We start from the raw sequence: 55,287 nt of genomic DNA on the forward strand, positions 1-55,287 counted from the left end.
GCGCACTTCCGGCACCTGGTGGCGCGGGCGGGCGGCTACGACCGTTAGGCCAGCACGGTGAGCGCCCCGGGCACGCAGGTGGCCGTCACCGGCACCGTGCCCTGTGGTTCCCCGTCGGCGTAGGCGGGCCAGGTATTGCCGGCCAAGGTGACCGAACGGGCGCGCAGCGTCCGGACCGCCGGATGGGTGAGGTGCTTGCCGGTGCGCAGGCCCGGGAGCATGCGGATCAGGCCGCGGCGGGTGGCGTGGCCGATGATCGTGACGTCGAAGACGCCGTCCTCGGGGTCGGCCGTCGGGCAGATCGGGACGCCACCGCCGTAGAAGCGGGTGTTGCCGATCGCCACCAGGGTGGCGTCGAGCTCGAGGCGGCCGGTGCCGGTGTCGACGACCACCGGGCGGGAGCGGAACGCCGCCAGCTCGGCCAGGATCGCCACGTCGTAGCGGCGCGGGCCGGACGGCCAGCGCATCCGGTTGGCCCGTTCGTTGACACTCGCGTCGAATCCCGCGCAGAGCACCGTCGCGAACCAGGTGTCGCCCACACGGCCGAGGTCGACCCGCCGCCGGGCACCCGAGCGCAGGGCCGCGACCAGCGCGTCGACCGCCGGGAACGGCTCGCCGGGGATGCCGAGGGCGCGGGCGAAGTCGTTGCCGGTGCCCGCCGGGACCAACCCGAGTGCGACGTCGTGGTTCGCGCAGAACTGGACACCCTGGTGGGCGGCGCCGTCGCCGCCGAGCACGATCAGGACGTCCAGCCCGGCGGCGTGGGACGAGCGCATCAGCGCGCGGGACTCTTCGACGGTGTGGGCGACCAGCACGTCGAGCCGGTCCACGGCGGTGCGCAGCCGCTCGGCGACGGTGTCGGCGATCCGGGCGGCGGCGCCGTGCCCCGACGCCGGGTGCACGGCGAGCGCGGCGTGGATCCCCACTAGGTGACGTCGTCGGTGCTCGACCGGCCGCCGGACGCGGTCGGGGTGGAGGGCTCGTCGTCGATGGTGCTCGGCGTGTAGTCGAACGGCGCGGCTTCGTCGTCGGCGAGCTGGTCCCAGCCCTCGTCGCCGCGGGCCTTCTCCAGCTTGCGGTCGTGGAAGCGGGCCATCTGCACGGCGATCTCGAACAGCACGGTGAGCGCGCCGGCCAGGCCGAGCATCGAGAACGGGTCCGAGCCCGGGGTGGCGAACGCCGCGAAGACGAACAGCGCGAACACGATGCCGCGCCGCCACTTCTTCAGCTGCGCGTACTTGACCACGCCGACGCGGTTGAGCATCACCACCAGCAGCGGGAGCTCGAAGCTGATCCCGAAGATGATCAGCAGCGACAGCAGGAACGAGATGTACTTGTCCGCGGTCAGCGCGGTGACGAACGCGTCCTGCCCGAAGCCCATGAGCAGCTGCAGGGCGTGCGGGAAGAGGATGTAGGCGAGCACGGCGCCGCCGGCGAACAGCACCGACGCGAACGCGACGAAGGTCAGCGCGTACTTGCGTTCCTTGCTGTACAGACCGGGGGCGATGAACGCCCAGAGCTGATACAGCCAGGCCGGCGAGAGGAGCACGGTCCCGGCCGCGATGCCGACCTTCAGCTGCGTCATGAACGCTTCAAACGGCACGGTCTGCAGCAGCCGGCACCCTTCGGCGCTGTCGAGCCGCCGGCTCGGCGGGATGGCGCAGTACGGGTCCTTGACGAGGTCGCCGAGCGACGGGATCGGCCCGATGTTGGTGCCGAACCAGATGAACCCGAGGATCCCGCCGACCACCACCGCGAGCAGCGCGAAGCCGAGGCGGCGGCGGAACTCGTAGATGTGCTCGATGAGCGTCATCGTCCCGTCGGGATTGGCCCGACGGCTGCGCTTGCGCCGCTTCGACCGGCGGCTGTCACCGTTTCCGGAGGCGGATTCCGCCACGGGTTGTTCCGTTCTCGTCGGAGTCCGCCGGAGCGCGCCGGGTGCGGCGCGCTCCGTGGACGGGGGACCGGGTGTGGCCTAGCCGCTCAGCTGACGTTCTTCTGCGGCTGCTCGGCGGCCTGCTGCTTCTTCAGCTCGTCGAGCTGACGCTGCAGGTCGGCGACCTGCTGGTCGGTCGAAGCGGGCGTGGCGGGCTGAGCCGGGATCTGCTTGGTGTCGGCGGGTACGGCGTCTTCGTGCGCCGCGGTCTTGTCGCCGGTGAGGTCCTTGGTCTCGGCCTTGAAGATCTTCATGGACTTGCCGATGGACCGGGCCGCGTCGGGAAGCCTCTTGGCCCCGAACAGCAGCACGACGACGAGCACCAAGATGATCAAATGCCACGGCTGCAATCCGTTCAGCATGGTGGCCTCCTATCTGCGTCTGGTAGGGATGTTACTGGTTTTCCGCTTTGCGGTGGCGTTGCTCGAACGCGACGCGCAGCCCCGCCGCCCGTGCCCGGACGAGCCCCGCCCGGTCCTGGGTGTTCGTCACCACCATGCTTGTGGTTTGCCGGAAGGCACGCAAGACCTTGACGGTCCGCACCAGCAGGACCACGAGGACGACGAGGCCGAGCACGAGGAGCGCGGCGGTGGGCAGGTACGGCACGCCGTCAGCCTAGTGGCCGCAGGTTGACGGAAGGTGACGGGCTCGGGCCACGGCGCCGGCGGCCCGGCGGCCGACGTCGGACGCGAGGTCCGCCGGGCTCTCCACCAGCGCTTCCCCGCCCAGCCCCAGCACCAGGCGCACCATCCAGGACTGGTCGGCGTAGCGCATCCGGATCCGCAGCCGTCCGCCGTCGAGCTCGTCGAGCTCCTCGCACGGGTAGTACTCGGCTACCCAGCGTGCGTCCGGGTCGAGGACCAGGACGGCCTCCCGCTGGTCGGGACGCTCGCGAAAGACACCCTCGGAGATGTCGGTGGGGTGGGCGTGCGCGGGCGGCCGCGACGGCTCGTCGAGGACCGCCAGCTCGTCGATCCGGTCGAGCCGGAACAGCCGGACGCCCTCGGCGCGGCGGCACCAGGCTTCGAGGTAGCCGACGGCCTGGACGATCAGCAGCCGCATCGGGTCGACCGTGCGCTCGGTGATCTGGTCCTTCGAGGCGGTGTAGTAGCGGATCCGCAGCGCGCGCCCGTCCTGCAGCGCGCGGGCGACCTCCTCGCGGGTCCGCGCGGTCTTCTTGCCCTCGCGCACTCCCCCGCCGACGACCACGCCGGCCGGCTGGGCCTGCCCGGCGGCCGCTTCGATCTTGGCGATGGAGCGGCGGACGGCGTCGCCGTCGACCACGCCCGGCGTCTCGGCCAGCGCGCGCAGCGCCACCAGGAGCGCGGTCGCCTCGCCGCCGGTCAGCCGCAGCGGGCGGCTCATCCCGGCGTCGTGGGTGACGACGATCGTGTCCCCCTCGAAGGACAGGTCGATCAGGTCGCCGGGGCCGTAGCCGGGCAGCCCGCACATCCACAGCAGCTCGAGGTCCTTGCGCAGCTGCTTCGGCGTGACGTCGAAGTCCTGCGCGGCGTCGTCGATCCGGACGCCCGGGCGCGCCAGCAGGTACGGCACGAGCGCGAGCAGCCGGGACATCCGGTCGGTGGACCCGCTCACAGCACGCTCCCCTGCCGGGCGACGACGGCTTCCAGCCGGTCCTGGACGCTCTTGGCCAGCACGTCGGGTTCGAACACGACGACGTCCGGGCCCTGCGCGCTGATCCAGTCGGCGGCCGACTCCGGGTACAGCAGGCCGATCTCCACGACGTCGCCGTCTTCGCCGTCGACGGTGGCGCGGCCGACCACGGTGCCGCGGCGGCGGACCCCGGCCGCGCGGCCGTCGGCGACCCAGAGCCGGGCGGTGGTGACCGGCGACGGTTCGCTGTCCCCGGTGGCCGTGACGAGCTTGAGCAGGTTGACGCCTTCGGGGCGCCGCACCTCGCCGGGCCGGCCGACCGGGCGGACCTGGCCGGTGACGCGGGAGAGCCGGAAGCAGCGGGTGGCGCCGCGGTCGCGGTCGTGCCCGACGACGTACCAGCGGGCCCGCCACGACACGACGCCCCACGGCTCGAGGGTGCGCATCATCCGCTCCGGGGAACCGCTGCGGCGGTACTCGAAGCGCACGGCCTGGCCGTTCTGGACCGCGGCCAGCAGCGGCCCGAACGCCGGTTCGGCGCGCACGCGCGGCTCGACGACGGTGGGGGCCTGGTCGTCGACCTCGAGGCCGGCGGCGCGCAGCTTGACCAGCGCGCCCTGCGCCTGGCCGGTCAGTTCCGGGGAATCCCACAGCCGGGAGGCCAGCGCGACGGCCGCGGCTTCGTCGGGAGCGAGGTCGATCTCGCCGAGTTCGTAGTCGCGGCGGGCGATGCGGTAGCCCTCGATGGCGTCGAACGCGCCGTTGCGCCCGGTCTCCAGAGGGATGCCGAGCTCGCGCAGTTCGGTCTTGTCCCGTTCGAACATCCGGAAGTAGGCGTCGTCGCTGGCCGCGTCGCCGTACCCCGGCACGATGCCACGGATCTTTTCGGCCGTGAGGTACTGCCGGGTGGACAACAGGGCCAGCACCAGATTGACCAGCCGTTCGGCGCGTGCGGTGGACACCCGGTAGAGCCTAGCCCGCGCCGTCCGGCCCGATCGTGAGGTCCGGGGTGCGCGCGTCGTAATCGGTCCGCGCGGCGTCGACGGCCTCGAAGTTCGCCTCGGCCCACTCCTTGAACCCGGCCATCAGCGCGCGCAGCGATTCCCCCAGTGGCGTAAGGGAATAGTCGACCCGCACGGGCACCGCCGGGGTGACCTCGCGGCGGACGAGACCGTCCCGCTCGAGCACCCGCAGGGTCTGGGTGAGCATCTTCTGGCTGACCCCGGCGATGCGCCGCGAAAGGTCGCTGTAGCGCTGCGGCCCGTCACCGAGCGCGACCAGGATCAGGCTGACCCACTTGCCGGCGATCTCGTCCAGCAGCTTCCGCGTGGGGCAGGCGGCGAGATAGGCGTCGTAGGCGGCTTTCTCGGCCTGACGCCGCTGTTCCGCCGTGCGCGTGGGCACCGGGCGCACCTCCTCGTCGGGTAGGCACCTGCGAGTGCGTACTTCCCGATGGAGAGTAGCTCCCCTACGTTCGCGGCGGAAGGTTTCCCGGTCGAAAGGGGCAGGCGATGCGTGCGGTGGTGGTGCGGCGGTTCGGTGGGCCGGAGGTGCTGGAGGTGGCCTCGGTGCCGCGGCCGGAACCGGGTCCGGGCCAGGTGCGGATCCGGGTGGCGGCGGCCGCGGTGAACCCGGTGGACCTGGCGACCCGCAGCGGGGCGCTGAGCTCGGCCGGGGTGGTGCCGCCGCGCGAGGTGCTCGGGCTGGGCTGGGACGTCGCGGGCGAGATCGACGACGCCGGGGACACCGGGTTCCGGGTCGGCGACGCCGTGATCGGCCTGCGCGACCGGATCGCCACCCCGCTCGGCGCCTACGCCGACCACATCGTCCTCGACGCTGCGGCCGTGGCACCCGCTCCCGCCGGTGTCTCCCCCGTCGAAGCCGCCACCCTCCCGCTGAACGCGCTGACCGCGGCCCAAGCGCTCGACCTCGTCGAAAGCACCGGGACCATCCTGGTCACCGGCGCTGCCGGGGCCGTCGGCGGTCATGCCGTCGCCCTGGCCCACGCGCGGAAGCTGCGGGTCGTCGCCGTGGCCTCCGAAACCGACGAAGCGCAGGTCCGGGCGTTCGGCGCGACCGAGTTCGTGCCGCGCGGGCCGTCGCTGGGCGATCGGGTCCGCGCGGTGGTGCCGGGCGGGGTGGACGCCGCCCTCGACACCGCGCTGCTCGGCCTGGACACGCTCGACGCGGTCCGGGGCGGCGGCGAGTTCGTGGCGTTCGCGGCGGGGGCGGCACCCCTGCCGCTGCGCGGGATCCGGGTCCGCAGCGTGTGGATCCGCGCGGACGGCGAGCGCCTGGCCGAGCTGGCCCGGCTGGCCGGGAACGGCACGCTCCCGCTGCGCGTCGCCGGAGTCCTCCCGCTGGCCGAAGCCGCGACGGCGCACGAACGGCTGGCCGCGGGCGGCCTGCGCGGCAGGCTCGTCCTGACTCCCTAGCCTGGACCGCATGGATGATCGCGTTCTCCTCATCACCGGTGCTTCCCGCGGCCTGGGCGCCGCCACCGCGCGGCTGGCCGCCGCCTCCGGGTTCAAGGTCGCTCTCGTCGCCCGCAACGCCGAGTCCGTCACGTCCCTGGCCGCCGAACTCGGCGAGGACCGGGCCCTCGCGCTCGGCGCCGACGTCGGCGACTGGGCGGACATCTCCGGAGCCGTCGCCGAGACCGTCGCGAAGTTCGGGCGGCTCGACGCCGCTTTCGCCAACGCCGGCATCGGCGTCGGGACGTCGTTCTTCGGCGACGACGATCCCGATCCCACCGCGTGGGAGCCCATGGTCCGCACGAACGTCCTGGGCGCGGCCTACACCGCCCGCGCCGCCCTCCCGGCGCTCAAGGAGACCGCCGGGCACCTGCTCATCACCGGCTCGGTCGCCGGCCGCTACATCCGCAACGCCAGCCTGTACTCCGCGACCAAGTGGGCCGTGACCGGGATGGCCGGCGCGATCCGCGAGGAAGCCGTCGGCACCGGGGTGCGGGTCACGCTGATCAACCCCGGCATCACCGACACCGACATCCTCTTCGAGGAGCAGCGCGCGAAGCCCAAGCTGGAGCCGGACGACATCGCCCGCGCGGTGCTCTACGCGCTCCAGCAGCCGCCCTCGGTGGACGTCAACGAGATCCTCGTCCGCCCCACCGGCCAGGTGCTCTAGCGGAGCCGGGCGACGCGGCCCTGGGCGCCGCTGGCCCAGCAGGCGGCTCCGGCGCAGTCCACGCTGTCGAAGCTGCCGGTGTCGAACGGCGTCCAGTGCCGGCCGCCGTCCGGGCTGTAGTCGCTGCCGCCGGGGCCGACCGCCAGGACCGTGCCCCCGCGCCAGGCCAGGCCCGAGCGGTAGCCCGCCGGGTACCGGCCCGGGGTGGTCCAGCTGCGGCCGCGGTCCCGGGTCAGCGCGACGGCGGGGCCGGGTGCCGTCGGGTTCGCGAAGTCGCCACCGATCGCGACACCCTGGAACGGCGAGCGGAAGGCCAGCGCGAACACGCCCGCCGAGGGGCTGCTCGGCAACGGCGTGTCCGACGCCGTCCAGTGCCGGCCGCCGTCGCCGGAGTGCAGGACGCGGGCGGTCGCCCCGCCACCGGTCGCGAGCCAGGCGTCGAACGGGCCCGCCGTCGTGACGCACTGGCCACTGGCGGCGAACCCGGCCTCACCGGGCAGCGCGGGCGGGAAGCCGCTGTCGGGCACCGGGCGCCAGCTGCGGCCGCCGTCGAAGGTGGCCTGGACCCGGAAGCGGCCGTCGACGGGGTCGCTCATCGCCAGGCCGCGCCACGGGTCGAAGAAGGCGAGGCAGTCGTAGAAGGCCGCCGCGTCGGTGTTCTGGAAGGTCTGGCGCCAGTGCGCGCCGCCGTCGTCGGTCCGGTAGACGCGGGAGTCGGTCCCCGGGCCGATGGACAGGACGACCGCGTGGTCGGCGTCGAAGGCCTCGATGTCGCGGAACTGGAGCGCCTCGGTCCCGGGCGGCCCCACGGACGTCCAGGTGGCCCCGCCGTCGGTCGTGCGCAGCACCGTGCCCTGGGTCCCGCTGACCCACGCCACCCGCGCGCTGACCGCGGACAGACCCCGGAACTGGGCGGTGACCCCGGTGGGCTTCAGCTCCCACGCCGGCGTGCGCTCCCCCGCCGATGCGGGCACGGCCACCGACACGAGCAGGGCGAGCACGAGCAGCACGACACGCATGCGCCCGATCCTGCCGCAGTCCCGACCCGACTTTCGTCGCGTCCCGGCCCGGTCGTGAGTGAGAAACAGTGTTCTAACCCTGTTTCTCACTCACGACCGGCCGCGGCAGAGGGCTGGGCTAGAGCGAGCTGATCAGGCGTTCCACCCGCTCGTCGACCGAGCGGAACGGGTCCTTGCACAGGACCGTGCGCTGGGCCTGGTCGTTGAGCTTCAGGTGCACCCAGTCGACCGTGAAGTCGCGGCCCGCGGCCTGGGCGGCGGCGATGAAGTCGCCGCGCAGCTTCGCCCGGGTGGTCTGGGGCGGGGTGTCCTTGGCGGCCTCGATCTCGCCGTCGTCGGTGACCCGGCGGACCAGGCCCTTGCGCTGGAGCAGGTCGAAGATGCCCCGGCCACGGCGGATGTCGTGGTAGGCCAGGTCGAGCTGGGCGATGCGCGGGCTGGACAGGTCCAGGTCGTGCTTGTGCCGGTAGCGCTCGACCAGCCGGTGCTTGATCGCCCAGTCGATCTCGGTGTCGATCTTGGCGAAGTCCTGCTGCTCGACCGCGTCCAGCGCGCGGCCCCACAGCTCGACGACGCGCTCGTTCGCCGCCGTCGTGCCGTTGTCCTTGATGTGCTGGACCGCGCGGGCGTGGTACTCGCGCTGGATGTCCAGGGCCGAGGCTTCGCGCCCGCCGGCCAGCCGCACCTGGCGGCGGCCGGTGAGGTCGTGGCTGATCTCGCGGATCGCCCGGATCGGGTTGTCCAGGGTGAAGTCGCGGAACTGGACGCCGGCCTCGATCATCTCGAGCACCAGGTTCGCCGAGCCGACCTTGAGCATGGTCGTCGGCTCGGCCATGTTCGAGTCACCCACGATGACGTGCAGCCGCCGGTAGCGCTCGGCGTCGGCGTGCGGCTCGTCGCGGGTGTTGATGATCGGCCGCGAGCGGGTCGTGGCGCTGGAGACGCCCTCCCAGATGTGCTCCGCACGCTGGGAGAGGCAGTAGACCGCGCCCCGCGGGGTCTGCAGCACCTTGCCGGCGCCGCAGATGAGCTGGCGGGTCACCAGGAACGGGAGCAGGACGTCCGCGATCCGGGAGAACTCCCCCGCCCGGGTCACCAGGTAGTTCTCGTGGCACCCGTAGGAGTTGCCCGCCGAGTCGGTGTTGTTCTTGAACAGGAAGATGTCGCCGCCGATGCCCTCGTCGGCGAGCCGCCGCTCCGCGTCGACCAGCAGGTCCTCGAGGATCCGCTCACCGGCCTTGTCGTGCGTGACCAGCTGGACCAGGTCGTCGCACTCGGCCGTCGCGTACTCGGGGTGCGAGCCGACGTCGAGGTAGAGCCGCGAGCCGTTCGAGAGGAACACGTTGGAGGAGCGTCCCCACGACACGACCCGCCTGAACAGGTAGCGGGCCACCTCGTCGGGCGAGAGCCTGCGCTGTCCGTGGAAGGTGCACGTGACCCCGAACTCGGTCTCGATGCCAAAGATCCGCCGCTGCATTCCACCAGAGTAGGCGCTGCACCCCCTTCGACGGTGCGCCGTTCGGGCGTCGACACGCCCCCAGTACGCCACAGACGGTGAAATCTCCCCGAATCAGGCACGATTGGAGCACGGCTCTTGACGTCACGCGGAAGGCGGACTCCTTGTCACACCAGCTCATCCGGGCCTTCCGGCGGGTCGGCCGGACCGACCGCGCCCTGATGCGCCGCAGCGCCGCGCTGCCCGCTTCGAAAGCCGACGACGCCCTGATGGCGCTGTCCAGATCGGCGAACAAGTCCCGCCTGTGGTGGGGCGTCGCCGCGCTGCTGGCCGCGCGCCCTGGCGAGACCCGCCGGGCCGCGCTGCGCGGGGTGGTCGCGATCGCCGGGGCCAGCGCCGCGGCCAACCTCATCGGCAAGCCGCTCTTCCCGCGCCGCCGCCCGGCCGAGGAGGAGACGCCGATGCGCCGCCGCCTGCGGAAACGGCCCACGTCCTCGTCGTTCCCGTCCGGGCACTCGGCGTCCGCGGCGGCCTTCGCCACGGCGGTGGCGATGGAGTCGCCGCGGGCCGGGCTGGCCGTGGCCCCGCTGGCGCTGGCGGTGGCCTACTCGCGGGTCCACACCGGCGTGCACTGGCCCTCCGACGTCGGCGTCGGCCTGGGCATCGGCGTCGGGGTCGGCCTGGCCACCCGGCACTGGTGGCCGCTGCACGACGACATCCCGGGCCGCGCGACCCGCGACGCGGACGCCCCCGAGATGGTCGACGGCGAGGACATGCTGGCGGTCGTCAACCCGAACTCCGGCGTGGCGGGCCAGGACCCGACCGACGACGTCAAGTTCGCCTGGCCGAAGGCCACGCTGCTCTACCCGGACCCCGACCGGGGCCTGCGCGCCCAGCTCGAAGCCGAGATCGACGCCCGCGGCACGGTCCGCGCGCTGGCCGTCGCGGGCGGGGACGGCACCGTCGCGGCGGTGGCCTCGGTCGCCGCCGAACGCGGCCTGCCGCTCGCCCTGGTCCCGGCCGGGACGCTCAACCACTTCGCCCGCGACGTCGGCATCAGCTCCATGCCCGACGCCGACGCGGCGACCGAGGTGGGCAACGCCGTCCGCGTCGACCTCGGCGAGGTCGAGATCGACGGCGCCGGCGAGGCGGACCACCGCTGGTTCGTCAACACCGCCAGCCTCGGCGGCTACCCCGAGATGGTCCGCCTGCGCGAGAAGCTGCAGGAAAAGCACCCCAAGTGGCCCTCGGCGGCGATCGCGCTGGCCCGGACGCTGCGGCACGCCAAGCCGCTCACCGTCCGGCTCAACGGCAAGAAGACGCAGGTCTGGCTGCTGTTCGTCGGCAACGGCACGTACGCGCCGAAGGGGTTCGCCCCGAGCCGGCGGCCCGCGCTCGACACCGGCCTGCTCGACATCCGCTACCTGCGGGCCGACCTGCCCTACTCGCGCGCCCGGTTCCTGCTCGCGATGATCACCCGCAGCCTCGCCGCCAGCCACGTCTACCAGGAGCTGGACCTGCCCGAACTGGACGTCGAACTGCTCGACGGCAACCGCCGCGTCGCCACCGACGGCGAGGTCGGCCCGCTCGGCAACCGGTTCCGCTTCCGGTCGCGCCCCAGCGCCCTGACGCTCTACCGCCAGTAAAGGTTGCTTTACCTTTTCTCAACGAACCCACAGGCGGCCCCGGCTAGTTTCGCGATCGAGTTGCGGGCCCTCCTGCCCGCGGCCAGAGGACGAGCGGGGAGCAGATGGACGGGCACGGCCTGGCGAGCGTCATCCACCGGGCCGCCGTCGATCCGGTGCTGCCGGGTGACGTCACCGCCCGGGCCCGTGACCTGGGCCCGCTCGAGTCGCCGCTGATCTGGCTCGGCTTCGCCTCGGCCGCCGTCGCCGTGCTCGCCGTCGTGGTCGCGCTGTGGTACCGCCGCCGCGTCCGGCGCTGGGGGTTCACCGCCTTCGGCGTGCTCCTGCTGATCGCGGCGGTCACCGCGCTCAACAGCTACGTCGGGTACGTCCGCACCTCCGACGACCTGGCCCGGCTCCTCCAGCGCGGCCCCGGTGTCGTCAATTACGCCGGCCGGCTGCTCGACGACGGCAAGGAGGCTCCGGAACCGTCGTCGGACGCGGCCTCTTCGTCGGCGCCGCGGCCCGGCGCGGGCACCGCGGCGGCCGGGCAGCGGATCGACGTCGTCAACCTCCCGGACCCGGCCCACGGGGTTCCGTCGGGGAGCAACTACGTGATCCTGCCGCCCGGGTACGACAGCGACCCCCAGCGGCGGTACCCGGTCGTCTACCTCATCCACGGGTATCCCTTCGGGGGGCCGCGGGACTGGCTCACCTCCGGGGACGCCCCGGGGACGCTTCAGGCGTTGCAACAGGCCAATGTCATCGCGCCGATGATCGTGGTCAGCGTGGACATGACCGCGGGCAATCCGAGTACCGACTGGGAGTGCCTGAACGTTCCCGGTGGGCCGCAGCTGGAGAGCTACCTGGCCGCGACCGTGGTCCCCGGGATCGATCAGCGGTACCGGACGCTCGCCGACCGCACCCACCGGGCACTGGGCGGCATGTCCGGCGGCGGTTTCGGGGCGCTCAACATCGGCCTCCACCACGTCGACGAGTTCGCGACCCTGGTGATCGCCCTGCCCTACGACGACCTCAACGACTCGATCGGCATCCTCGACGGCAACCGGGCGGCCATCGCCGCCAACACGCCCCGCCGTTACCTGCCGACGATGAAGTTCAGCGCCCCGATCTCGGTGATGCTCGCGGTCGGCACCGGCGCGCCCACCGACGTCTCGACGGCCCACCGGATCGCCGACGCGTTGCACGCCAAGGGGCAGGAGGCGGTGGTCCACGCCGAACGCGGCTTCAACCACACCTGGCACACGGCCCGGGCGACGCTGCCGTACCTGCTGGCGTTCGCCGACCAGAACTTCCGGACCTCGCCTGCGGCATCCTGAGTCCGTGGATCTCGCGTGGTCCGGCTGGGCGGCTCTGCCGGAGTGCACTCTGTCGTTGGGACTCTCCCTGTTGGGAGTTCTTCCGGATTGAGTTCTGCCGGATTCTTCCCCGCCAGCCCGAACGCCGGATTGTTCAACGGCCGCCACGCCGTGTCAAGGCGGGAAAGCGTGCCTTGACACGGCCTGTCGGCCGCTGAGGCGGCTGCGTATCGGGTCGGCAGGGGGGGTGTGGCCGGAGGTTGCTCGCTGATCGTGGGCGGCCGATACATGCAAGTGGGGCGCGGCCTCTCGGCCACGCCCCACTGGTTCCGCGTCGGAACTCACTCGCCTTCTGGCTTGCTCTCCGGCTCTTCGCCGTGGGGGTCCGGGACCGGGAGCAACGTGTCCAGTGCTGCTCCGGTGAGCCTGCGGAATGCGCGGCGGGGGCGGTCGCGGTCCAGGACCGCCACCTCGAGCTTGATCGGGTCCGCGTCTCCGTTGCCGTTCGCCGAGTTGGCCGCCGCAGAAGACGATGACGAGCTGCTCGACGAGGATGCTGCCGGGGCCGGCTGGCTCGGGGCCCTCAGGGCCGCCACCGCCACGCCGAGGGCCGCCTGCAGGTCCATGCCGTCCTCGAAGGTCTCCTTCAGCTTGGCCGCGATCTTCTCGTTCTGGCCGCCCATCACCACGTACTGCGGCTCGTCGAAGATCGAGCCGTCGTAGGTCAGGCGGTAGAGCTGGTCCTCCGCCGGGCCCGCGCCGACCTCCGCGACGCAGACCTCGACCTCGAACGGCTTCAGCTGCTCGGTGAAGATGCTGCCCAGCGTCGCCGCGTACGCGTTCGCCAGTGCCCGGGCGCTCACGTCGCGGCGGTCGTACTGGTAGCCCTTCAGGTCCGCGTGGCGGATGCCCGCCACGCGCAGGTTCTCGAACTCGCTGTAGCGCCCGACCGCCGCGAAACCGATGCGGTCGTAGATCTCGGACACCTTGTGCAGCGTGGCCGAGGGGTTCTCCGCCACGAACAGCACGCCGCCCGAATACTTCAGCACCACCACGCTCCGGCCGCGCGCGATGCCCTTGCGCGCCAGCTCGGAACGCTCCCGCATCAGCTGCTCGGGAGAGGCATACAACGGCATCGTCACGGTGTGCGCTCCAGGTCTTTCGGTGTTCCAACGTTCACTGGTTCAGGCCCCGGTCAGGACAGCCGGCGCTGCTGGCGCTCGATCCGCCCGGCCACCACCGCTTCGGCCACCGCCGCCGTCTCCGACTCCGACAGCTGCACTGCGCCGCGCTCCGCGGTGATCGTCACGACGCTCGGGAAGATGCGGCGCACCAGGTCCGGGCCGCCCGATGCCGTGTCGTCGTCCGCCGCGTCGTACAGGGCCTCCACCGCCACCCGCACCGCGCCCTCGACGTCGGCGTCCGGGTCGTGCAGCTTCTTCAACGCCGATTTCGCGAACAGCGAACCCGAGCCGATGCCCGCGTAGCCGCCGTTCTCCTCGTAGCGCCCGCCCGCGGCGTCGTACGACACGATGCGGCCCGCGTGCTTGGCGTCCTCGGCCTCCAGGTCGTAGCCGACGAACAACGGGATCGCCGCCAGCCCGGCCATCGCCATCTCGAGGTTCGCCTTGACCATCCCGGCCAGCTTGTTCGTCTTGCCGTCCAGCGACAGCGAGACGCCCTCGATCTTCTCGTAGTGCGCCAGCTCGACCGCGTACAGCCGCACCATCTCCACGGCCAGCCCGGCCGTGCCCGCGATGCCGACCGCCGAGTACTCGTCGGTGACGTGCACCTTTTCGATGTCGCGGCTGGCGATCAGGTTCCCCGACGTCGCCCGCCGGTCACCCGCGATCAGCACCCCGCCGGCGAAGGTGCACGCCACGATCGTCGTGCCGTGCGGCACGCCCAGCTCCGCCGCGCCCGGTGCCACGCGCCGCTCGGGCAGCAGCTCCGGCGCCTGCACGCGCAGGAAGTCCGAAAACGACGACGTCGCCGAGGAGAAGTACGCCGCAGGCAGCGCGGGACCCGAGATGCCCCTGGTGTTGTCCATACGTGCTCAAAAATCCCATCTGTGCGGGCCGGAGCCCCGCGGGCGGCCAGCCGCCACGCGGAACCCCGGCCGCCTGCTGAACGGTCGGCAAGGGCGCAGCGCCCTCGACAGCGGCTATTCGCCGCCCTTCTGCACGTAGGCCCGGACGAAGTCCTCGGCGTTCTCCTCGAGCACGTCGTCGATCTCGTCGAGGATCGTGTCGACGTCCTCGCCGAGCTTTTCGCGCCGCTCCTGACCCGCCGCGCCGGTGTCGTCGAACTCCTCGTCGGAGTCACCACCGCCGTGCTTTTCGATCTTTTCCTGGGCCATCTCGCCTCCCGGTGTGGCTGATGATTCCTAGCCTACCCAGCGGCCCCGACATTCGGGGCAACGCCGCAATCGGTGTGCCAACCGCCTAGTCCGAACCGGTGAGCGCCTCCACCAGCTCCTCCGCCGTCGCCGCGTTGTCCAGCAACTTGCCGACGTGCGCCTTCGTGCCCCGCAGCGGCTCCAGGGTCGGGATCCGCACCAGCGACTCCTTGCCGACGTCGAAGATGACCGAATCCCACGAAGCCGCCGCGATCGACGTCGCGTACTTCTCCAGCGCCCGGCCGCGGAAGTAGGCGCGCGTGTCCGACGGGGGTGTCGTCACCGCGGCCAGCACCTCCTCCTCCGAGACCAGCCGCTTCATCGACCCGCGCGTGACGAGCCGGTTGTACAGGCCCTTCGCCAGCCGCACGTCCGAATACTGCAGGTCGACCAGCCGCAGCCGCGGCGCGCCCCAGGCCAGGTTGTCGCGCTGCCGGTAGCCCTCCAGCAGCCGCAGCTTGGCCGGCCAGTCCAGCCGGTCCGCGCACTCCTGCGGGTCGCGCGCCAGCGCGTCCAGGATCTCGCCCCAGACCCGCAGGACCTCCTTCGAAGCCTCGTCGGCGCCGGTGCGCTCGAGATTCTGCGAGGCGATCTCGTGGTAGGCGAACTGCAGGTCCAGCCCGGTGTACTTCTTGCCGTTGGCCAGCGCGACCTGCGTCTTCAGCGTCGGGTCGTGGCTGATCTGGTGGACGGCCTTGACCGGCTCGTCGAGCTTCAGGTCGTCGAACCGGATGCCGGACTCGATCAGGTCCAGCACCAGCGCCGTCGTCCCGACCTTCAGGTACGTCGAGTACTCCGACATGTTCGCGTCGCCGATGATGACGTGCAGCCGCCGGTACTTGTCCGCGTCCGCGTGCGGCTCGTCGCGGGTGTTGATGATCCCGCGCTTGAGCGTGGTCTCCAGGCCGACCTCGACCTCGATGTAGTCCGCACGCTGGGAGAGCTGGAACCCGGCCTCTTCACTCTGCTGGCCGATCCCGAGCCGTCCCGAACCGGTCACCACCTGCCGCGACACGAAGAACGGCGTCAGCCCGGCGATCACCGCGGTGAACGGCGTCGACCGCGCCATCAGGTAGTTCTCGTGCGTGCCGTAGCTCGCGCCCTTGCCGTCGACGTTGTTCTTGTACAACTGCAGCTGCGGCTGACCCGGCACGGAAGCGGCCTTCATCGCCGCCTCCTCCATCACCCGCTCGCCCGCCTTGTCCCAGATGACCGCGTCCCGCGCGTTCGTCACCTCGGGCGCCGAGTACTCCGGGTGCGCGTGGTCGACGTACAGGCGCGCCCCGTTGGTGAGGATGACGTTCGCCGCGCCGAGGTCCTCGACGTCGGGGTCGTGGCCCGGGCCGCCCGGCCCGGTCAGGTCGAACCCGCGCGCGTCCCGCAGCGGGCTCTCCACCTCGTAGTCCCACCGGGCCCGCCGGGCGCGCGGGATGTCAGCCGCCGCCGCGTACGCCAGCACGACCTGGGTGGAGGTGAGTACCGGGTTCGCCGTCGCGTCGCCCGGCACGGAGATGCCGTACTCGACTTCGGTTCCCATGATCCGCCGCATACGCCCACCCTACGGGGTCGTCCTAGTGGAACGATGCACCCATGCCAGGCAGTGACGAACTCGTTGCCCTCTATGACCAGGCCGGCGCGGTGGTCGGCAGCACCACGCGCGCCCGGGTGCGCGCCGGCGCGCTGTGGCACGCCGCCGGCGTCGTCCTGGTCCGTTCGGGTGATGGAAACGCGGTCTACGTGCACCTCCGTACCCCCGGGAAGGACGTGTTCCCCTCCACCTGGGACTGCTGGGCCGGCGGGGTGGTGGCGGCCGGGGAGACCCCGGCCGAGTGCGCCCGCCGCGAACTCGCCGAAGAACTCGGCGTCCGCGGAGTGGAACCCGTGCCGCTGTTCACCAAGGTCTACGACGACGGCCGCAACCGCTGCCACAACTTCGCCTTCGAGGTCCGCTGGGACGGCCCGATCCGCCACCAGGCCGAGGAGATCGTGGAAGGCCGCTGGATCACCTTGGCCGAACTGCGGGCCTGGGTCGACGACCCGGCCCCGGAGCTGCCCTTCATCCCCGACGGCCGCGAAGGCGTCCAGGAGTGGTTCCGCCGTTACGGCTGAGCGGTGAGCTTCGCCGTCATCGCGGGCAGCAGGCGCTTCGCCGCGTCGACGGCCCGGGTTTCCGTGCTCGCCGAGACCGTCAGCGCGGACACGAGCCTTCCCTTCGCCAGCAACACGGTGCAGGTCTTGCCCTCGCACCACGCCCGCTGGCGCTCGACCCCGGCCTGCGCCGGGACGCTCACCGTCCGGCCCGCGCAGTCCGCATCCGCGACCACCCCGGCCGCGGTCCGGTCCGGGTACGCGACGACGCGATGGCTCAGCACCGACCCGCTGGGGTAGTGCCAGGTGGCGGTCCGGCTGCCGGCCGACGCCGGGCCGGTCAGGCACCCCGAGGCCTCCCCCGAAGCCGGCTGCACGCCTTCCTCGGCGACGTCGGCGTCGGACAGCAGTGCCCGCTGCGCGAGCCCGCCGAGATCGGGCGCCGCCGGGGTCGCCTTCGCCGGGCTCATCGGGACTTCCGACGTCTGCGGAGCCGGGGCCGGCGGCGCGGTCGACGACGTGGGCACCGGATCGTCGTAGTACGTCTCGAGGTTGTTCGGGTCGGGCCCGTCGCAGCCCGTGAGGCCGACCAACGCGACCGCGGCCAACGCGATCGCCTGCCGATGACGCACCTGCTCCGGCCTCCTGTCGTGGGTGGCGTGCCTGCGAAGGGTAGTGCAGCCCCTCAGTCCCACGCCAAGGAGGACCGGTGTCGCCAGTACGCCCCGGGTTCCTCGGCGAGCGCCGCCAGCGAATCCCGTTCCGCCGCGGTGAGTTCCAGGGCCGTGGCCCGCAGGTTCGCCGCGAGCTGCGCCGGGCTCGCCGGACCGACGACCGCCCGGTCCACCCAGTCGTTCGCCAGCACCGCGGCCACCGCGACCGCGTCCGGCCCGGTGCCGTGGGCCGCCGCGATCTCCCGCACCGCGGCCGGCGCTTCGACCGCGAGCCTGCCGTTGGCCAGGGTTTCCTTGACCAGCACCCGCTTGCCGGCCGCGTGCGCCGCGGCCAGGGCCGTCCCCGCGGACGGTTCCAGGACGTTCCACGTCGACTGCACCGCGGAGAACACCGGCCGCCCGGCCGCTTCCAGCGCGAACGCCCGCTCGATCGCCGCCGCCTGGACCGGCCCGGACGTCGAAAACCCCACCGCGACACCGTTGGCGGCCAGCTCGGCGAGCGCTTCCAGCAACGGCTCGTCGGCGAACAACGGACTGTCCACAGTGAGCGAATGGACCTGGTAGAGCCCGACCCGATCCGCCAGCAGGGCCAGGGTTTCCGCCCACTGCGCGGCGAACCGCGCCGCCGAGTGCTCCTTCACCTCGTGGACATCGGCGTCGAGCCGCCATTCCCCGACGTAGGCGTAACCCCACTTGCTGGAGACCTCCACGTCGGCGTGCCCCCGCTCGGCGAGCCAGCCGGCCAGGAACTCCTCGGAACGCCCGTACGAGCGGGCGACGTCGACGTGCCGGACGCCCGCGGCGTAGGCGTCGTCGAGCACCGCGAACGTCGCCGCGCGCATCGAAGCGACGTCCCGCACCGGCGGGAGTGCCCCGCCCCGGCCGAGGTTGATGTACGCGGGACGACCCAGCGCGGCCAGGCCGAGGGCGATGCGGTCCACGCTCACGCCGTCTGCTTGTGCCGCAGGATGGCCAGCCACTGGCTCGCGTTCTGGGCCTGCCGGTGCAGCTTCTCGAGGCGGGCGGCCGGGGCCCGGACGTAGCCCTTGCCGAACACCGGCGCGATCTGGCGCAGGCTGGCGCCGCCTTCGCGGGCCGCGAGCAGCAGCCAGTCGGACGCGTCGGCGCAGGCCGCGGACGCCCGGCGCAGCTCGCCGAGCATGTCGATGAGTTCCTGGGCGCCCACCTCCCCCGCTTCGACGGCGGCGGCCGTCGTCTCCAGCCAGGCCAGGACGGCGGCTTCGGTGATGGGCGCACGGGGCCGGGTTTCTTCGGTCACGGCGCTGAGTATAGGTCGTTATACGCCGATATACTGGGTGCGACACCATGACGACGCACACTTCATCCCCGGCCGACGTCGAGCGGTTGCTCGACGTGTTCAAGGCGCTCGCGAACCCCGTCCGGCTGCAGGTGCTGCAGTGGCTGCGGGAGCCGGAGCGGCACTTCCCGGTCGAGCGGGCGATCGCCGACCCGGTGGAGGTCGGCGTGTGCGTGAGCCACATCCAGGAGAAGCTGGGCCTGGCGCAGTCGACCGTGTCGGCCTACATGGCGTCGCTGCAGCGAGCCGGGCTGGTCCGGGCGACACGGGTCGGCAAGTGGACGCACTACAAGCGTGACGAAGCCCGGATCGCCGAGTTCGTCGCGGTGCTCGGCCACTCCCTCTGACTCCCCCTCCCCCCGTTCACCGCCCCCGGACGGCGTCTCGCATCGTAAATCTGCGATACTTCGATTCATGGGTATGATCGAGAACATGCGGCTCGGCCGCTACGGGATCTGGACGTTCGACTTCGAGGACCAGCCGGCCGGCCTGATCCGGGACTCCGTGCAGGAGCTGGAGGAACTCGGCTGGCCCGCGATCTGGATCCCGGAGAGCGAGGGCCGGGAAGCCCTCACGCACGCCGGGTTCCTCCTGTCCGCCACCGAACGCCTCACCGTCGTGAACGGCATCGCGCAGATCTGGTCCCGCGAGGCGCAGTGGACCCGCGGCGCGGCCCTGCTGCTGGCCGACGCCTACCCGGACCGCCACCTGCTCGGCCTCGGTTTCGGCGCCGGGAAACCCGGCGCGAAGCCGCTTCGGGCGATGAACGACTACCTCGACGCGCTGGACGCCGACAAGCACGTCAACCCCGCCCCGCGGGCCCCGATGCGGCGGCTGCTCGCGGCGTACGGCCCGAAGATGCTGGAGCTGGCCCGGGACCGCTCGGAGGGGGCGCACACCTACCACGTGACGCCGGAACACACGGCGCAGGCGCGGGACATCCTCGGCACCGGCCCGTTCCTCGGCGTCGAGCACGCCGTGCTGTTCGAGACCGACGCGGCCAAGGCTCGCGAGATCGCCCGCGAGCACCTGCACCCGTACCTCACCACGAAGTACAACATCGCGAAGTTCCTCCGGCTCGGCTACACCGAAGCCGACATCGACGGCGGCCACGGCAGCGACCGGCTCGTCGACGACCTGGTGTTCTGGGGCGACCTCGAATCCGTCACCGCGAAGCTGCAGCGGCACCTCGACGCGGGCGCCGACCACGTCGGCGTCCAGGTCATCGGGGTCGAGCCGGGCACCTCGGCCATGCCGCACTGGCGACGGCTCACCGAAGCGCTGCTACCCGCGTAGGCCGAACCGCGCGGTGCAGTGCCACACGCGCTTGAGCACCTGGGGGTCGTGCCGGCCGGCGCGGACGGCGTCGCCGATGACGCGGGCGTCCAGCCACCCGTCCTCGGCGATGTCTTCGCCGGCCCGCACGGCGTCCTCGCCGCGGTAGTCCGCGTGCTCGGCGAGCTTCGCCACGGGCAGCCGGAACCCGTGGTGCCAGCGGACTGGGAAAGGGAACTCCGCGGCCGCCGCTTCGACGTCGGTGCCGCGGAAGGACGGGTCCAGCACCAGGGCCGCGACGTCGGACGACAGCCGGAGCGGGCCGTGGACGTGGGCCTCGACGTAGTCGTCGAGCTCGTCGGGCGCGTCGGCTTCGACGAGGGGGATCAGCGGCATGTGCGCGGCCGTGCCGAAGTCGGCCGGCTCGCGGAAGCTGTCCGGGTAGCAGAACGTCACCCGCTCCAGCACGGCACGCCGGAGCCGGAAGTGCGCGGAACCGAACCGGACCGAGCCGCCCGCGGGACGGCGGCGGTGGTCGAGCGAGCCGTACTTCGGACGGGCCGCGGGCGGCAGGGTGTCGTAGACCCCGCCGAACATCCGGTGCTCCCAGTGCCAGCGGGCCCCGTCCGGGTGCGCGGTCAGGCCGCCGTTGCCGGTGCCGGTCTCGAACTGGGAGCGGTAGACGCCGTCGGTGAGCCAGTGCCGCAGCAGCGGCACCGCCCCCACCATCCGGTCCGGGTGAAAGTGGATCGTGACGTCCATCTCCGCCGGCAGTGGCGGCCCCTCGGCACGGGCCGCGACGTAGTCGACTGCTGCCTGCCATTCCTGCCCCATGGTATAGGCCGTTATACACAACACGGCGTCGGAAAACCACTGGCTTCGCGGCCGGTCCGGCCGTTTGACTGCGGCCATGCGATCGGCGGAGTTCGGGGTCACGGTGCGGTTCGCGCTGCTGGCGGTGGTGTGGGGTGCGAGTTTCCTGTTCATCAAGGTGGGGCTGGGCGGGCTCTCCCCCGGCCAGGTCGCGCTCGCCCGAGTCGGGCTGGGTGCGCTCGCGCTGGCCGTGCTGCTGCTGGTGCGACGGCGGCCGCTGCCCCGCGATCCGGTGCTGTGGGGCCATCTCGCGGTCGTGTCGGTGTTGTTGTGCGTGGTGCCGTTCCTGCTGTTCTCGTGGGCGGAGCAGTACATCTCGTCCGGGCTGGCCAGCATCTTCAACGCGACGACGCCGCTGGTCACGATGCTGCTGGCGGCCGCGGCGCTGCCGGAGGAGCGGTTCACGCCACCGCGGGTGCTCGGTCTGCTGCTGGGGTTCGCCGGCGTGCTCACGATCGTCGGGGTGTGGCACGGCATCGACGTGTCGCACCAGCTGACGGCCCAGCTGGCCTGTCTCGGCGCGACGACCTGCTACGGCGCGTGTTTCGTGTACCTGCGCCGGTTCGTCTCACCGCGGGGGACGGATCCGGTGGTCGTCGCGTTCGGGCAGACGGCCTCGGCGACGGTGATCCTGGGCCTGCTGACCCCGGTGATCGCGGCGACGCCGGTGCGCCTCGACGTGCCGGTGGTGGCGAGCATGCTCGCGCTCGGCGTCTTCGGCACGGGCGTCGCGTACGCCTGGAACACCCGGATCATCGCCGCCTGGGGTGCGGCCAACGCTTCGGCGGTGACGTACCTGACGCCGGTCGTCGGGGTGCTGCTCGGCGTGCTCGTGCTGGGCGAGCCGGTGAGCTGGAACCAGCCGGCCGGCGCGCTGCTCGTGATCGCCGGAATCCTGGCCGCCCACGGACGGTTGCGCCTGCGCAAGACGAAACTGGCACTGATCAGCGCGAAATGACCACAGCGGGGGTCCGGGGGCTTGCCCCCGGGCGGGGTTTGGGGGTTGCACCCCCAAAAGACACGGCGGGTGAGGTCCGGCTTGCGCTTTCCGCAAGCAGACCCCACCCGCCGAAGCCGTTCGGAGCTACAGGTACTGACCGGTGTTCGTGGCGGTGTCGATCGCCCGCCCCGAATCCTGGTTCTTGCCGGTGACGAGCGTGCGGATGTAGACGATCCGCTCGCCCTTCTTGCCGGAGATCCGGGCCCAGTCGTCCGGGTTGGTGGTGTTGGGCAGGTCCTCGTTCTCCGCGAACTCGTCGACGATCGCGTCGAGCAGGTGCTGCACACGGAGACCCGGCTGCTTGGTCTCCAGCACCGACTTGATCGCCGACTTCTTCGCCCGGTCCACGATGTTCTGGATCATCGCGCCCGAGTTGAAGTCGCGGAAGTACAGGACTTCCTTGTCCCCGTTGGCGTAGGTCACCTCGAGGAACCGGTTCTCGTCGCTCTCCTCGTACATCCGCTCGACGGTGTGCTGGATCATCGCGTCGAACGTCGCCTTGTGGTCCCCGCCGAACTCGGCGAGGTCGTCGGCGTGGATCGGCAGGCCTTCGGCCAGGTACTTGGAGAAGATGTCCTTCGCGCCTTCGGCGTCCGGACGCTCGATCTTGATCTTGACGTCGAGCCGGCCCGGCCGCAGGATCGCCGGGTCGATCATGTCTTCGCGGTTGGAGGCGCCGATGACGATGACGTTCTCCAGGCCTTCGACACCGTCGATCTCCGACAGCAGCTGCGGCACGATCGTGGTCTCCACGTCGGACGACACGCCCGAACCGCGGGTGCGGAAGATCGAGTCCATCTCGTCGAAGAACACGATCACCGGGGTGCCCTCGGAGGCCTTCTCCCGCGCCCGCTGGAAGATCAGGCGGATGTGCCGCTCGGTCTCCCCGACGAACTTGTTGAGCAGCTCGGGGCCCTTGATGTTCAGGAAGTAGGACTTCCCGTCCGCCGCGTCGCCGCGGGCCTCGGCCACCTTCTTGGCCAGCGAGTTCGCCACGGCCTTGGCGATGAGCGTCTTGCCGCAGCCCGGCGGGCCGTAGAGCAGGACGCCCTTCGGCGGCCGCAGCTGGTACTCCTGGTACAGGTCGGCGTGCAGGAACGGCAGCTCGACCGCGTCCCTGATCTGCTCGATCTGCCGGGTGAGGCCACCGATGTCCTCGTAGCGGACGTCGGGCACCTCCTCCAGCACCAGGTCCTCGACCTCCGCCTTCGGCACGCGCTCGTACGCGTAGCCGGCCTTGGAGTCGACCAGCAGCGAGTCGCCCGGCTTGAGCGGCTGCTCGGCCAGCAGGTCGGAGAGCAGGACCACCCGCTCTTCGTCCGCGTGCCCGACCACGAGCGCACGGGGGCTGCCGCCCTCGACGTCCGGGGCGAGCACCTCGCGCAGCGCGCACACCTCACCGGTGCGTTCGAACCCGCCGCCCTCGACCACGGTGAGCGCCTCGTTGAGCCGCAGCGCCTGACCGCGGCGCAGCGACGAGATCTCGACCGCGGGCGAGACCGACACCCGCATCTTCCGGCCGGCCGTGAAGACGTCCACCGTGTTGTCCTCGTACGCCTCGACGAAGACGCCGTACCCGGACGGTGGCTGGGCCAGCCGGTCGACCTCCTCGCGGAGGGCGAGGAGCTGTCCTCGCGCTTCGCGCAGGGTTTCGACCAGTTTGGTGTTGCGTTCGGTGAGCTGGCTCACCCTTTCCGAGGCCTCGGCGAGCCGCTGTTCGAGAACTCGGTTCTGCCGTGGCGAGTCCGTCAGTTTGCGGCGCAGCAGCGCCACTTCTTCCTCGAGAAAACGGATCTGCCGAGCCTGCTCGTCCGCCGTCGTCCCAGCTCCGGATGTTGCTGAAGGGTCGGCCTCCTCGCGCCGACCTCCGGGAAGGTCATGATGCATCGGGCACCTCCTCGGAGTGCTTTTCATTCCACGGTACCGGCGATCACCGACAAGAAAAGGCCTTTCCGGATCACAAGATCGGCGCGTCGCGGTTTGCCTGCCCCCTCCAGCACGGACATTCCCGCAGCGCAAGCGGCCATTTCGGTGCCGTGGCGCCGGTGTGTCGCGGGTCCGTCCGGGCCGGGACGAAGCAAGCACGTCGGGAGTACCCCGCCTGTCAGAGGGCCAACCGCCGCCGGAAGCCGGGCAATTCCGGCCGGATCCGCCCTAACCGCGCGGCGGGACGGCCCGGTGGCTAGCATCGGGCGACGCTGTACCGGCCTCGACGGCCGGGCGCCACTCGAAGGAACGCTAGGGGGCACCCGCCATGACCTACCCGCCGCAGCAACCGGGCGGCTACGGCCAGCAGCCCGGCGGCTACGGGCAGCAGCCCGATCCGTACGGCCGGCCCCAGCAGGGCGGCCACCCCCAGAGCGGCCCCCAGGCCCAGCCCGGCTACGGCGGCACCCAGCAGTTCGGCCAGCCGGGCCCGTACGACGGCACGCAGCAGTGGGGCCAGCCCGGCGGGTACGACGGCACCCAGCAATACGGCCAGCCCGGCGGGTACGACGGCACCCAGCAATACGGCCAGCCCGGCGGGTACGACGGCGGGACGCAGCAGTACGGCCAGCCGGGCCCGTACGACGGCGCCCAGCAGTACGGCCAGCCCGGCCCGTACGACCAGCCCGGCCAGGGCGGGTACCAGCCCCAGACGGGCCCTCAGGCGCAGCAGGGCCACCCGCAGTACGGCCGTCAGGACCAGTGGGGCGGGCCGCCCCAGTCCTTCGGCGGCCACGACCCCTACGGCGGCGGCAGCTTCGGCGAGGCGCCCCCGCCCAAGAAGAAGACCGGCCTGATCGTCGGCATCGCGGCCGCGGCGGTGGTGCTCGTCGGCGGCGGCGTCACCGCGTTCGTCCTCATGAACGGCAACGACGAGCAGACCGCCGCACCGCCCGCGAGCAGCACTTCGGCGGCGCCGACCACCGCGCCGAAGGCGTCCACCCCGAAGCCCAAGAGCACCGCGCCGTCCAGCCCGTCGACGCCGAAGAGCAAGTCCGCGGGCGGCCCCGCCCCCGGTGGCAAGCCCAGCTCCCAGGAGCTGTTCGACTCGACGATCTCGGCCTACAACGCCGGCGACGAGAAGGCACTCGGCGACACCATCTGCCGCAGCGTCTACGAGGGCACCACGGGCGAGATCCCGAAGGTGACGGTGAAGCTGACCGCCACGCCGCAGGAGACCGGCGACAAGGCCACCGCCCGCTACTCCGCCACCGACGGCAGCAAGACCAAGGTCGGCACGATGTCGGCGCAGAAGGAGTCCGGGCTCTGGTGCCTGTCCAACGTGCAGGCGGACGGCTCGTGAGCACCCGGCGGTGAACCGCGTGTTCGCCGCCGGGCTGGTCCTGCTCGGCGCGGCCGGGGCGGGTGTCGCGCTGGGCCTGGTGCTCGTCGCCCCGGCCGGCTCCCCGCCCGCGGCGTCGGCCACGCCGCCGCCGTTCCGGCCGTCGGCACCGCCGCCGGCTCCCGACCAGGCCGACACGGCCGCGGTGGCGGTGCTGGCCCGCGCGATCGTCGACGCGATCGCCCGCCACGACTCGGCGGCGTTCGGCAAGCTCACGTGCCGCCCGCAGACCGCCGAAGCCCTCGCGGGCCTGCAGCGGACGTGGGACGCCGCCGGCCCGGTCACGGCGAAGCTGGCCGCACCCCCGGAGCTGCGCGGCGAGTCCGCGACGGCGAAGGTGCACGTCGAAGCGGCGGGCGGGACGAAGGACACGCCTTTCCCGCTGCGCAAGGAGAACGGCCGGTGGTGCGTGCCGGGCTAGGCGGTCAGCCCTTGCCCTTGCTCGGACGGCGCGAGACCCGCGGGGACACGGTGCCGTCCGCCAGCCGGCGCGCGGTCAGCAGGAACGCCGTGTGCGCCACCATCCGGTGGTCCGGGCGGACCGCCAGGCCCACCACGTGCCACGGGCGCATCAGCGTCTCCCACGACTCGGGCTCGGTCCAGCACTGCTGCTCGCGCAGCGACTCCGTGACCCGCGAAAGCTGGGTCACGGTCGCGACGTAGACGGTCAGCACGCCGCCCGGCACCAGGTGGGCGGCGACGTTCGGCAGCTGGTCCCACGGCGCGAGCATGTCCAGCACGACGCGGTCGACCTCGCCCTCGTGCGAGGCCAGGTCGGCCACCGTGAGCGACCAGTTGGCCGGCTTCTCGCCGAAGAACTTCACCACGTTGCGCTCGGCGTGTTCGGCGTGGTCGTCCCGGATCTCGTAGGAGTGCACGCGCCCGGCCGGGCCGACCGCCCGCAGCAGCGAGCACGTCAGCGCGCCGGACCCGGCCCCCGCCTCGAGCACGCGCGCACCGGGGAAGATGTCGCCCCACATCACGATCTGCGCGGCGTCCTTCGGGTAGATCACCTGCGCGCCGCGGGGCATCGAGAGCACGTAGTCCGGCAGGAGCGGGCGCAGCGCCAGGTAGGTCGACCCGCCCGCGGACGTGACCACCGACCCCTCGGGACGGCCGATCAGGTCGTCGTGGGCCAGTGCGCCGCGGTGGGTGTGGTACTCACCACCGGCGGCCAGCGTCAGGGTGTAGTGCCGCCCCTTCGAGTCGGTCAACTGCACCCGATCACCCGCGCGAAACGGTCCGCTGACCGACAACACTTCCTCCTGTAACCCGTTTGGCCGACGCCAGATCTTCGCAGGCCGCGCGGGCCGGTGACTCAGCGGGTGCGGCGGTTCAGCGCGGCCCGCAGGTCGTCCCGGCGGAGCACGCCCGCCGGGCGGCCCTCGTCGTCGACCACGAGGAACTGCCACGCCGCGGTTTCGCGGACCCGCTCGACGACGTCCTCCCCCGGCTCCGAGGCCAGCAGCACGGTTTCGGCCCGGATCGGCTCGGCCGCGAACTCGGCCGGGGCGTGCGGCGAGGAGCTCGCGAGCCGCTCGGCCGCGCCTTCGTCCAGGAGCCCGGCCGCCACGCCGTCGGCGCGGACCAGGACCACCCCGCGGCCGGCCGACGCGGCCAGCGCGTCCGACACCGGGCTTTCGGCGGGCAGCTGCAGCACCGGCCGGACCAGTTCGCCGAGGACCAGGCCGTCCGGCCACGTGCGGCGCGCTTCGGCGGCCAGCTCCGAACGGGCGCCGAGGATCACGAACCACGCCGTCACCACGCAGACGCCCAGCCGCAGCCAGCGGTCCGGGCTCGCGGTCGCCAGGCCCCACAAGGCCCAGACCAGCAGCCCGGCGGCCACGACCGCGCCGCCGGCGACCGCCGCGCGGGTGCCCTTGGCGCGGATGCCGGTGACCGCCCACACCCCGGCGCGGACCAGCCTGCCGCCGTCCAGCGGCAGCCCGGGCAGCAGGTTGAAGACGCCGACGGCGAGGTTCGCCACCGCGCACTCGGCCACCAGGAGCCAGACCGCACCGTCCGGCGGCACGGCGAACATCAGCAGGCCGCAGAAGCCGCCGAGCAGCAGCGACACCGCGGGCCCGGCCGCGGCGACCAGGCCTTCGTCGCCGGGGCGCTTGGGCGTCCTGGCCACTTCGGACAGGCCGCCGAGGAGGAACAGGCGCAGCCGCCGCACGGGGATGCCCAGCCGCAGCGCGACCAGGCAGTGCCCGAGTTCGTGGGCGAGCACGGACAGGCCCAGCAGCAGCGCGAACGCCCCGGCGAGCAGCCACGACGTCGTCGCGGAGGCGTCCGGGAGCAGCCGCCCGACCAGCGGCGCGTACAGGACGACGACGATCAGCGAGCCGACCCACCAGGACGGCGCGAGCAGCACCGGCACCCCGGCGACCCGGAACAGCAGGAGACCGCCGTCCGAGCGGACGGCCTGCCGGGTGCCCCCGGTGCCCTGCTCACTGGTCGCGGCCATGCGGAGAGCCTAGAGCCCCCGGTGTGGGTACCGGGTGATCCGCCCCCGATGGGTGTCGTCCCCCGCCAAAGCGCCCCAAGGCGGCCTTGGTTGCGTCCCACGCACCGAAGGCCACATTGGGTGCGTCTGACGCACCGAAGGCCACATTGGGGTTGTTTCATCGTGGTTGTGGCTGGTGGGGGTGGTGGGCTGGGTGTGTTTCGGTGATCTGGCAGCGAGTGTTGTCGGGACGGGGTGGCCGTCCCGCTGGGCATGAGTGAAGCCCTCGGCAAGATCGAGATGTGAGTCAATCACCCGCCGAGGGCTTCGGCCCCATTTCTTACCAGGTCACCCTCCCGCTGTCGCGGCAGACCCTGAGCATGGTCGCCGACCTGATCCGCACCCGGCGGCGCCGGCTGCGGTCCCGCTGGCGCAAAGCCACCCCAGCCGGGCAAGCGCTGGTGGTGCTGGCGGTGCTGCGCCACGATCAGCGGCTGGCTCACATCGGTGCCGGTCAGGGTGTGTCGGCTGCGACGGTGCGCCGGTGGGTGCTGGAAGTCATCACCCTGCTCGCCGCCCGCGCCGCACGACTGGACCGGGTCCTGCACCGGCTGGCCACCGCAGGTGCGGCGGTGGTGCTGGTGGACGGCACCCTGATCCGGACCCGCCGCCGCACCGGGCGGGCCAACCGGGCCCACTACAGCGGCAAACACAAACACCACGGACTGGTCGTCCTCGCCCTGACCGACGAGACCGGCCGGATCCTGTGGGTCTCGGCGACCCTGCCGGGCAGGACCGCCGACATCACCGCCGCCCGCCGGCTACGCCTGCGCGAACGGCTGCACGCCCACGACCTGACGCCCGCAGCGGACAAGGGCTTCCACGGCTGGCACAAAGACGTCCGTGACACCCGCACCTGCCACCGATGCGGCGGAGCGTGTGAGCAGATCGTGCTCACCCCCTACAAAGCCGAGGCGAACCGGCCCCTGACGAAAGCCCAGCAGCAGGCGAACGCGGCCTTCTCCGCGATGCGCTGCGCGGTGGAGGGCGGCTTCGCCGCCCTCAAAACCTGGCGCATCCTCGACAAACTCCGCATGCACCCACGCCACGCCACCACCCTGCTACGCGCCCTGCTCGTGCTCACCCACCACGAACAAACCGCCCGGACAAACCAGCCCTGAGCCACTACCAGACCCCGTCAACCCACCACGACCAGCACAAACCACGATGAAACAACCCCATTGGGGCGCTTCGGGTCCGCGGATGGGGTGGCGGGCGTTGCGGTCGCCGGAACTGTCGGACCCCGGCGTTACGCTCTGCCCATGCCCGACGCCGACACCGTCACCACCGACTCCCCCGCCTCCGCCGTCGCCACCGAGGTGCGGCGGCGGCCCGCGTTGTCGCCGTCGAGGGCCAGCGACTTCAAGCAGTGCCCGCTGCTCTACCGGTTCCGCGCGGTCGACCGGCTGCCCGAAGTCCCGACCAAGGCCCAGCTGCGCGGCACGCTCGTCCACTCGGTCCTGGAGCGCCTGTTCGCCCTCCCGGCCGCCGAACGCGTCCCCGCCCAGGCCCGGGAGCTGCTCGGCCCGGCGTGGACGGACCTGTCCACCGACCGTCCGGAGTGGACCGAGCTGTTCGACGGCGAAAAGCCCGAAGAACACGCCGAATGGCTGCGGTCGGCCGAAAAGCTCCTCGACGCCTACTTCGAACTGGAAGACCCGCGGCGGCTCGAACCCGAGGCCTGCGAGCTGCACGTCGAGATCGAGCTCGGCTCCGGCGTCCTGCTGCGCGGCTACATCGACCGGCTCGACGTCGCCCCGACCGGCGAGATCCGGGTCGTCGACTACAAGACCGGCGCCGCGCCGCGCGAGATCGGCGAGGCGAAGGCGATGTTCCAGATGAAGTTCTACGCCGTGGTCCTGTGGCGGCTGCGCGGGATCGTGCCCCGCCAGCTGAAGCTCATGTACCTCACCGACGGCCAGTCGCTGGCCTACACCCCCGACGAAGCCGAGCTGCTGCGGTTCGAGCGCACCCTGGAAGCCATCTGGCAGGCCATCCTCAAGGCCGGCAAGACCGGCGACTTCCGGGCGAACAAGAGCAAGCTGTGCAACTGGTGCGACCACCAGGCGCACTGCCCCGAGTACGGCGGCACACCACCCGACTACCCCGGCTGGCCGGAGCCCGACGCGGGCGACGAGACACCCCTGGACCGGGCCGACTGATGGCCGACGCCTTCTACGTCCCGCTCGGCGACGGCCGGTTCTCCGCGACCGGGCACACGGCCGGGCCGTGGACCCCCGACGCCCAGCACTTCGGCCCGCCGTCGGCGTTGCTCGTCCGGGCCCTCGAAAACGTCGAAACCGCGCACCCCGCCCAACTCGCGCGGGTGACCGTCGAGATCCTCGGCCCGGCCCCGGTCGCCGAGCTCACCGTGCGGGCCCGGATCGAACGGCCCGGCCGGTCGGTCGAGCTGCTGCAGGCCGAACTGGCGAGCGCCGAGCGGGTGGTGGCACGGGCGTCGGCGTGGCGCATCGCGACGTCGGACACGGCGGCGGTCGCCACCGACGCCGGCCCGCTGCTGCCCGGGCCGGGCAGCGTCGAAGAGTCGCCGTGGCCGGAGGGCTGGCAGGGCGGCTACCTCGACGCGGTCGAGTGGCGCGCGGTGCGCGGCGGCATGGACGCGCCCGGCCCGGCGGCGGTGTGGGCGCGCCAGCGCGTCCCGCTGGTCGACGGCGAGGAGCCGAGCGGCCTGCAGCGGCTGTTCGCCGTCGCCGACTCCGGCAACGGCGTGTCGAACTACCTCGACCCGCGGCAGTGGTGGTTCATCAACTCCGAGCTGACCGTCCACCTGCGGCGGGTGCCGTCGGGCGAGTGGATCGGCCTCGACGCGGTCACGCTGGTCGGCACGCACGGCATCGGCACGGCGACGAGCATCCTGCACGACGACGGCGGCCCGGTGGCCACCGGCGCGCAGGCGCTGATGGTCCGGCCGCGACAGGCCGGGGGCGGATAGCCACCCACAACGGGCCCGCATCCAATAACCTTCGCGGAACGACCGACTTGAGGAGCGCTCCGGCATGCAGATCACCTCGGTGGTCAACCAGAAAGGCGGGGTCGGCAAGACCTCGCTGAGCGTCGGCACCGCGGCCGCATTGGCCGAGCGGGGCCGCCGGGTGCTCCTGGTCGACCTCGACCCGCAGGGCCACGCGACGACCGAGATGCTCGGGCTGTCCGAGGTGGCCGCGGACCAGCCGAGCCTGGCGAAGGCGCTGGCCAAGACGTGGAAGGGCCCGATCGAGGAGCTCGTCGTGCCGCACCCGCGCAGCAATCTCGGCAAGGGTGGCGCGCTCGACGTCGTGCCGACGTCTCCGGGGATGTTCGACCTGATCCGGCGGCTCGACTCGTTCCGCGTCCCCGGCTGGCAGCTGGCGCGGGTCATCCAGTTCGCCAACTACGACCACTGCGTCATCGACTGCCCGCCGGCGCTGGACGTGCTGACGAACAACGCGCTGGCGGCGTCGCACGGCATCCTCGTGCCGGTCCAGCCGGACAAGACGAGCATCCGGGCGCTGCGGCTGCTGGCCGACCAGGTCCGGTACGTCGAGCAGACCGTCGGGCGGCAGCCGCTGTCGTGGTTCGGCCTGGTGCCGAGCCTGTACCGGCGGCCGATCTCGCACTACGCGGCCGCGGCGCTGCAGGAGATGTACGACTTCGGCATCCCGATGCTGTCGCACCTGCCGCTGGGTGTGGTGATGAACGAGGCGGCGGCGCACGGCGTCCCCGTGACGACGTACGCGCCCGAGACGCTGCAAGCGCTGTCTTTCCGCGAGATCGCCGAGACGCTGGACAGCTACCTGGAGCAGAACCAGGCGCCGGCCGTCGTGCCCGCCGACGAGGAGTTCGTCTTCGAGGACTTCATCTCCGAGGTGGCGGTGGCCCGCAACGTCAACGACAACGGCGCCCGCAAGGGCCTCTACGACCTCCTGCCCAAGAAGCCGAACCGCCCGCGCTGAAACGCAGTGAATGACTCATTCCTGGCGTCGGACGCCAGGAATGAGTCATTCACTGCAGGCGAGCGGGGCCGCGGGAGCCGGGTCAGAGGCGGCAGGAGCGGATGTCGGAGGCCAGGATCGCCTTGGCGCCGACCTCGGCCAGTTCGTCCATGATCTGGTTGACCTTCTTGCGCGACACCATGGCGCGCACCGCCACCCAGTCTTCGTGGGCGAGCGGGGCAACCGTCGGCGACTCCAGGCCCGGCGTGATCGCGATCGCGCGCTCCACCAGCGTCCGCGGGCAGTCGTAGTCCAGCATCATGTACTGCTGCGCGAACACGACCCCGCGCAGGCGCGCGGCCAGCTGCGACTTCGCCTTTCTCTGCTCGGTGCCCCGGCGCTGCAGCAGCACCGCTTCCGACACGCAGATCGGGTCGCCGAAGGCCACCAGGTTGTGCTGGCGCAGCGACCGGCCCGACTCGACGACGTCCGCGATCGCGTCCGCCACGCCGAGCTGGATCGAGATCTCCACCGCGCCGTCGAGGCGGATCACCTCGGCCTCGACGCCGTGGCGGGCGAGGTCGTCGCGGACCAGCCGCGGGTAGGACGTCGCGAGCCGCTTGCCGTGCAGGTCCGCCGGCTTCCAGTCCCGGCCCGCCGGGGCGGCGTAGCGGAACGTCGAGCCGCCGAAGCCCAGCGCCTGGATCTCCTCGACCGGGGCACCGGAGTCGAGCGCGAGGTCGCGGCCGGTGATGCCGAGGTCGAGCTCGCCGGAGCCGACGTAGATCGCGATGTCCTTGGGGCGCAGGAAGAAGAACTCGACCTCGTTCACCGGGTCGAGCACGGTCAGGTCGCGCTGCTCATGCCGCTTGCGGTAGCCCGCCTCGCCGAGCATCTCCGTCGCCGCGGCGGCGAGGGCTCCCTTGTTCGGCACGGCAACACGCAGCATTGCTTTCTCCTCGTTCTTCGAGCGACCCGTCACAGGTAGCGGTAGACGTCCTCGGTCGACAGGCCACGGCCGAGCATCAGCACCTGCACCCGGTACAGCAGCTGGGAGATCTCCTCGGCGAGGCGCTCGTCGGACTCGTGCTCGGCGGCGATCCACACCTCGCCGGCTTCCTCCAGCACCTTCTTGCCCTGGGCGTGCACCCCGGCATCCAGGGCGACGACGGTGCCGGACCCGTCGGGACGGGTACGCGCGCGCTCGGCAAGCTCCGCGAACAGCTCATCGAAGGTCTTCACGGTCCGGAATCCTTCCATCCCGGACCCCGCGACGCCGCCCCGGCCCGCCGGGGATGCCGCCGATCTCACACGCCCGTGGACGCGGCTTCCCACGAGCTGGGATCAGAACAGCGCGCCCTGCTCGAAGTCCAGCAGGTATCGCTTGCGCTCGAGGCCGCCGCCGTAGCCGGTGAGGGAGCCGGTGGAGCCGACCACCCGGTGGCAGGGGACGATGATGCCGATCGGGTTCTTGCCGTTCGCCAGCCCGACCGCGCGGGACGCCGCCGGGTTGCCCAGCCGGTCGGCGAGCTGGCCGTAGGAGATCGTCGTGCCGTACGGGATCTTGCGCAGCTGGGCCCAGACCGCCTGCTGGAACGGCGTGCCCACGAAGGCCAGCGGCACTTCGAACTCGTGGCGCTGCCCGGCGAAGTACTCCTTCAGCTCGGTTTCGGCGCGGTCGAAGATCTCCGCGCCCGGGTCGTGCGAGCCGAAGGTCAGCTCGTCCGGCCGGTGGCGCTGGTCGACCATGTAGAGGCCGCAGAGCGCGGCCCCTTCGGCGACCAGCGTCAACGGGCCGCACGGGCTGTCGACGACGGCGTGGGTGCGCATCGGGACTCCTGTCTGGTTCATGCCGCGGGCATCCGGTTGATCGCGTGGTCACCGGTGGCCCACAGGTGCTGGGTGGCGTAGGCGCGCCAAGGGCGCCAGGCCGCGGAACGAGCGACGACGGCGGCCTGGCCGCCGAGGCCCAGGGTTTCCGCCGCGTACTTGATGCCGAGGTCGGTCGGGAGGAAGGCGTCCGGATCGCCCAGCGCGCGCATGGCGATGCTCTCGACCGTCCACGGCCCGAAGCCGGGCAACGCGCTCAAAGCGGCCCGCGCCGCCTCCCAGTCGCTGCCCGCGCTGAGGTCCAGGCCGTCGGTCAGCGCCGACACGAGCGCGAGCAGCGTGCGACGGCGGCTGCGCGGCATGGCCAGGGTCTCCGGGTCCAGCGAAGCCAGCGCCTCCGGTGACGGGAACAGGTGCGTCAGGCCGCCTTCGGGGTCTTCCACCGGTTCACCGTGGGCGACGACGAGCCGGGCCGCGTGGGTCCGCGCCGCCGCCGTCGACACCTGCTGGCCCAGCACGGCGCGGACGGCGAACTCGGCGCCGTCGACCGTGCGCGGGACGCGGCGGCCGGGCGCGGCCGCGACGAGCGGGGCGAGCAGCGGGTCGGTGGCGAGCTGGTCGTCGACGGCGACCGGGTCGGCGTCGAGGTCCAGCAGGCGACGGCACCGGCTGGTGGCGGCGGGCAGGTCCCGGAGGTCGGCCAGGGTGAGCCGGCAGGCGATGTGGCCGTCCTCCGGTTTCAGCGCGACGACGCCGTGGCCGTGCGGCAGCCGCAGCGTCCGGCGGTAGGCGCCGTCCCGCCACTCCTCGACCCCCGGCACGCCGGTGGCCACGAGGTGCCCGAAGAGGTTGTCGGGGCACAACGGCTTCCGGTAGGGCAGCCGCAGGACCAGTGCGCTGGCCGCCGCCGGCCTGCCCTTCGCCCGTTGCCGCAGCTGGGTCGGCGAGAGGGCGAACACCTCGCGGACGGTGTCGTTGAACGTCCGGATGCTGCCGAACCCGGCGGCCAGGGCCAGCTCGGTCATCGGCAGCGCGGTCGTCTCGATCAGCGTCCGCGCGGTCTGCGCGCGCTGGGCGCGGGCCAGGGACAGGGGGCCGGCGCCGAGTTCGGCGAACACCTGGCGTTCGACCTGCCGGACGCTGTAGCCGAGCCGGGCGGCGAGGCCGCGGACGCCTTCGGTGTCGACGACGCCGTCGGCGATCAGCCGCATCGCCCGCGCCACCAGGTCGGCGCGCTCGTTCCACAACGGCGAACCCGGGCTCGCGTCGGGGCGGCACCGCTTGCAGGCCCGGAACCCGGCCTGCTGGGCGGCCGCGGCGCTCGGGTAGAAGCTCATGTTCCGCGGCTTGGGCGGCACCACCGGGCAGCTGGGCCGGCAGTAGATCTTCGTCGTCAGGACGGCCGTGTAGAACCACCCGTCGAACCGGGCGTCCTTCGCCTGCACGGCCCGCACGCACCGCTCGAAGTCCTCATGCACCCCGTCAGCATCGCGGACGCCGGGGACCCGGGGCTAGCGGAAATGCGACATGGGGGTGGTCAGCCGAGCAGGGCCGCCAGCGCCGGCACGTCGATGCCGACCAGGGAGTCGCGGAACACCCGCCGCTCCCCCGCCTCGACCGGGACGTCGTTCGGGATCACCAGCACGGTGCAGCCCGCCGCGACGGCGGACGCGGTGCCCGGCGGCGAGTCCTCCACCGCGACGCAGCGCGCCGGGTCGACCCCGAGGAGCTCGGCCGCCTTGAGGTACGGGCGCGGGAGAGGCTTGTTCAGGCCTTCGACCTCGTCGCCGCACACGGTGACGTCGAAGAAGTCCCGGCCGATCGTGTTCAGCGCGAGCTCGGTCAGGTCGCGCTCGGTCGAGGTGACCAACGCCGAGCGCAGGCCCGCTTCGCGCACCGCCGTCAGCGCCTCGCGCGCGCCGGGACGCCACGGCAGCTCGTCGTCGAAGAGCCCGGCGGTGCGGCGGCGGATCTCCGCGCCGGTCGAGGCGATCGCCTCGGGGGTCACCGGAAGGCCGACGACTTCGAGCAGGTACGCCGAAGTGTCGTCCATGTTGGACCCCACGAGCGTCATCCGCTGCTCTTCGGAAAGCTTGCCGCCGAGCCATTCCGCCGTCTCGTAGAGGGCGACGTCCCACAGCTTCTCGGAATCGACCAGCGTGCCGTCCATGTCCCACAACACGGCGTCGATACCGTCCACAGTGGAGTCTCCTCAGGTGTTGAAGTACTTGGCTTCCGGGTGGTGGCAGACGATCGCGTCGGTCGACTGCTCGGGGTGCAGCTGGTACTCCTCGGACAGCTTGACGCCGATCCGGCCCGGTTCGAGGAGGGCGACGATCTTCGCCCGGTCTTCGAGGTCGGGACAGGCGCCATAGCCCAGGGAGAACCGGGCTCCACGGTAGCCGAGCTTGAAGAAGTCCTCGACGTCGTCGGGGTCCTCTGAGGCGACCGCCACACCGCCGGGGAAGGTCAGCTCCTGGCGGATGCGGCAGTGCCAGTATTCGGCGAGCGCCTCGGTGAGCTGCACGCCGAGGCCGTGCACCTCCAGGTAGTCGCGGTAGGCGTTGGCCGCGAAGAGCTCGTTCGCGTAGTCCGCGATCGGCTGGCCCATGGTCGCGATCGTGAACGGGACGACGTCCACCTCGCCCGCCTCGCGCGGGCGGTAGAAGTCGGCCAGGCAGAGCCGCCGGTCGCGGCGCTGCCTGGGGAAGGTGAAGCGCAGCCGCTCGGGTGCGTCCGGTTCGGGTTCGGTCAGCACGACCAGGTCGTCACCTTCGGCGTAGCAGGGGAAGTAGCCGTAGACGACGGCCGCGTGGGCCAGGATCCCGTCGGCGGTCAGCCGGTCGAGCCAGTACCGCAGCCGCGGGCGTCCTTCGGTCTCGACGAGTTCCTCGTACGTCGGCCCGGCGCCGCCGCGGGCGCCCTTGAGCCCCCACTGCCCCATGAACGTCGCCCGCTCGTCGAGCATCGCGGCGTAGTCGGCGAGCGCGACGCCCTTGACCACCCGGGAGCCCCAGAACGGCGGGCTCGGCAGCGGCACGTCGGTGGCGACGTCCGACCGCGCCGGCAGCGGCCCTTCGTCCTCGGTTCTGCGGGCTTTGCGCGCCTCGGCGATCCGCAGCGAGCGTTCGCGGCGTTCCTTGCGCTCCCGACGCTTTTTCTCCGCGTCGGCGTCCACGAGCGGCGACTCGCCGCGCTTGGCGGCCATGATCGCGTCCATCAGCCGCAGGCCCTCGAACGCGTCCCGCGCGTAGCGCACGTCGCCGAGGTAGAGCTCGGTCAGGTCGTTCTCCACATAGGACCGGGTGAGCGCCGCGCCGCCGAGCAGCACCGGCCAGCGCGCCGAGACGCCCCGGGAGTTCATCTCCTGGAGGTTCTCCTTCATGATCACCGTGGACTTCACCAGCAGCCCGGACATCCCGATCGCGTCGGCGCCGTGCTCCTCGGCGGCGTCGAGGATGGTCGTGATCGGCTGCTTGATGCCGAGGTTGACGACCTCGTAGCCGTTGTTGGACAGGATGATGTCGACGAGGTTCTTGCCGATGTCGTGGACGTCGCCGCGGACGGTGGCCAGCACGATCCGGCCCTTGCCCGAGTCGTCGCCGGTCTCCATGTGCGGCTCGAGGTGGGCGACGGCGGCCTTCATCACCTCGGCGGACTGCAGCACGAACGGCAGCTGCATCTGCCCGGACCCGAACAGCTCGCCGACGGTCTTCATGCCCGACAGCAGCGTGTCGTTGATGATCTGCAGGGCGGGCCGCTGCTCCAGGGCCGCGTCGAGGTCGTCGGCGAGGCCGCCCCGCTCGCCGTCGACGATCCGGCGTTCGAGCCGTTCGAACAGCGGCAGCGCGGCCAGCTCCTCGGCCCGCGACGCCTTGGACGACGCCGCGCTGACCCCTTCGAACAGGGCCATCAGCTCCTGCAGCGGGTCGTAGCCTTCGCGACGGCGGTCGTAGACGAGGTCGAGGGCGACCGCGCGCTGGTCGTCGGGGATGCGGGCCATCGGCAGGATCTTCGACGCGTGCACGATGGCGGTGTCGAGCCCGGCCTGGACGCACTCGTGCAGGAACACGGAGTTGAGGACCTGCCGCGCGGCCGGGTTGAGGCCGAAGGAGATGTTCGACAGCCCGAGCGTGGTCTGCACCTCGGGGTGGCGGCGCTTGATCTCGCGGATGGCCTCGATCGTCTCGATGCCGTCGCGGCGCGACTCCTCCTGGCCGGTGGCGATGGTGAAGGTCAGCGCGTCGATGATGACGTCGGAGGTGCGTAGCCCCCAGTTCTCGGTGATGTCCTCGATCAGCCGGGTCGCGATGTCGGCCTTCTTCTGCGCGGTCCGGGCCTGGCCTTCCTCGTCGATGGTCAAGGCGACGACGGCGGCGCCGTATTCGCTGACCAGGTCCATGACCTGGGTGAACCGGGATTCCGGGCCGTCGCCGTCCTCGTAGTTGACGGAGTTGACCGCGCACCGGCCGCCGAGGCGTTCGAGGCCCGCGCGAAGCACCGCGACCTCGGTGGAGTCGAGCATGATCGGCAGCGTCGACGCGGTGGCCAGCCGTCCGGCCAGCTCGGCCATGTCCGCGGTGCCGTCGCGGCCGACGTAGTCGACGCACAGATCGAGGAGGTGGGCACCGTCGCGGGTCTGTTCGCGGGCGATCTCGACGCAGTCGTCCCAGCGGCCCTCCAGCATCGCGGTGCGGAAGGCCTTCGAGCCGTTGGCGTTGGTCCGCTCGCCGATCATCAGCACGCTGGCGTCCTGTTTGAAGGGCACCGCCTGGTAGAGCGAGGACACGCCCGGCTCGGGCCGCGGCCGCCGGGGTACCGGCGACGTGTCCGCGACGGCCGCGGCGAGCTGCCGGATGTGCTCGTCGGTGGTGCCGCAGCAGCCGCCGACCAGGCCGACGCCGAACTCGCGGACGAACCCGGTCAGTGCCTCGACCAGGGCTTCCGGGCCGAGCGGGTAGACCGCGCCGTCCGGGCCGAGCTCGGGCAGGCCGGCGTTCGGCATCACCGACAGCGGCACCCGGGCGTGCTTGGCCAGCTGCCGCAGGTGCTCGCTCATCTCGGCCGGGCCGGTGGCGCAGTTGAGGCCGATGACGTCGATGCCGAGCGGTTCGAGCGCGGCGAGCGCGGCGCCGACCTCGGTGCCGAGCAGCATGGTGCCGGTCGTTTCGACGGTGATCGAAACGATGATCGGCACGTGCCGCCCCTCGGCGGCCATCGCCCGCTTGGCGCCGATGATCGACGCCTTGGTCTGGAGGATGTCCTGGGTGGTTTCGACGATCACCGCGTCGGCGCCGCCGGCCAACAAGCCGCGGACTTCCTCGCGGTAGGCGTCACGCAGCGTGGTGAACGGGGCGTGGCCGAGCGTCGGGAGCTTCGTGCCGGGCCCGACCGAGCCGAGCACGAACCGGGGCCGGTCCGGCGTCGAGAACTCGTCGGCCGTCTCGCGCGCCAGCCGCGCGCCGGCCTCGGCCAGCTCGAAGATCCGCCCGGTGATGTCGTACTCGGCGAAGTTGGCGAAATTGGCCCCGAAGGTGTTCGTCTCGACGGCGTCCGCGCCCGCCTCCAGGTACCCGCGGTGCACCGAGCGCACCACGTCCGGCCGGGTGACGTTGAGGATCTCGTTGCAGCCCTCCAGGCCGCCGAAGTCGTCCAGGCCGAGGTCGTGGGCCTGCAGCGCGGTGCCCATCGCCCCGTCGGCCACCAGGACACGCGCGCGGAGGGCATCGAGGAACGGTGACGACAGGCGGTCGGACATGCTGAACAGGGTAAGGCCGGTGGTCGTAGGCTGGTCCGGTGAGTGAGCCCGTCGACGAGACCCCGCGGCCGCCCGGCGGCCGCCCCGAACCCACCCGACCGTTGATGGTCGTCGCCTTCGAAGGCTGGAACGACGCAGGTGACGCGGCCAGCCGGGCGGTCGAGCACCTGCAGCTGAACTGGGACGCCACCCCGCTGGCGGAACTGGAGCCCGACGACTACTACGACTTCCAGGTCAGCCGCCCGACCGTCCGGATGGTGGACGGCGTCACTCGACGGGTGGACTGGCCGACGACGCGGCTGTCGGTGTGCCGCCCCGACGGCTTCGACCGCGACGTGGTCCTCGTCCAGGGCCCCGAGCCCAACATGCGGTGGCGCGCGTTCTGCGCGGAGCTGCTGGAGCACATCCGGCAGCTCGACGTCGCGACGGTGGTGACGCTGGGGGCGCTGCTCGCCGACACCGCGCACACCCGGCCCGTCCCGGTCACCGGAACGGCGTACGACAAGGACACCGCGTCGCTCTACGGCCTCGACCTGAACAACTACCAGGGCCCGAGCGGCATCGTCGGCATCCTCCAGGACTACTGCGTGCAGGCGGGCATCCCGGCGGTGTCGATCTGGGCCGCGGTGCCGCACTACGTGTCGCACCCGCCGTCCCCGAAGGCGACGCTGGCGCTGCTGCACAAGCTGGAGGACATCCTCGACGTCGAGATCCCGCTGGGCGCGCTGCCCGAGCAGTCCGAGGAGTGGCAGCGCACGGTCAGCGAGATGGCCGACGAGGACGAAGAGATCAGCGAGTACGTCCGCAGCCTCGAAGAGCGCGGCGACGCCCAGAGCGAGGTCGCCGAGCAGGACGTCAGCGGCGACAAGATCGCCGCCGAGTTCGAGCGCTACCTGCGCCGCCGCGGCCGCGGCGGCGGGCAGGAAGGCTTCGGCCTGCGGTGAGTCACTTGCGCCAGCTGGTGGCGAACGCCCGCGCGGGGTTCGCCACCAGCATGGCCGTGACGACGTCGCCGCCGAGCTGCTTGGCCAGCCGCGGCGCCAGGGTGGTGAGCAGGTAGGCCGCACCCGGCTGGTTGCGGGCGGCCGCGGTGGTCGTGTCGCCGCCGAGCAGGATCTGCCCGCCGTGCCCGGCCTCGACGAGCGCCTCGATGCCGTCGAAGAGCTGCGGGTCGGTGGCGTGGTTGGCCCGCGAAGGGCCGTCGAAGCCCAGGAACACGCCGGTCTCGGCGATCTCCCGCTGCAGCCGCGGGTCCGGGTTCCGGTTCAGGTGCCCGAGGATCACCTTGTCCGGGGGGACGTCCAGCTTGCCGCAGAGCAGTTCGGCCACCTCCAGGGCCGCCGTGCCGAGTTCGAGGTGCACCGCGATCGGCGCGCCGGTCTCCTCGTGGGCGACCGCGGCGGCGGTCATAGTCAGCCGGGCGTGCGAGTCGATCGTGTGGAAGGCGCCGGCCACCTTGACCAGTCCGGCCCGCGGGCCGGTCCGCGGCTCGTCGGGCAGGTCGGCGGGCTGCGTCCCCTCGGTCAGGTCGGCGACGAACTCCCGGACCAGATCGTCGATCACCCGGCTGAGGATGACCGGGGCGTAGTGCTCCGCGCGGTGCAGGCCGGTGGCCGCGACCAGGTGCACCCCGACCTCCTCCGACATCCAGGCGAGCTCGCGCGTGCGCCGGGTCAGGCCGTACGGCGTCCACTGGACGAGTGCCGCGCCGCCCCGCGACTTGAACTCGAGCAGCGTGTGGGCGGCCTCGGCCGGGTCGTCCAGCTCCTGGCCGGGCAGCAGTTTCGAGGCGAAGAAGAGGTGGTCGTGCGCGTTCGTCACGCCGAGTTCGGCCGGATCGATGTCGCCCAGCACCGTCCGGACCTTGGGTTCCCCAGTCACGTCGTCGAGTGTAACGCCTCAGCCGTTACGATGGCGAGGTGTCCGAAGACTTCCGCCTCGACATGGGCGCGCCCTGGCTGAACCTGCTGGCCACCCGCGGCCGTCACTTCGGTGCCCGGCCGGTCGAGCGCCTGCCCACCGTGGACCGGCTGCGCGACTGGCTGGCCGCCTCCGAGCTGACCCCGCTCGCCCCCGTCACGGACGCCGACCTGCGCGCGGCCCGTGAACTCCGCGAGAGCCTGCGCGAACTCGCGCTGGGCGCGGTCGACGGGCTTGCGCCGCGAGCCGACCAGGTGACCCCGCTGACGGCGTTCCTCAAGACCGAGCCGGTCCACCTCGCCGCCCTCGACCGCCTGCACCGCAGCGCTCCCGCGACCACCGCCGACGCACTCGGGCGGCTGGCGCACCAGGCCGCGGACTGGCTCACCGGGCCGCTGCGGGCGGACCTGCGGGCCTGCCCCGAGCAGGACTGCCGCGGCGTGTTCGCCGATCCGGGCGGTCGGCGGCGGTGGTGTCCCGCCCCCGCCTGCGCCAGCCGCGGGCGGGTCCGCGCGCTCAGGGAGCGGCGGCGCGAGCAACCATGACACCCGGCCCCCGAGTGCAGTGAATGACTCATTCCTGGCGTCGGACGCCAGGAATGAGTCATTCACTGCGCAGCGGCACGCAGGATCAGGACGGCCACAGGATCCGGCGCATCGGCACCGCACCCCGCGCCCGCTTCCGCCACTCGCGCGGATAACCCAGCGAGACCTCTTCGAACCGGACGCCGTCGGCCTCGGTGCTGCGCGGGATGTGCAGGTGCCCGTAGACGGCGATCTCCGCGCGGTAGCGGACGTGCCAGTCCTCGGTCTTCGTCGTGCCGCACCAGAGCGCGAACTCCGGCCAGTACAGCGGCGCCGTCGGGTGCCGGTGCAGCGGCCAGTGCGACATCAGGATCGTGCCGTGGTCCTCCGGGATGGCGTCGAGGCGCTCGGTGCTGATCTTCAGCCGGTCCTCGCACCACGCCTGGCGGCTGGGGTACGGGTCGGGGTACAGGAAGTACTCGTCCGTGCAGACCACCCCGGCCTCGCGGGCCTGCCGCAGGGCCTCCTCCAGCGACTGGCCCTCCGCGTCCGGGGTCCGCCAGCTGTAGTCGTAGAGCAGGAACAGCGGCGCGATCGTCAGCGGCCGCGAGCCGTGCCGCCAGACCGGGAACTCGTCTTCCGGCGTCAGGACGTCGATTTCGCGGCACCGCTCGACCAAGTGCTCGTAGCGGGCCTGCCCGCGCAGCTGGCAGTCGTCGTTCTTCGTCGTCCACAGCTCGTGGTTGCCCGGTACCCAGACGACCTTCGCGAACCGGCTGCGCAGGGTCTTCAACGTCCCGATGGTGGCTTCGGCCAGCTCGGCGACGTCGCCGGCGACGAGCAGCCAGTCTTCGGGGGTTTCCGGGACGACCGAGTCGAGGATCGGGCCGTTGCCCTCGTGGGTCACGTGGAGGTCGCTGGTGGCGAAGAGGTGCGGCACCCCTCCACCGTAACCACCGTGGCCGGAGAACCTATGCCAAACCTGCGGATCCCTTCGCGGTGGGAAGCCCGGCCGCCTGCGGTACGAACTGCTCCCGGCCAGCCCCACGCACTTCCTAATGCCGTCGGCGGATCCCCTGGAGGACACCCGGACGGTGGCGTTCTACGACTTCAGCGACGGCGCCGCCCGGTACCTCCACACCGGCTGCCGGGTCCACCCGCGGCGCGGGAGCAGCATCAGCACCCCGGCGAGCACGTAGACGCCGGCCTGGACGTTCAGCAGCACGGCGGGCCCGGTCGTCGCGACGAGCGCGCCCGCCAGCAGCGCGCCGGCGGTGGTGCAGGTGGCCACGGCGGCGAACGTCGTGCTCAGCACCCGCCCGGCGCGCTCGGGCGCGACCGCGCTCTGGATCTCCGACAGCACCCCGGCGCCGACCACCACGCCCGGGGCGCCGGCCAGGGCGAACAGCCCGGCGTACAGCCCCAGCGCCGTCGTCACGAGGGACAGGTTCCAGATCACCGCGGACAGCAGGCCCAGCACCACCGAGCCCCAGCCGAGCAGCGCGGCCGGCGCGACCCGCCGCGCCACGGTGGCGACGGCGAACCCGGCCACCAGGCCCCCGATCGCCTGCACCCCGCGCAGCAGGCCCGCGTCGGCTTCGCTGCCGCCGAGCACGTCGAGGACGTAAACCACGAACAGCACCAGGAACATGCCCTGGGCCAGCGACGTGAACACCAGCGCCAGCCCGGTGCGCCGCAGCCGGCGGTTGCGGGTCAGCTCGCGCAGGCCGTCGAGCCAAGCCCGCACCACCGGCTCCCGCGCGGGCGACGCCGCCGGGGCGGCGACCCGGCGGAACGGCTTGGCCAGCAGCGCCGCGGCCACGGCGAGGACGGCCAGGTACCCGATCATCACGTCGGCGAGCCCGCCGAAGCCGAGCAGGGCGCCGCCCGCCCAGCCGCCGGCCAGCCGGGCGACGCTGCCGTTGACGCTCATCAGGCCGTTCGCCGCGGTCACGTCCGCGACGCCGACGAGCTCCGGCACGAGCGCGTTGCGCGCGGGTTCGAACACCGACGCCAGCGCCGCCTGGGCGGCCATCACCGCGTACACCACGCTGACGCCGGGCTCGGCCACCAGCGGGAGCGCCACGACGGCGAGCCCGACGCAGACGCCGAACAGCACCGCGCGGCGGTTCCACCGGTCGGCGACGACCCCGGCCACCGGGCTCAGCAGCACCGCGGGCAGCAGGCCGAGCACGATGCTCAGCGCCGTCGTCGCGGCGGAGCCGGTGCGCTGGAAGACGTAGACCGGCAACGCCACCTGCAGCATCCACTCGGCCGTCTCGCCGAAGAACGCGGCGACCCACAGCCGCGCGAACCCGGGCACCCCCAGCAGCCGGTTCATTCCTCCGCCTTCCCCGAGTGCTCGATGCGCGGGAACGCGCGCAGGCCGACGTGCACCGAGCGGGCGTCGGCGGGGGCGTCGCTCCGGATGGCGCCGATGTACGGGCGGACCAGCGCGTCGATCGCTTCGGTCAGCCGGGTCAGCTCCGCCGGGGTGACGCGCAGGGCGTAGGTCGACAGCCCGGCCGCGGCCCGCCACGGCGGGTCGAGGTCGTCGAGGGAGTCGAGGTACCGCTGGGTCAGCTCCTGTTCGTGGGTCAGCGTCGCGCCGACCACGCCCAGCTGCGCGGCCCGGTGGGCCGGGTCTTCGGCCAGGTCCCCCAGCTCGAGGCCGACCTGCCGGGCGCGCCACGGCCGTTCGCGGCCGTCCTCGGCGTCGACCCGCTCGACCAGGCCGTATTGGGCGAGCTGGCGCAGGTGCCAGCTGCAGTTGGACGCCGTCGAGCCGACCGCCTCGGCGCACTCGCTGGCGGTGCGCGGGCCGACGGCGGTCAGGTGGTTCAGCAGCGCCGACCGCAGCGGGTGCGCCAGCGCGCGCAACAGCTCGACGTCTTCGATCCGCTTGCGCGGCGGCAGCTCGGCCATCGCTCGCCCTATCTGAAAGGATCATTTCGAAAGTTCCCTTTCATGGTTTGTCCCGCCTGCGGCTTTGTCAAGCGGTTCCGCTATCGTTCGCGGGGCAGTGACTGCACGAGGCAGTGACTGCGCCGTGACCGAACTTGGATGGACGTTGCCCGACCAGCGCGAACTCGCCACCGCCGCCGCTCTCGCCCTCCCCCGGTTCGTGGGCTCGACCGCGCTCTTCCACGCGGCGGTCGCCGAGCGGATGGGCGTCACCCCGACCGAGCTGCACTGCCTGCACCTGCTCCACGGCGGCGTCAGCGACTCCCCGTCCGAACTCGCCCGGCTGCTGGGGATGAGCACGGGCGCGTTCACCCGGCTGCTCGACCGGATGGAGCGCCACCGGCTCGCCGAACGCGCGCCCGATCCCGCCGACCGGCGACGGCTCGTCGTGCGCCCGCTGCCCGACCGGATGGCCGAGCTCGCCGAGCTGTACGCGCCGATGGCGCGGTTCGTCGGCGAGCGCCTCGCCCGCTTCGACCGCCGCCAGCTGACGGCCCTGCTCGAGTTCCTCACCGACGGCACCGCGGCCGCGGAACGGTCGACCGGCGAGCTGCCCGATGTGACCCAGGCCATATCGAGTTGACTAACTCTACGGTTGTTGCGTTAACCTGGTTCCACTATGAGGAACTGAACCGCGCCCATCCCGCCTGAGGCGGCACCCGGTCGAGCCGACGCTCCCGCGTGCCACGACGCCCGGCCGGGATCCCGCTTCTTCCCCCAGGGTTCGGTGATCGCACATGTCTCCCGTTTTTCCGTTGCAGGCCAAGGATGTCGTCTTCGGCTACGGCACCCGCGTCGTCCTCGACGGCGTCTCCCTCACCGCGTCGGCCGGCCAGCGGCTCGGCCTGGTCGGCGAGAACGGCACCGGCAAGTCCACCCTGCTCCGGCTGCTCGCCGGGCTTGAAGAACCGCGTTCCGGGGAGGTGCTCCGCGGCCCGGACGTCGGGTTCCTGCTGCAGGAACTGCCGTTCCCGATGGACGCGACCTTCGCCGACGTGCTCGACGACGCACTCGCCGAGATCCGCGCCGCCGCGGCCCGGCTCGACGAGCTGACCGCGGCCATGGCCGACCGGCCCGACGACGCGGCCGTGCTCGAGGAGTACGGCCGGGTGCTGGAGTGGGCCCAGGCCCACGACCTGTGGGACGCCGACCGCCGCGCCAAGCTCGTCTGCGACGGGCTCGGTCTCGGCGGCCTCGAACCCGGCCGCCGGCTCGGCACGCTCTCCGGCGGGCAGCGGTCCCGGCTCGGGCTGGCCGCGCTGCTGGTCCGGCAGCCGGAAACGCTGCTGCTCGACGAGCCGACCAACCACCTCGACGACGCGGCGATGGAGTTCCTCGAACGCCACCTCACCGAGCTGACCGGGATCGTGGTGCTGTCCTCGCACGACCGCGTGTTTCTCGACGCCGTCTGCACCGACATCGTCGACCTCGACCCGGCCGCGGCCGACCGGCAGGCCGGCGGCGCGGTCCGCTACGGCGGCAGCTACACCGACTACCTCGGCCACAAGAAGGCCGAGCGGGCGCGCTGGGAGCAGCGCTACGCCGAGGAGCAGGAGGAGCTGAAGGAGCTGCGGGAAACCGTCGCGGTCACCGCGCGGAACGTCGCCTATGGCCGGGGTCCGCGCGACAACGACAAGTTCATCCACGCGTTCAAGGGCGCCCGCGTCCAGAAGACGATCTCGCGGCGGGTGCGCGACGCCGAGCAGCGCCTGGAGAAGCTGGAACGCGACCAGGTGCGCAAGCCGCCGGCGCCGTTGCGGTTCCAGGCGGACCTCACCGGCCGCGCGAACGGCGACGGCCCGGCGATCTCGGTGCGGTCACTGGAGGTTCCGGGCCGGCTGAGCCTGCCCCGGCTGGACGTCGGCGGCTCGGCCCGGCTGCTCGTCACCGGCGGGAACGGCGCCGGGAAGTCGACGCTGCTGTCGGTGCTGGCCGGGCGGCTCGCACCCGCGGCCGGGACGGTCCACTTCGGACAGGGGGTCCGGGTAAGCCTGCTGGAGCAGGACGTCGTGTTCGCTTCACCGGAGCGCACCGCCGTCCGGGTCTACCGGGACACGCTCGGCGAGGACGCTCCCCCGCTGAGCCGGCTCGGCCTGCTGGCGTCCCGGGACCTGCGGCAGCCGGTGGGGGCGCTGTCGGTCGGCCAGCGGCGGCGGCTGGCCCTGGCCATCCTGCTCGCCGACCCGCCGGACGTGCTGCTGCTCGACGAGCCGACGAACCACATTTCGCTGACGCTGGCGGAAGAGCTGTTCGCGGCACTGGAGACGGCGCCGGGCGCGGTCGTCATCGCCTCCCACGACCGGTGGCTGCGCCGGGACTGGTCCGGTGACCACCTGGAGCTGGCCGGCGGCCGTCCCGCCGCGGTATAGGCCGTTATACGACCGAGGGGGCACTTTCACGGGAAAGTGCCCCCTCGGACGTCAGAGGGAGATGCCGAGGAGGGCGTCGACGGCGTCGCGGACCAGGCCCGGCGCCGTCGGGTCGTTGCCGTCGCGGCGCAGTGCCTCGTTCGCCCACGCGTCGACCGAGGCCAGGGCCTTCGGCGTGTCGAGGTCGTCGGACAGGTGGTCGCGCAGCCGCCGGACGGTGTCTTCGGCCGCCGGTCCGGTGGGCAGCGAGACCGCCTCCCGCCAGCGCGCGAGCCGGGCTTCGGCGTCGGCCAGCAGCTGATCGGTCCAGGGGCGGTCGTCGCGGTAGTGGCCGGCGAACAGCGCCAGCCGGATCGCGCCCGGGTCGACCTTGTCGGCGCGCAGCCGCGAGACGAACACCAGGTTCCCGCGCGACTTCGACATCTTCTCGCCGTCGAGGCCGATCATCCCCGCGTGCACGTAGTGGCGGGCGAACTGGCCGTCCTTGGCGACGGCCTCCGCGTGCGCCGCGCTGTACTCGTGGTGCGGGAAGATCAGGTCCGAACCACCGCCCTGGAGGTCGAAGCCGAGACCCAGCCGGTTGACCGCGATCGCGCTGCACTCGATGTGCCAGCCCGGACGGCCCGGGCCGAGCTCGGATTCCCACGACGGCTCGCCTTCGCGGGCCACGCGCCACAGCAGCGCGTCCAGCGGGTGGCGCTTGCCGGCGCGGTCGGGGTCGCCGCCGCGCTCGGCGAAGAACTTCGCCATGGTTTCGGCGTCGTAGTTCGACTCGTAGCCGAACCGCCCGGTCGCCGCGTGGTCGAAGTAGACGTCGGGGAACTCCGGGTCGTCCGCGCGGTAGGCGCTGCCGTTGGCCAGCAGCTTCGCGATGACCTCGACGATCTCCGGGATGCTCTCGACGGCGCCGACGAACTGCCGCGGCGGGAGGACCCGCAGCGCGGTCATGTCCTCGCGGAACAGCGCCGTCTCGCGCATGCCCAGCACGACCCAGTCGTCCTTGTCGCGCGCCGCCCGCTCCAGCAGCGGCTCGTCGATGTCCGTGACGTTCTGCACGTAGTGGACGTCGTGCCCGTTGTCCCGCCAGATGCGGTTCACCAGGTCGAAGGCCAGGTACGTCGCGGCGTGCCCCAGATGCGTCGCGTCGTAGGGCGTGATGCCGCAGACGTACATCCGGGCGGTGGCGCCGGGAGCGGTCGGGCGGATCTGCCCGGTGGCCGTGTCGTGGAGCCGCAGCGGGCGGGGGGTGCCGGGGATGCGGGGCACGTCGACCGATGACCAAGTCTGCATACCCCCGACTGTAATTGCCCGGCGTTCAAGCCTTCCCAAGCGGTGGGACGAGCCTCACTCGCGCGTAGGCCCCGATGGCGCGCGCGAGCCACGACGGCAGGTCCGGATCGGCTCGTTCGGCCAGCTCCCGCTGCCGGGGATCGTTCAGGTACAGCTCGCCCATCGCGGCGTAGGCCGGGGCGGTCGGCGACCAGAAGTGGCTCACGGACTCGTAGTGCTCGGCGACGGCGTCGAGCGCGGCGGGATCCTCCGGCGCGGCGCCGGAGCGCATGACGGCGGCCAGCCGGCGGAACAGCGCGGCGCTGCGGGCGGCGGCGTGCTCGTAGTCCGCGGCGGTGAGTCCCGCCTGGGCGGCCCGGGCGGTGTCGAAGACCGCCGCGGCGCCCTCGCCGAACGTCTCGCGGTACTGCTGCCGCATGGCGGTGCCGTCCTTGCGCAGCCCGGCGAAGAAACGCTCCGGATCGTGGATCCGGGCGTGGCCCAGGTCGGTGATCGTCTCCTCGACGGTCGCGATGACCCGGTCGAGGCGCCGCCGCTCCTGCTCGAGCTGGGCCAGGTGCCCGCGCAGCGCGGCCACCTCGTCGACCTGGTCGCCGAGCACGGCACCGATCTCGGCCAGGCCGAGCCCGAGCCGCCGCAGCAGCAGGATGCGCTGCAGGCGCAGCAGTTCGTGCCTGCCGTACCAGCGGTAGCCGTTCGCCGTGACCGACGCGGGGGTGAGCAGGCCGATCGCGTCGTAGTGGCGGAGCATCCGCGCCGAGACGCCGGACGCCTTCGCGACCTGGCTGATCGAGTACTGCATCCGGTCAGCTTAGAAGTTGACCTTCACACGATGTCAACTTTTACCGTGACGCTCGTGACCACGACCATCACCGGCGCGCGCCTCTTCGACGGCGAGCGCCTCACCGCCCTGACCGCTGTCCGGATGGAGGGCGGCCGCATCACCGCGATCGGGGACGCCACCCTGCTCCGGCCGGGCGACGAGCACGTCGACGCCCGCGGCGGCACCCTGCTGCCCGGGCTGATCGACGCCCACGTGCACCTGCTGCCCGGCGCGCCCCGGCAGGCGCTCACGTTCGGCGTCACCACCGTGCTCGACATGTTCAGCAAGCCGGACACGGTCGCCGAGGCCCTGGCCGCCGGACCGGGTGCCGCCGATGTGCGGTCTTCGAGCATCGGGGCCACGGCGCCGGGCGGGCACCCGAGCCTGATGTACGCCCCGTTTCCGACCGTGACGGGCCCGCGGGACGCCGAGCGGTTCGTCGCCGACCGGATCGCCGAAGGGGCGGCGCACCTCAAGGTCCTCTACGACGACGGCAGGGGTGGCCCGATGCCGATGCCGTCGCTGGACGTGCCGACGATCGCCGCGCTGACCGAGGCCGCGCACGCGGCCGGCCTGGTGGTGGCCGCGCACGTGTCGACCGCCCGCGCGGCCGTGGACCTGCTGCCCACCGGCGTGGACGTGCTGGCCCACGTGCCGTTCGACGCGCTGTCCGCGCACCAGGTGGCCGCGATCGCCGCGGCCGGGGTCGCGGTGATCGCAACGCTGTCGATCGCCGACGGCTTTCCCGGTGGCTCGCTGCTCGACGAGCCCGCGCTCGTCTCCCGGCTGGGGCCGGCGTGGTGCGCGGTCCTCGAACGGCAGGCGCAGCGGTGGCTGCCACCACAGCTGCCGGACTTCGCCGCCGCGCGCGACAACGCGCGGCGGCTGCACGAGGCCGGCGTGCCGGTCCTGGCCGGAACGGACGCGCCCAACCCGGGCACGGTCCACGGCGCGAGCCTGCACCGCGAGCTGGGCCACCTGGTGGCGGCCGGGTTCTCGCCGTCCGCGGCACTCACCGCGGCGACGGCCCGGCCCGCCGACGTGTTCGGGCTGGCCGACCGCGGCCGAATCCGGCCGGGCCTGCGCGCGGACCTCGTGCTGGTCGCGGGACGCCCCGACGAGGACATCACCGCGACCCGGCAGGTCTCGGCCGTCTGGAAGCAGGGGGTCCGGGCGGACTTGGCGGGTTACGTCGGCTCGGCCGACGAGCAGGCGGGACTCGCCGCGTTGCGGGCGCAGACGGAGAAGGTGATCGCCGCCGTCCGCGCCCGGCTCGGAGGGCCCACCGTGTCGTGAGTGGTAAGGCGGGTTAGAACCCGCCTTACCACTCACGAGCGGGTGCGGCGGCTATCGGCGGGTGCGCAGGTAGTCGCCCACCACCGCCGCGCCGAGGCCGTCCAGGTCCGGGGCGACCACCCGGCCACCCGACCGGCGCGCGATCAGGTCCACGAACGACGTCAGCCGCGGGTCGTCGCCGAGGCGGAACACCGAGATCGACGCGCCCAGCTTGGCCAGCCGGTCCACTTCGGACAGTGTCTTGTGGAGGGTCCGCGGCTGGGGCGGGTAGTCGAAGACCGCCTCGCCGTCGGGTTCCAGGTGGGCCGTCGGCTCGCCGTCGGTGACCATCAGGACCACCGGCTGGGCGTCCGGGTGCCGCCGCAGGTGCTGCCCGGCGAGCAGCAGCCCGTGGTGGGCGTTGGTGCCCTGCTCCCAGGCCCCCTCCAGGCCGACCAGCTCCGGCAGTTCCATCGACTGCGCGTAGCGGCCGAAGGTGATCAGCTGCAGGGCGTCGTTGCGGAAGCGGGTGCTGATCAGCTGGTGCAGCGCGAGCGCCGTGCGTTTCATCGGCAACCAGCGCCCTTCCGACACCATCGACCACGACGTGTCGACCAGCAGCGCCACCGCCGCGCGGGACCGGTGCTCGGTCTCGACCACTTCGACGTCCTCGACGTCGAGGCGCACCTGCCGCTCCCCCACCGACACCGACCGGAGCACCGCGTTGCGGATGGTCCGCGGCACGTCCCAGGGCTGCATGTCCCCGAACCGCCACGGCCGCGACGCGCCGGTGGGCTCGCCGGCCGCGCCCGCCGACTCGGTCTCGCGTTCGCCGGTCTTGCCGCGCAACGCGTTCACGATGTCGGACAGCACCGTCTCGCCGAGGCGCCGCAACGCCTTGGGGGACAACCGGAGCGAGCCGTCGGCGGCCCGCTCGAACAGGCCCTGGCGGCGCAGCTCGCGCTCCAGTTCGGCCAGCCGGCGGGCGTCGACGCCGGCGTCCCTGCCGAGCTGGCGCTCCAGCGCCTCCAGATCGATGTCCTCCAGCCGCGCGCCCGGGTAGGACTGGCCGAGCTGTTCGGCCAGCGCGTCCAGCTCCGCGAGGTCCTGCATGGCCTGGGCGCCTTCGCCCATGCCCAGCGGGTTGTTGCCGCGGAAGCGCGCTGACCCGGTCCAGTCCTCGCCCGGCCGCGCCGCCTGCAGCTGACTGTCCAACCGGGACAGTTGCTGGGCCAGGCGCGGGTCGCCGAAGGCCTGCTGGGTCAGCTCGGCGAGTTCGGCGCGCTGTTCCGCCGACATCGAGTTCAGCATGCGCTGGGCGGCCGCCGACCGCTCGGCCAGCGCATCGATCAGCTCTTCGACGGTGCGCGGGTTCTCCGGGAAGAACTCGCCGTGCTTGCCCATGAAGTCTTCGAAGCGCTGCTGGATGTCTTCGGCGCCGCGGGCGTGCGCTTCGAGGAGGTCGTTGAGGTCGCCCAGCATCTCGTTGATCCGCTCGACGTCCTCGGGCCCGGCGTTCTGCAGCGCCTGCTTCATGCCCTGGAACCGGGACTCCATCAGCTCCTGGCCGAGCAGGTCCCGGATCTGCTGGTAGTTCTCCCGGCCCTGTTCGGAGCGCCAGTCGTAGTTCGCGAGCTCGTTGACGGCCGCGGCCGTGCCCGGCGGCAGCGCGTCGAGCTGGGCTTCCCGGAAGCGGGCGTCGTCGTCCGGGTCCGGGAACAGCTCGCGGCGCTCGGCGTCGAGGGCCTCCTGCAGCAGGCGCTGGACCTCCTGGAGGGTGCCGTCGAGGTTGTTGCGCCGCTGGATCTGCGACCGGCGCTGCCACAGGCGCCGGGTCAGCTCGTCGAGACCCGCGGTGCGGTTCGTGCCGCGCCGCAGCATCTCCTCCAGCGCGGCCCGCGGCGAGGCGCCGGCCATCACGTCCTGGCCGATCTCCTCGAGCGCGTCACGCAGGTCGGCCGGCGGCGCGAGGGGGTCCGGCCCGTCGTGCCACGGGCCGTAGGAGTAGCCGTCGGGAAGCGGGACCGCGGTCATCGGCCGTAGACGGTCGTCGCGTCGTCGGAGTCCTTCGCGAGCCTTCGCGACAGGAACAGCATCTCGAGGGCGAGTTCGACGGCGGCCGCGATCCGCCCGGCGGGCTCGTCGGCGGCGACGCCGGCGCGCTGGGCGACCTCGTGCAGCACCGGCAGTTCCGGCAGGGCTTCGAGGACGTCCTTGCCCGGCACGCGCTCGCCGGTGGCCACCAGGTGGCCCTCGCCGACCGCGTCGGCCAGCGGCCGCAGGTCGAGACCGGCGAACCGGTCGCGTGCGGTCTCCGCGATCGCCATCCGCAGCAGGTGCACGAGGTGCTCGATCTCGCGGCCCTCTTCACCGGGCTCGAACTCGATCTTGCCGCGCAGCACCGACGGCACGGCGTCGAGGTCGACCGGGCGCGCCACGGCGGGCTCCTCCCCGGTCAGCGCCGAACGCCGCAGGGCCGCGGCCGCCACGGTTTCCGCCGCGGCGACGGCGAACCGCGCCGACACGCCGGAGCGCTGGTCGATCACCGTGGATTCCCGGAGGTTCCGGACGAACCGGGCGAGCACCTCCAGCAGCGGCTCGCCGACTTCGGCGACGAGGTTGGCCTCCTGCTTGACGACGGCGACCTCGGCCTCGACGTCCAGGGGATAGTGCGTGCGGATCTCGGCGCCGAAGCGGTCCTTCAGCGGGGTGATGATCCGGCCGCGGTTGGTGTAGTCCTCGGGGTTCGCGGTGGCGACGAGCAGGACGTCCAGTGGCAGCCGCAGCGTGTAGCCGCGGACCTGGATGTCCCGCTCCTCCATCACGTTGAGCAGCGCGACCTGGATGCGCTCGGCAAGGTCGGGCAGCTCGTTGATGGCGACGATGCCGCGGTGGGCACGCGGGACCAGCCCGAAGTGGATGGTCTCGGGGTCGCCGAGGCTGCGGCCTTCGGCCACCTTCACCGGGTCGACGTCGCCGATCAGGTCGCCGACGGAGGTGTCCGGCGTGGCGAGCTTTTCGGTGTAGCGCTCGGAGCGGTGGCGCCAGGCCACCGGCAGGTCGTCGCCGAGTTCGGCGGCGCGGCGGATCGACGCGGGCGTGATCGGCTGCAGCGGGTGTTCGCCCAGCTCGGAGCCCTCGATGACGGGCGTCCATTCGTCGAGCAGGCCGGCCAGGGTGCGCAGCAGGCGGGTCTTGCCCTGGCCGCGTTCGCCGAGCAGCACGACGTCGTGGCCGGCCAGCAGCGCGCGTTCGAGCTGCGGCAGCACGGTGCGGGAGAACCCGACGATGCCGGGCCAGGCGTCCTCGCCGTTCTTGAGGGCGGTCAGCAGGTTGTCGTGGATCTCTCGGGCGATCGGGCGCGGCTCGTACCCGGCCGCGCGCAGGGCCCCGGCGGTGCGGGGAAGAGCGTCTGGAACAGCGTTCACCTCCTCGACGCTACTGCCGGATCGGCGGTGCGTCGATGTGGAGCGGCTCCAGCGTGGGCGCGCTGCTGCGTTGCCCGCCGGACCGGTAAAATAGGGCGTCGTGTGCCGTCCCAGTGCGACTTTCGCCGTCTGGTCGAGCGCGTGGCTCAACGGGGCCGCCGCGTCCGACGATGTCCTCGATGCCCTGCTCGCGTGGGGTGAGGCCCACGACGTCGTGGCCGCCGACGCGGCCGCGGCCGAGGCGTTCGCGCTGCCGCTGGCGTTCAACCGGGCGGCCACCCCGGTCCAGCTGCTGATGGCGCTGCGTTCGCAAGGAGCGAAATCCCTCCAGCTGGTTCTCCCGGTTCCCGGCGACGTCCGCGGCCTCGGCGGCGGTGGTCCGTTCACCGAGGCGGCGTTGCGCGCGGGTGACGCCCTGGTGCTCCCCGAGCTCGGCTTCGGTCTGGTGCCGGAGCCGATCGCCGAAGGCCTGGTGCGCTGGACGGTCTACTCGCTGACGTCGCCGACGGCGCCGGAGTACGTGGCGCTCGGCGAGGCCGAGCACGGGCTGACCGACGCGATCCGGGCCAGCGCGGGGGCGTTGCAGACCCTGGACGTGGCCTCGGACCGGCCGGGTGTGCGCGCGGAGCTGTCGGCCCACCTGCGGTCGCGGCCGGACGTCGACTGGCCGGCCGGGACACCGGGGCGCGCGTTGCGGGTGCTGCAGCGAGCCGAGGAGATCGCGGCGATCCTGGCCATCGCGTCCTCGGACGACCCGGGCGGAGCGTTGTCGGCGTCGGCTTCGACGTTGCGCGCCCAGGCGCTGCGGCCGCTGTCGGACGCGGTCCGGACGGCCCGCTGCGCGGCGGTGAACGAGGCGGTGCGGGTGTTCGCGGAGCAGACGGCCCGCGAAGGCTGAGCTCCCGCAGCACCAACCCCGGCCCGGTGCTCTGCCGCGGCTCTCGTGAGTGAGAAACAGGGTTAGAACACTGTTTCTCACTCACGAGCCTGCTGCGGGAGGGGGCGGGGCGTGGGTGATGGGTCAGCGGTTGGGGCGCTTCGCCGGTTCGCAGCAGCCGATCGCGCACGGCGCCCCGTTGAGCGTGCAGCCCGCCGCCGGGAACGGGGACAGCTTGCGCGGCTCGACGCCGTGCGTGTGCTCGCGGATCAGCTCCACCACCAGCTCAGCGAACCGCGGGTCGCTGCCCGCGGTCGCCGCGCGGGCGAACTTCATCCCGTGCTCGGCCGCGCGGTCCGCCGCCTCGTTGTCCAGGTCCCAGATCACCTCGAGGTGATCGGACACGAACCCGATCGGCGAGACGACCACGCCCGGCACCCCCGCCTCGTGCAGCGCGTCGATGTGGTCGACGATGTCCGGCTCCAGCCACGGCACCTGCGGGGGCCCGGACCGGGACTGCCACACCACGTCGTAGGAGCCGATGCCCGCCTCGGCCGCCACCAGGCGAGCCGCCTCGGCGATCTGGCGCGAGTAGCGGCGGCCGCCCTCCGCGGGCGGGCCGGAGGCGCGATCGGCGCTGTCCGGCACCGAGTGCGCCGTGAACACGGTGCGGATCCCCGGCTCGTCGCCCAGCGACGCGTGGGCCGCGCGCACGCCGTCG

General features: G+C 72.5%; 56 protein-coding genes (2 of these 56 running past the window's edge). 21 read left to right on the plus strand and 35 right to left on the minus strand.

Features of this window, described 5'->3' with window-relative positions; all coding sequences use genetic code 11:
• Window positions 1–48 carry the end of a hypothetical protein gene (locus tag ACFPLC_RS37670; RefSeq protein WP_378197876.1) on the plus strand. The gene continues 528 nt to the left of window position 1, outside the view, so only the last 48 of its 576 coding nucleotides appear in the window; the start codon falls outside the window, past its left edge; its stop codon occupies window positions 46–48.
• Here the strand turns inward: ACFPLC_RS37670 and ACFPLC_RS37675 are convergent.
• From ACFPLC_RS37675 to ACFPLC_RS37705, 7 genes are all read right to left on the minus strand, one after another.
• Complete coding sequence (locus ACFPLC_RS37675; RefSeq protein ID WP_191306178.1) at window positions 45–926, minus strand: diacylglycerol/lipid kinase family protein; 882 nt, start codon at window positions 924–926, stop codon at window positions 45–47. The genes ACFPLC_RS37670 and ACFPLC_RS37675 overlap by 4 nt on opposite strands.
• Window positions 926–1,897 carry a twin-arginine translocase subunit TatC gene (gene tatC, locus ACFPLC_RS37680; RefSeq protein WP_378197874.1) on the minus strand — a complete coding sequence of 324 codons (972 nt, stop codon included), beginning with the start codon at window positions 1,895–1,897 and terminating at the stop codon, window positions 926–928. Before tatC ends, ACFPLC_RS37675 begins: the two co-directional genes overlap by 1 nt.
• Before the next feature lie 86 nt (window positions 1,898–1,983).
• On the minus strand, window positions 1,984–2,298 hold the full coding sequence (gene tatA, locus ACFPLC_RS37685) for a Sec-independent protein translocase subunit TatA (protein ID WP_191306180.1): 315 nt from the start codon (window positions 2,296–2,298) through the stop codon (window positions 1,984–1,986).
• Window positions 2,299–2,329: 31 nt separating this feature from the next.
• A complete protein-coding gene (locus tag ACFPLC_RS37690; protein ID WP_378197872.1) occupies window positions 2,330–2,542 on the minus strand; it encodes a bacteriophage holin in 213 nt (70 codons plus the stop codon).
• Between the two features lie 9 nt (window positions 2,543–2,551).
• On the minus strand, window positions 2,552–3,532 hold the full coding sequence (locus ACFPLC_RS37695) for a helix-turn-helix transcriptional regulator (RefSeq protein ID WP_378197870.1): 981 nt from the start codon (window positions 3,530–3,532) through the stop codon (window positions 2,552–2,554).
• The gene (locus ACFPLC_RS37700) at window positions 3,529–4,512 is read right to left on the minus strand and encodes a helix-turn-helix transcriptional regulator (protein WP_378236070.1); all 984 of its coding nucleotides are present in this window, start codon (window positions 4,510–4,512) and stop codon (window positions 3,529–3,531) included. Before ACFPLC_RS37700 ends, ACFPLC_RS37695 begins: the two co-directional genes overlap by 4 nt.
• Before the next feature lie 10 nt (window positions 4,513–4,522).
• Entirely contained in the window at window positions 4,523–4,954 is a 432-nt protein-coding gene (locus tag ACFPLC_RS37705; RefSeq protein ID WP_378197866.1) for a winged helix-turn-helix transcriptional regulator, read from the minus strand.
• 107 nt (window positions 4,955–5,061) lie between these two features.
• On the opposite strand from ACFPLC_RS37705, the gene ACFPLC_RS37710 reads away from it, so the two are divergent.
• On the plus strand, window positions 5,062–5,985 hold the full coding sequence (locus ACFPLC_RS37710; protein ID WP_378197864.1) for an NADP-dependent oxidoreductase: 924 nt from the start codon (window positions 5,062–5,064) through the stop codon (window positions 5,983–5,985).
• A gap of 10 nt (window positions 5,986–5,995) precedes the next feature.
• Window positions 5,996–6,694 carry an SDR family oxidoreductase gene (locus ACFPLC_RS37715; protein WP_378197863.1) on the plus strand — a complete coding sequence of 233 codons (699 nt, stop codon included), beginning with the start codon at window positions 5,996–5,998 and terminating at the stop codon, window positions 6,692–6,694.
• Here ACFPLC_RS37715 and ACFPLC_RS37720 read toward each other — a convergent pair.
• Both ACFPLC_RS37720 and pafA read right to left on the minus strand, forming a co-directional pair.
• The gene (locus ACFPLC_RS37720; protein WP_378197861.1) at window positions 6,691–7,713 is read right to left on the minus strand and encodes a WD40/YVTN/BNR-like repeat-containing protein; all 1,023 of its coding nucleotides are present in this window, start codon (window positions 7,711–7,713) and stop codon (window positions 6,691–6,693) included. The genes ACFPLC_RS37715 and ACFPLC_RS37720 overlap by 4 nt on opposite strands.
• A 118-nt stretch (window positions 7,714–7,831) precedes the next feature.
• A complete protein-coding gene (gene pafA / locus ACFPLC_RS37725) occupies window positions 7,832–9,190 on the minus strand; it encodes a Pup--protein ligase (protein WP_191306188.1) in 1,359 nt (452 codons plus the stop codon).
• Window positions 9,191–9,390: 200 nt separating this feature from the next.
• On the opposite strand from pafA, the gene ACFPLC_RS37730 reads away from it, so the two are divergent.
• A complete protein-coding gene (locus ACFPLC_RS37730) occupies window positions 9,391–10,815 on the plus strand; it encodes a bifunctional phosphatase PAP2/diacylglycerol kinase family protein (protein WP_378198099.1) in 1,425 nt (474 codons plus the stop codon).
• A 104-nt stretch (window positions 10,816–10,919) separates the two neighbouring features.
• Window positions 10,920–12,134, plus strand: coding sequence for an alpha/beta hydrolase (locus tag ACFPLC_RS37735; RefSeq protein WP_378197858.1), 1,215 nt, complete (start codon window positions 10,920–10,922; stop codon window positions 12,132–12,134).
• A gap of 320 nt (window positions 12,135–12,454) precedes the next feature.
• On the opposite strand, the gene prcA is transcribed toward ACFPLC_RS37735, so the two are convergent.
• The 4 genes from prcA to dop all read right to left on the minus strand — a co-directional run bounded on the left by prcA (window position 12,455) and on the right by dop (window position 16,060).
• Window positions 12,455–13,255, minus strand: a complete 801-nt coding sequence (prcA, locus tag ACFPLC_RS37740) for a proteasome subunit alpha (protein ID WP_378197856.1) — start codon at window positions 13,253–13,255, stop codon at window positions 12,455–12,457.
• A 53-nt stretch (window positions 13,256–13,308) separates the two neighbouring features.
• Window positions 13,309–14,163, minus strand: a complete 855-nt coding sequence (prcB, locus tag ACFPLC_RS37745) for a proteasome subunit beta (RefSeq protein WP_191306192.1) — start codon at window positions 14,161–14,163, stop codon at window positions 13,309–13,311.
• 114 nt (window positions 14,164–14,277) lie between these two features.
• Window positions 14,278–14,472, minus strand: coding sequence for a ubiquitin-like protein Pup (locus tag ACFPLC_RS37750; protein WP_013226725.1), 195 nt, complete (start codon window positions 14,470–14,472; stop codon window positions 14,278–14,280).
• An 85-nt stretch (window positions 14,473–14,557) separates the two neighbouring features.
• Window positions 14,558–16,060 carry a depupylase/deamidase Dop gene (gene dop / locus ACFPLC_RS37755; RefSeq protein WP_191306193.1) on the minus strand — a complete coding sequence of 501 codons (1,503 nt, stop codon included), beginning with the start codon at window positions 16,058–16,060 and terminating at the stop codon, window positions 14,558–14,560.
• A 41-nt stretch (window positions 16,061–16,101) separates the two neighbouring features.
• On the opposite strand from dop, the gene ACFPLC_RS37760 reads away from it, so the two are divergent.
• Window positions 16,102–16,620 (plus strand): NUDIX domain-containing protein, encoded by a 519-nt coding sequence (locus ACFPLC_RS37760; RefSeq protein WP_378197853.1) that lies wholly within the window; start codon window positions 16,102–16,104, stop codon window positions 16,618–16,620.
• Here the strand turns inward: ACFPLC_RS37760 and ACFPLC_RS37765 are convergent.
• Genes ACFPLC_RS37765 through ACFPLC_RS37775 form a run of 3 tightly spaced genes read right to left on the minus strand, consistent with a single transcriptional unit; the run spans window position 16,611 to window position 18,552 of the window.
• Complete coding sequence (locus tag ACFPLC_RS37765) at window positions 16,611–17,231, minus strand: hypothetical protein (RefSeq protein ID WP_378197851.1); 621 nt, start codon at window positions 17,229–17,231, stop codon at window positions 16,611–16,613. The two genes, ACFPLC_RS37760 and ACFPLC_RS37765, sit on opposite strands and share 10 nt — an antisense overlap.
• Before the next feature lie 53 nt (window positions 17,232–17,284).
• Complete coding sequence (locus ACFPLC_RS37770) at window positions 17,285–18,220, minus strand: aldo/keto reductase (protein WP_378197849.1); 936 nt, start codon at window positions 18,218–18,220, stop codon at window positions 17,285–17,287.
• Complete coding sequence (locus ACFPLC_RS37775) at window positions 18,217–18,552, minus strand: hypothetical protein (RefSeq protein ID WP_378197847.1); 336 nt, start codon at window positions 18,550–18,552, stop codon at window positions 18,217–18,219. The genes ACFPLC_RS37770 and ACFPLC_RS37775 overlap by 4 nt, the downstream gene beginning before the upstream one ends.
• Window positions 18,553–18,599: 47 nt before the next feature.
• Here ACFPLC_RS37775 and ACFPLC_RS37780 point away from each other — a divergent pair, with 47 nt between their 5' ends.
• Together ACFPLC_RS37780 and ACFPLC_RS37785 are read left to right on the plus strand one after the other, a co-directional pair.
• Window positions 18,600–18,938, plus strand: coding sequence for an ArsR/SmtB family transcription factor (locus ACFPLC_RS37780; RefSeq protein WP_191306198.1), 339 nt, complete (start codon window positions 18,600–18,602; stop codon window positions 18,936–18,938).
• Window positions 18,939–19,005: 67 nt separating this feature from the next.
• Complete coding sequence (locus ACFPLC_RS37785; protein ID WP_378197845.1) at window positions 19,006–19,887, plus strand: TIGR03620 family F420-dependent LLM class oxidoreductase; 882 nt, start codon at window positions 19,006–19,008, stop codon at window positions 19,885–19,887.
• On the opposite strand, the gene ACFPLC_RS37790 is transcribed toward ACFPLC_RS37785, so the two are convergent.
• Window positions 19,876–20,700 (minus strand): DUF3626 domain-containing protein, encoded by an 825-nt coding sequence (locus ACFPLC_RS37790; protein ID WP_378197843.1) that lies wholly within the window; start codon window positions 20,698–20,700, stop codon window positions 19,876–19,878. The two genes, ACFPLC_RS37785 and ACFPLC_RS37790, sit on opposite strands and share 12 nt — an antisense overlap.
• 76 nt (window positions 20,701–20,776) lie before the next feature.
• On the opposite strand from ACFPLC_RS37790, the gene ACFPLC_RS37795 reads away from it, so the two are divergent.
• Window positions 20,777–21,697: a DMT family transporter gene (locus ACFPLC_RS37795; RefSeq protein ID WP_378197841.1), complete on the plus strand. Its 921-nt coding sequence runs from the start codon at window positions 20,777–20,779 to the stop codon at window positions 21,695–21,697.
• Between the two features lie 126 nt (window positions 21,698–21,823).
• Here the strand turns inward: ACFPLC_RS37795 and arc are convergent, their stop codons facing one another.
• Window positions 21,824–23,626 (minus strand): proteasome ATPase, encoded by a 1,803-nt coding sequence (gene arc / locus ACFPLC_RS37800; RefSeq protein WP_033260667.1) that lies wholly within the window; start codon window positions 23,624–23,626, stop codon window positions 21,824–21,826.
• Between the two features lie 367 nt (window positions 23,627–23,993).
• Between arc and ACFPLC_RS37805 the strand changes: the two genes are divergently transcribed.
• Entirely contained in the window at window positions 23,994–25,028 is a 1,035-nt protein-coding gene (locus ACFPLC_RS37805; RefSeq protein ID WP_378197839.1) for a hypothetical protein, read from the plus strand.
• Window positions 25,029–25,038: 10 nt separating this feature from the next.
• Window positions 25,039–25,488: a hypothetical protein gene (locus tag ACFPLC_RS37810; protein ID WP_378197837.1), complete on the plus strand. Its 450-nt coding sequence runs from the start codon at window positions 25,039–25,041 to the stop codon at window positions 25,486–25,488.
• A 4-nt stretch (window positions 25,489–25,492) separates the two neighbouring features.
• Here ACFPLC_RS37810 and ACFPLC_RS37815 read toward each other — a convergent pair whose 3' ends face one another.
• Together ACFPLC_RS37815 and ACFPLC_RS37820 are read right to left on the minus strand one after the other, a co-directional pair.
• The gene (locus ACFPLC_RS37815; RefSeq protein WP_191306204.1) at window positions 25,493–26,323 is read right to left on the minus strand and encodes a tRNA (adenine-N1)-methyltransferase; all 831 of its coding nucleotides are present in this window, start codon (window positions 26,321–26,323) and stop codon (window positions 25,493–25,495) included.
• Window positions 26,324–26,385: 62 nt separating this feature from the next.
• Entirely contained in the window at window positions 26,386–27,537 is a 1,152-nt protein-coding gene (locus ACFPLC_RS37820) for a site-2 protease family protein (protein WP_378197835.1), read from the minus strand.
• 281 nt (window positions 27,538–27,818) lie between these two features.
• On the opposite strand from ACFPLC_RS37820, the gene ACFPLC_RS37825 reads away from it, so the two are divergent.
• The 4 genes from ACFPLC_RS37825 (at window position 27,819) to ACFPLC_RS37840 (ending at window position 31,529) form a co-directional block, all read left to right on the plus strand.
• The gene (locus tag ACFPLC_RS37825; protein WP_378208316.1) at window positions 27,819–28,697 is read left to right on the plus strand and encodes a transposase family protein; all 879 of its coding nucleotides are present in this window, start codon (window positions 27,819–27,821) and stop codon (window positions 28,695–28,697) included.
• 141 nt (window positions 28,698–28,838) lie between these two features.
• Entirely contained in the window at window positions 28,839–29,738 is a 900-nt protein-coding gene (locus tag ACFPLC_RS37830; RefSeq protein WP_378199166.1) for a RecB family exonuclease, read from the plus strand.
• Window positions 29,738–30,529 (plus strand): thioesterase family protein, encoded by a 792-nt coding sequence (locus tag ACFPLC_RS37835; protein ID WP_378199169.1) that lies wholly within the window; start codon window positions 29,738–29,740, stop codon window positions 30,527–30,529. Before ACFPLC_RS37830 ends, ACFPLC_RS37835 begins: the two co-directional genes overlap by 1 nt.
• Window positions 30,530–30,593: 64 nt before the next feature.
• Entirely contained in the window at window positions 30,594–31,529 is a 936-nt protein-coding gene (locus ACFPLC_RS37840; RefSeq protein ID WP_378199172.1) for a ParA family protein, read from the plus strand.
• Between the two features lie 82 nt (window positions 31,530–31,611).
• Here the strand turns inward: ACFPLC_RS37840 and hisG are convergent, their stop codons facing one another.
• The 6 genes from hisG to metH form a co-directional block, all read right to left on the minus strand.
• On the minus strand, window positions 31,612–32,457 hold the full coding sequence (hisG, locus tag ACFPLC_RS37845) for an ATP phosphoribosyltransferase (RefSeq protein ID WP_378199175.1): 846 nt from the start codon (window positions 32,455–32,457) through the stop codon (window positions 31,612–31,614).
• Between the two features lie 29 nt (window positions 32,458–32,486).
• Window positions 32,487–32,750, minus strand: a complete 264-nt coding sequence (locus ACFPLC_RS37850; RefSeq protein WP_013226745.1) for a phosphoribosyl-ATP diphosphatase — start codon at window positions 32,748–32,750, stop codon at window positions 32,487–32,489.
• Between the two features lie 102 nt (window positions 32,751–32,852).
• A complete protein-coding gene (locus tag ACFPLC_RS37855; protein ID WP_191306212.1) occupies window positions 32,853–33,338 on the minus strand; it encodes a methylated-DNA--[protein]-cysteine S-methyltransferase in 486 nt (161 codons plus the stop codon).
• A gap of 17 nt (window positions 33,339–33,355) precedes the next feature.
• Window positions 33,356–34,816, minus strand: coding sequence for an AlkA N-terminal domain-containing protein (locus tag ACFPLC_RS37860; RefSeq protein WP_378199179.1), 1,461 nt, complete (start codon window positions 34,814–34,816; stop codon window positions 33,356–33,358).
• A gap of 59 nt (window positions 34,817–34,875) precedes the next feature.
• Window positions 34,876–35,508 (minus strand): HAD family hydrolase, encoded by a 633-nt coding sequence (locus ACFPLC_RS37865; RefSeq protein ID WP_378199514.1) that lies wholly within the window; start codon window positions 35,506–35,508, stop codon window positions 34,876–34,878.
• 42 nt (window positions 35,509–35,550) lie between these two features.
• Window positions 35,551–39,096 (minus strand): methionine synthase, encoded by a 3,546-nt coding sequence (metH, locus tag ACFPLC_RS37870; RefSeq protein ID WP_378199182.1) that lies wholly within the window; start codon window positions 39,094–39,096, stop codon window positions 35,551–35,553.
• A 38-nt stretch (window positions 39,097–39,134) separates the two neighbouring features.
• On the opposite strand from metH, the gene ACFPLC_RS37875 reads away from it, so the two are divergent.
• Window positions 39,135–40,040: a PAC2 family protein gene (locus ACFPLC_RS37875; RefSeq protein ID WP_378199185.1), complete on the plus strand. Its 906-nt coding sequence runs from the start codon at window positions 39,135–39,137 to the stop codon at window positions 40,038–40,040.
• Window position 40,041: 1 nt separating this feature from the next.
• Here the strand turns inward: ACFPLC_RS37875 and ACFPLC_RS37880 are convergent, their stop codons facing one another.
• Window positions 40,042–40,977 (minus strand): phosphotriesterase family protein, encoded by a 936-nt coding sequence (locus ACFPLC_RS37880; RefSeq protein WP_378199188.1) that lies wholly within the window; start codon window positions 40,975–40,977, stop codon window positions 40,042–40,044.
• Between the two features lie 38 nt (window positions 40,978–41,015).
• Between ACFPLC_RS37880 and ACFPLC_RS37885 the strand changes: the two genes are divergently transcribed.
• A complete protein-coding gene (locus ACFPLC_RS37885) occupies window positions 41,016–41,561 on the plus strand; it encodes a CGNR zinc finger domain-containing protein (protein ID WP_378199191.1) in 546 nt (181 codons plus the stop codon).
• Window positions 41,562–41,646: 85 nt separating this feature from the next.
• Here ACFPLC_RS37885 and ACFPLC_RS37890 read toward each other — a convergent pair whose 3' ends face one another.
• From ACFPLC_RS37890 to ACFPLC_RS37900, 3 genes are all read right to left on the minus strand, one after another.
• Window positions 41,647–42,480 (minus strand): metallophosphoesterase family protein, encoded by an 834-nt coding sequence (locus ACFPLC_RS37890; protein WP_378199193.1) that lies wholly within the window; start codon window positions 42,478–42,480, stop codon window positions 41,647–41,649.
• A 162-nt stretch (window positions 42,481–42,642) separates the two neighbouring features.
• Window positions 42,643–43,881 (minus strand): MFS transporter, encoded by a 1,239-nt coding sequence (locus tag ACFPLC_RS37895; RefSeq protein ID WP_378199196.1) that lies wholly within the window; start codon window positions 43,879–43,881, stop codon window positions 42,643–42,645.
• A complete protein-coding gene (locus tag ACFPLC_RS37900; protein ID WP_378199199.1) occupies window positions 43,878–44,465 on the minus strand; it encodes an ArsR/SmtB family transcription factor in 588 nt (195 codons plus the stop codon). The genes ACFPLC_RS37895 and ACFPLC_RS37900 overlap by 4 nt, the downstream gene beginning before the upstream one ends.
• A gap of 145 nt (window positions 44,466–44,610) precedes the next feature.
• Between ACFPLC_RS37900 and ACFPLC_RS37905 the strand changes: the two genes are divergently transcribed.
• Window positions 44,611–45,087 (plus strand): MarR family winged helix-turn-helix transcriptional regulator, encoded by a 477-nt coding sequence (locus ACFPLC_RS37905; protein ID WP_378199517.1) that lies wholly within the window; start codon window positions 44,611–44,613, stop codon window positions 45,085–45,087.
• Between the two features lie 154 nt (window positions 45,088–45,241).
• The gene (locus ACFPLC_RS37910) at window positions 45,242–46,873 is read left to right on the plus strand and encodes an ABC-F family ATP-binding cassette domain-containing protein (protein ID WP_378199202.1); all 1,632 of its coding nucleotides are present in this window, start codon (window positions 45,242–45,244) and stop codon (window positions 46,871–46,873) included.
• A 51-nt stretch (window positions 46,874–46,924) separates the two neighbouring features.
• Here the strand turns inward: ACFPLC_RS37910 and mshC are convergent, their stop codons facing one another.
• Together mshC and ACFPLC_RS37920 are read right to left on the minus strand one after the other, a co-directional pair.
• Window positions 46,925–48,163, minus strand: a complete 1,239-nt coding sequence (gene mshC / locus ACFPLC_RS37915) for a cysteine--1-D-myo-inosityl 2-amino-2-deoxy-alpha-D-glucopyranoside ligase (protein ID WP_378199205.1) — start codon at window positions 48,161–48,163, stop codon at window positions 46,925–46,927.
• Between the two features lie 25 nt (window positions 48,164–48,188).
• Window positions 48,189–48,965: a MerR family transcriptional regulator gene (locus tag ACFPLC_RS37920; RefSeq protein ID WP_378199208.1), complete on the minus strand. Its 777-nt coding sequence runs from the start codon at window positions 48,963–48,965 to the stop codon at window positions 48,189–48,191.
• A gap of 54 nt (window positions 48,966–49,019) precedes the next feature.
• Between ACFPLC_RS37920 and ACFPLC_RS37925 the strand changes: the two genes are divergently transcribed.
• Entirely contained in the window at window positions 49,020–50,282 is a 1,263-nt protein-coding gene (locus tag ACFPLC_RS37925) for an amidohydrolase family protein (RefSeq protein WP_378199210.1), read from the plus strand.
• 51 nt (window positions 50,283–50,333) lie between these two features.
• Here the strand turns inward: ACFPLC_RS37925 and ACFPLC_RS37930 are convergent, their stop codons facing one another.
• Window positions 50,334–52,295: a hypothetical protein gene (locus tag ACFPLC_RS37930; protein WP_378199213.1), complete on the minus strand. Its 1,962-nt coding sequence runs from the start codon at window positions 52,293–52,295 to the stop codon at window positions 50,334–50,336.
• Complete coding sequence (locus ACFPLC_RS37935; protein ID WP_378199216.1) at window positions 52,292–53,689, minus strand: ATP-binding protein; 1,398 nt, start codon at window positions 53,687–53,689, stop codon at window positions 52,292–52,294. Before ACFPLC_RS37935 ends, ACFPLC_RS37930 begins: the two co-directional genes overlap by 4 nt.
• Window positions 53,690–53,789: 100 nt before the next feature.
• On the opposite strand from ACFPLC_RS37935, the gene ACFPLC_RS37940 reads away from it, so the two are divergent.
• Entirely contained in the window at window positions 53,790–54,587 is a 798-nt protein-coding gene (locus tag ACFPLC_RS37940; protein WP_378199219.1) for a hypothetical protein, read from the plus strand.
• A 123-nt stretch (window positions 54,588–54,710) separates the two neighbouring features.
• Here ACFPLC_RS37940 and ACFPLC_RS37945 read toward each other — a convergent pair whose 3' ends face one another.
• A protein-coding gene (locus tag ACFPLC_RS37945) for a ferrochelatase (protein ID WP_378199222.1) crosses the window boundary here: on the minus strand, window positions 54,711–55,287 show its 3' portion. It continues 467 nt past the right edge of the window; 577 of the gene's 1,044 nt are visible here — the last part of the coding sequence; its start codon lies off the right edge, out of view — the gene reads right to left on this strand; the stop codon is at window positions 54,711–54,713.

The organism is Amycolatopsis plumensis, from assembly GCF_042652605.1.
GTDB lineage: Bacteria > Actinomycetota > Actinomycetes > Mycobacteriales > Pseudonocardiaceae > Amycolatopsis > Amycolatopsis plumensis.

Excerpts from the sequence above, each read along its gene's own strand:
- tatA (WP_191306180.1), bottom strand. The coding sequence starts at position 2,298 with ATGCTGAACGGATTGCAGCCGTGGCATTTGATCATCTTGGTGCTCGTC.
- ACFPLC_RS37710 (WP_378197864.1), top strand. The coding sequence starts at position 5,062 with ATGCGTGCGGTGGTGGTGCGGCGGTTCGGTGGGCCGGAGGTGCTGGAG.
- ACFPLC_RS37715 (WP_378197863.1), top strand. The coding sequence starts at position 5,996 with ATGGATGATCGCGTTCTCCTCATCACCGGTGCTTCCCGCGGCCTGGGC.
- ACFPLC_RS37720 (WP_378197861.1), bottom strand. The coding sequence starts at position 7,713 with ATGCGTGTCGTGCTGCTCGTGCTCGCCCTGCTCGTGTCGGTGGCCGTG.
- pafA (WP_191306188.1), bottom strand. The coding sequence starts at position 9,190 with ATGCAGCGGCGGATCTTTGGCATCGAGACCGAGTTCGGGGTCACGTGC.
- ACFPLC_RS37730 (WP_378198099.1), top strand. The coding sequence starts at position 9,391 with ATGCGCCGCAGCGCCGCGCTGCCCGCTTCGAAAGCCGACGACGCCCTG.
- ACFPLC_RS37735 (WP_378197858.1), top strand. The coding sequence starts at position 10,920 with ATGGACGGGCACGGCCTGGCGAGCGTCATCCACCGGGCCGCCGTCGAT.
- prcB (WP_191306192.1), bottom strand. The coding sequence starts at position 14,163 with ATGGACAACACCAGGGGCATCTCGGGTCCCGCGCTGCCTGCGGCGTAC.
- ACFPLC_RS37750 (WP_013226725.1), bottom strand. The coding sequence starts at position 14,472 with ATGGCCCAGGAAAAGATCGAAAAGCACGGCGGTGGTGACTCCGACGAG.
- dop (WP_191306193.1), bottom strand. The coding sequence starts at position 16,060 with ATGCGGCGGATCATGGGAACCGAAGTCGAGTACGGCATCTCCGTGCCG.
- ACFPLC_RS37760 (WP_378197853.1), top strand. The coding sequence starts at position 16,102 with ATGCCAGGCAGTGACGAACTCGTTGCCCTCTATGACCAGGCCGGCGCG.
- ACFPLC_RS37780 (WP_191306198.1), top strand. The coding sequence starts at position 18,600 with ATGACGACGCACACTTCATCCCCGGCCGACGTCGAGCGGTTGCTCGAC.
- ACFPLC_RS37785 (WP_378197845.1), top strand. The coding sequence starts at position 19,006 with ATGGGTATGATCGAGAACATGCGGCTCGGCCGCTACGGGATCTGGACG.
- ACFPLC_RS37790 (WP_378197843.1), bottom strand. The coding sequence starts at position 20,700 with ATGGGGCAGGAATGGCAGGCAGCAGTCGACTACGTCGCGGCCCGTGCC.
- ACFPLC_RS37795 (WP_378197841.1), top strand. The coding sequence starts at position 20,777 with ATGCGATCGGCGGAGTTCGGGGTCACGGTGCGGTTCGCGCTGCTGGCG.
- arc (WP_033260667.1), bottom strand. The coding sequence starts at position 23,626 with ATGCATCATGACCTTCCCGGAGGTCGGCGCGAGGAGGCCGACCCTTCA.
- ACFPLC_RS37805 (WP_378197839.1), top strand. The coding sequence starts at position 23,994 with ATGACCTACCCGCCGCAGCAACCGGGCGGCTACGGCCAGCAGCCCGGC.
- ACFPLC_RS37820 (WP_378197835.1), bottom strand. The coding sequence starts at position 27,537 with ATGGCCGCGACCAGTGAGCAGGGCACCGGGGGCACCCGGCAGGCCGTC.
- ACFPLC_RS37830 (WP_378199166.1), top strand. The coding sequence starts at position 28,839 with ATGCCCGACGCCGACACCGTCACCACCGACTCCCCCGCCTCCGCCGTC.
- ACFPLC_RS37835 (WP_378199169.1), top strand. The coding sequence starts at position 29,738 with ATGGCCGACGCCTTCTACGTCCCGCTCGGCGACGGCCGGTTCTCCGCG.
- ACFPLC_RS37840 (WP_378199172.1), top strand. The coding sequence starts at position 30,594 with ATGCAGATCACCTCGGTGGTCAACCAGAAAGGCGGGGTCGGCAAGACC.
- hisG (WP_378199175.1), bottom strand. The coding sequence starts at position 32,457 with ATGCTGCGTGTTGCCGTGCCGAACAAGGGAGCCCTCGCCGCCGCGGCG.
- ACFPLC_RS37855 (WP_191306212.1), bottom strand. The coding sequence starts at position 33,338 with ATGCGCACCCACGCCGTCGTCGACAGCCCGTGCGGCCCGTTGACGCTG.
- ACFPLC_RS37865 (WP_378199514.1), bottom strand. The coding sequence starts at position 35,508 with ATGGACGGCACGCTGGTCGATTCCGAGAAGCTGTGGGACGTCGCCCTC.
- metH (WP_378199182.1), bottom strand. The coding sequence starts at position 39,096 with ATGTCCGACCGCCTGTCGTCACCGTTCCTCGATGCCCTCCGCGCGCGT.
- ACFPLC_RS37895 (WP_378199196.1), bottom strand. The coding sequence starts at position 43,881 with ATGAACCGGCTGCTGGGGGTGCCCGGGTTCGCGCGGCTGTGGGTCGCC.
- ACFPLC_RS37900 (WP_378199199.1), bottom strand. The coding sequence starts at position 44,465 with ATGGCCGAGCTGCCGCCGCGCAAGCGGATCGAAGACGTCGAGCTGTTG.
- ACFPLC_RS37910 (WP_378199202.1), top strand. The coding sequence starts at position 45,242 with ATGTCTCCCGTTTTTCCGTTGCAGGCCAAGGATGTCGTCTTCGGCTAC.
- mshC (WP_378199205.1), bottom strand. The coding sequence starts at position 48,163 with ATGCAGACTTGGTCATCGGTCGACGTGCCCCGCATCCCCGGCACCCCC.
- ACFPLC_RS37920 (WP_378199208.1), bottom strand. The coding sequence starts at position 48,965 with ATGCAGTACTCGATCAGCCAGGTCGCGAAGGCGTCCGGCGTCTCGGCG.
- ACFPLC_RS37930 (WP_378199213.1), bottom strand. The coding sequence starts at position 52,295 with ATGACCGCGGTCCCGCTTCCCGACGGCTACTCCTACGGCCCGTGGCAC.